Annotated in this window: 46 protein-coding genes and 1 pseudogene (2 of these 47 cut by a window edge); 17 read left to right on the top strand and 30 right to left on the bottom strand. The window is 68.5% G+C overall.

The window, feature by feature from the left end; translation table 11 throughout:
* The 3 genes from truB to ACIG5F_RS26740 all read right to left on the bottom strand — a co-directional run.
* Nucleotides 1–302, bottom strand: the start of a protein-coding gene (gene truB / locus ACIG5F_RS26750; protein WP_396522066.1) for a tRNA pseudouridine(55) synthase TruB. It extends 550 nt beyond the left edge of the window; the window shows 302 of its 852 coding nt (coding positions 1–302); it begins with the start codon at nt 300–302; its stop codon lies beyond the left edge, outside the window.
* Between the two features lie 112 nt (nt 303–414).
* Nucleotides 415–1,740 (bottom strand): nitrate/nitrite transporter, encoded by a 1,326-nt coding sequence (locus ACIG5F_RS26745; protein ID WP_396521954.1) that lies wholly within the window; start codon nt 1,738–1,740, stop codon nt 415–417.
* Between the two features lie 91 nt (nt 1,741–1,831).
* A complete protein-coding gene (locus tag ACIG5F_RS26740; protein ID WP_396521952.1) occupies nt 1,832–3,130 on the bottom strand; it encodes an MATE family efflux transporter in 1,299 nt (432 codons plus the stop codon).
* Between the two features lie 80 nt (nt 3,131–3,210).
* Here ACIG5F_RS26740 and ACIG5F_RS26735 point away from each other — a divergent pair, with 80 nt between their 5' ends.
* Together ACIG5F_RS26735 and ACIG5F_RS26730 are read left to right on the top strand one after the other, a co-directional pair.
* Nucleotides 3,211–4,074 carry an aminoglycoside phosphotransferase family protein gene (locus ACIG5F_RS26735; RefSeq protein WP_396521950.1) on the top strand — a complete coding sequence of 288 codons (864 nt, stop codon included), beginning with the start codon at nt 3,211–3,213 and terminating at the stop codon, nt 4,072–4,074.
* Nucleotides 4,071–4,511, top strand: coding sequence for a GNAT family N-acetyltransferase (locus ACIG5F_RS26730; protein ID WP_396521948.1), 441 nt, complete (start codon nt 4,071–4,073; stop codon nt 4,509–4,511). The genes ACIG5F_RS26735 and ACIG5F_RS26730 overlap by 4 nt, the downstream gene beginning before the upstream one ends.
* Here the strand turns inward: ACIG5F_RS26730 and ACIG5F_RS26725 are convergent.
* The 14 genes from ACIG5F_RS26725 to ACIG5F_RS26660 all read right to left on the bottom strand — a co-directional run bounded on the left by ACIG5F_RS26725 (nt 4,508) and on the right by ACIG5F_RS26660 (nt 16,278).
* A complete protein-coding gene (locus tag ACIG5F_RS26725) occupies nt 4,508–5,569 on the bottom strand; it encodes a chitinase (protein ID WP_396521946.1) in 1,062 nt (353 codons plus the stop codon). The genes ACIG5F_RS26730 and ACIG5F_RS26725 overlap by 4 nt on opposite strands.
* Before the next feature lie 153 nt (nt 5,570–5,722).
* Entirely contained in the window at nt 5,723–6,220 is a 498-nt protein-coding gene (locus ACIG5F_RS26720) for an SUKH-3 domain-containing protein (RefSeq protein WP_396521944.1), read from the bottom strand.
* 584 nt (nt 6,221–6,804) lie between these two features.
* Nucleotides 6,805–7,326: an SMI1/KNR4 family protein gene (locus ACIG5F_RS26715; RefSeq protein WP_396521942.1), complete on the bottom strand. Its 522-nt coding sequence runs from the start codon at nt 7,324–7,326 to the stop codon at nt 6,805–6,807.
* 2 nt (nt 7,327–7,328) lie between these two features.
* Nucleotides 7,329–9,083, bottom strand: coding sequence for a DNA/RNA non-specific endonuclease (locus tag ACIG5F_RS26710; RefSeq protein WP_396521940.1), 1,755 nt, complete (start codon nt 9,081–9,083; stop codon nt 7,329–7,331).
* 472 nt (nt 9,084–9,555) lie between these two features.
* A complete protein-coding gene (locus ACIG5F_RS26705) occupies nt 9,556–9,915 on the bottom strand; it encodes a hypothetical protein (protein ID WP_396521938.1) in 360 nt (119 codons plus the stop codon).
* 11 nt (nt 9,916–9,926) lie between these two features.
* The gene (locus ACIG5F_RS26700; RefSeq protein WP_396521936.1) at nt 9,927–10,649 is read right to left on the bottom strand and encodes a polymorphic toxin-type HINT domain-containing protein; all 723 of its coding nucleotides are present in this window, start codon (nt 10,647–10,649) and stop codon (nt 9,927–9,929) included.
* Between the two features lie 89 nt (nt 10,650–10,738).
* A complete protein-coding gene (locus ACIG5F_RS26695) occupies nt 10,739–11,104 on the bottom strand; it encodes a hypothetical protein (RefSeq protein ID WP_396521934.1) in 366 nt (121 codons plus the stop codon).
* A gap of 104 nt (nt 11,105–11,208) precedes the next feature.
* Nucleotides 11,209–11,922 (bottom strand): polymorphic toxin-type HINT domain-containing protein, encoded by a 714-nt coding sequence (locus tag ACIG5F_RS26690; RefSeq protein WP_396521932.1) that lies wholly within the window; start codon nt 11,920–11,922, stop codon nt 11,209–11,211.
* Nucleotides 11,923–12,126: 204 nt separating this feature from the next.
* Entirely contained in the window at nt 12,127–12,573 is a 447-nt protein-coding gene (locus ACIG5F_RS26685; RefSeq protein WP_396521930.1) for a DUF4265 domain-containing protein, read from the bottom strand.
* A gap of 251 nt (nt 12,574–12,824) precedes the next feature.
* Complete coding sequence (locus tag ACIG5F_RS26680) at nt 12,825–13,442, bottom strand: polymorphic toxin-type HINT domain-containing protein (protein ID WP_396521928.1); 618 nt, start codon at nt 13,440–13,442, stop codon at nt 12,825–12,827.
* 196 nt (nt 13,443–13,638) lie between these two features.
* Nucleotides 13,639–14,136, bottom strand: a complete 498-nt coding sequence (locus tag ACIG5F_RS26675; RefSeq protein WP_396521926.1) for a hypothetical protein — start codon at nt 14,134–14,136, stop codon at nt 13,639–13,641.
* A 2-nt stretch (nt 14,137–14,138) separates the two neighbouring features.
* Nucleotides 14,139–15,131, bottom strand: a complete 993-nt coding sequence (locus tag ACIG5F_RS26670) for a Hint domain-containing protein (protein ID WP_396521924.1) — start codon at nt 15,129–15,131, stop codon at nt 14,139–14,141.
* Nucleotides 15,132–15,347: 216 nt separating this feature from the next.
* Entirely contained in the window at nt 15,348–15,746 is a 399-nt protein-coding gene (locus tag ACIG5F_RS26665) for a DUF4265 domain-containing protein (RefSeq protein WP_396521922.1), read from the bottom strand.
* 85 nt (nt 15,747–15,831) lie between these two features.
* Nucleotides 15,832–16,278, bottom strand: a complete 447-nt coding sequence (locus ACIG5F_RS26660; protein ID WP_396521920.1) for a hypothetical protein — start codon at nt 16,276–16,278, stop codon at nt 15,832–15,834.
* 11 nt (nt 16,279–16,289) lie between these two features.
* Between ACIG5F_RS26660 and ACIG5F_RS26655 the strand changes: the two are divergent.
* Nucleotides 16,290–16,891: pseudogene (locus ACIG5F_RS26655) on the top strand (transposase family protein).
* A gap of 842 nt (nt 16,892–17,733) precedes the next feature.
* Here the strand turns inward: ACIG5F_RS26655 and ACIG5F_RS26650 are convergent.
* Nucleotides 17,734–28,419: a LamG-like jellyroll fold domain-containing protein gene (locus tag ACIG5F_RS26650; RefSeq protein ID WP_396521918.1), complete on the bottom strand. Its 10,686-nt coding sequence runs from the start codon at nt 28,417–28,419 to the stop codon at nt 17,734–17,736.
* A 244-nt stretch (nt 28,420–28,663) separates the two neighbouring features.
* Between ACIG5F_RS26650 and ACIG5F_RS26645 the strand changes: the two genes are divergently transcribed.
* Complete coding sequence (locus tag ACIG5F_RS26645) at nt 28,664–29,167, top strand: hypothetical protein (protein WP_396521916.1); 504 nt, start codon at nt 28,664–28,666, stop codon at nt 29,165–29,167.
* Nucleotide 29,168: 1 nt separating this feature from the next.
* Here the strand turns inward: ACIG5F_RS26645 and ACIG5F_RS26640 are convergent, their stop codons facing one another.
* From ACIG5F_RS26640 to rimP, 7 genes are all read right to left on the bottom strand, one after another.
* Complete coding sequence (locus tag ACIG5F_RS26640; protein WP_396521914.1) at nt 29,169–30,158, bottom strand: bifunctional oligoribonuclease/PAP phosphatase NrnA; 990 nt, start codon at nt 30,156–30,158, stop codon at nt 29,169–29,171.
* Nucleotides 30,159–30,359: 201 nt separating this feature from the next.
* Nucleotides 30,360–30,812: a 30S ribosome-binding factor RbfA gene (rbfA, locus tag ACIG5F_RS26635; RefSeq protein WP_396521912.1), complete on the bottom strand. Its 453-nt coding sequence runs from the start codon at nt 30,810–30,812 to the stop codon at nt 30,360–30,362.
* 35 nt (nt 30,813–30,847) lie between these two features.
* Nucleotides 30,848–31,144 carry a DUF503 domain-containing protein gene (locus tag ACIG5F_RS26630; protein ID WP_396521910.1) on the bottom strand — a complete coding sequence of 99 codons (297 nt, stop codon included), beginning with the start codon at nt 31,142–31,144 and terminating at the stop codon, nt 30,848–30,850.
* A 65-nt stretch (nt 31,145–31,209) separates the two neighbouring features.
* A complete protein-coding gene (gene infB, locus ACIG5F_RS26625) occupies nt 31,210–34,410 on the bottom strand; it encodes a translation initiation factor IF-2 (RefSeq protein ID WP_396521908.1) in 3,201 nt (1,066 codons plus the stop codon).
* Nucleotides 34,411–34,528: 118 nt separating this feature from the next.
* Nucleotides 34,529–34,750, bottom strand: a complete 222-nt coding sequence (locus ACIG5F_RS26620; RefSeq protein WP_396522064.1) for a YlxR family protein — start codon at nt 34,748–34,750, stop codon at nt 34,529–34,531.
* A 121-nt stretch (nt 34,751–34,871) separates the two neighbouring features.
* On the bottom strand, nt 34,872–35,885 hold the full coding sequence (gene nusA / locus ACIG5F_RS26615; RefSeq protein ID WP_396521906.1) for a transcription termination factor NusA: 1,014 nt from the start codon (nt 35,883–35,885) through the stop codon (nt 34,872–34,874).
* Nucleotides 35,882–36,403, bottom strand: coding sequence for a ribosome maturation factor RimP (rimP, locus tag ACIG5F_RS26610; RefSeq protein ID WP_396521904.1), 522 nt, complete (start codon nt 36,401–36,403; stop codon nt 35,882–35,884). The genes nusA and rimP overlap by 4 nt, the downstream gene beginning before the upstream one ends.
* A gap of 167 nt (nt 36,404–36,570) precedes the next feature.
* On the opposite strand from rimP, the gene ACIG5F_RS26605 reads away from it, so the two are divergent.
* Nucleotides 36,571–37,056, top strand: a complete 486-nt coding sequence (locus ACIG5F_RS26605) for a hypothetical protein (protein ID WP_396521902.1) — start codon at nt 36,571–36,573, stop codon at nt 37,054–37,056.
* Nucleotides 37,053–37,493: a ferritin-like domain-containing protein gene (locus ACIG5F_RS26600; protein WP_396521900.1), complete on the top strand. Its 441-nt coding sequence runs from the start codon at nt 37,053–37,055 to the stop codon at nt 37,491–37,493. The genes ACIG5F_RS26605 and ACIG5F_RS26600 overlap by 4 nt, the downstream gene beginning before the upstream one ends.
* A 106-nt stretch (nt 37,494–37,599) precedes the next feature.
* On the opposite strand, the gene ACIG5F_RS26595 is transcribed toward ACIG5F_RS26600, so the two are convergent.
* Together ACIG5F_RS26595 and ACIG5F_RS26590 are read right to left on the bottom strand one after the other, a co-directional pair.
* The gene (locus ACIG5F_RS26595; protein ID WP_396521898.1) at nt 37,600–38,319 is read right to left on the bottom strand and encodes a hypothetical protein; all 720 of its coding nucleotides are present in this window, start codon (nt 38,317–38,319) and stop codon (nt 37,600–37,602) included.
* Nucleotides 38,320–38,384: 65 nt separating this feature from the next.
* On the bottom strand, nt 38,385–39,407 hold the full coding sequence (locus ACIG5F_RS26590; protein ID WP_396521896.1) for an aminotransferase class V-fold PLP-dependent enzyme: 1,023 nt from the start codon (nt 39,405–39,407) through the stop codon (nt 38,385–38,387).
* Nucleotides 39,408–39,432: 25 nt separating this feature from the next.
* Between ACIG5F_RS26590 and ACIG5F_RS26585 the strand changes: the two genes are divergently transcribed.
* The 6 genes from ACIG5F_RS26585 to ACIG5F_RS26560 all read left to right on the top strand — a co-directional run bounded on the left by ACIG5F_RS26585 (nt 39,433) and on the right by ACIG5F_RS26560 (nt 48,685).
* The gene (locus tag ACIG5F_RS26585; RefSeq protein ID WP_396521894.1) at nt 39,433–39,843 is read left to right on the top strand and encodes a secondary thiamine-phosphate synthase enzyme YjbQ; all 411 of its coding nucleotides are present in this window, start codon (nt 39,433–39,435) and stop codon (nt 39,841–39,843) included.
* A gap of 177 nt (nt 39,844–40,020) precedes the next feature.
* A complete protein-coding gene (locus tag ACIG5F_RS26580) occupies nt 40,021–42,945 on the top strand; it encodes an ATP-binding protein (protein ID WP_396521892.1) in 2,925 nt (974 codons plus the stop codon).
* 175 nt (nt 42,946–43,120) lie between these two features.
* Nucleotides 43,121–44,191: a hypothetical protein gene (locus ACIG5F_RS26575; protein ID WP_396521890.1), complete on the top strand. Its 1,071-nt coding sequence runs from the start codon at nt 43,121–43,123 to the stop codon at nt 44,189–44,191.
* Nucleotides 44,191–46,518 carry a GMC oxidoreductase gene (locus ACIG5F_RS26570; protein WP_396521888.1) on the top strand — a complete coding sequence of 776 codons (2,328 nt, stop codon included), beginning with the start codon at nt 44,191–44,193 and terminating at the stop codon, nt 46,516–46,518. The genes ACIG5F_RS26575 and ACIG5F_RS26570 overlap by 1 nt, the downstream gene beginning before the upstream one ends.
* Nucleotides 46,515–47,441: a patatin-like phospholipase family protein gene (locus ACIG5F_RS26565; RefSeq protein ID WP_396521886.1), complete on the top strand. Its 927-nt coding sequence runs from the start codon at nt 46,515–46,517 to the stop codon at nt 47,439–47,441. The genes ACIG5F_RS26570 and ACIG5F_RS26565 overlap by 4 nt, the downstream gene beginning before the upstream one ends.
* Before the next feature lie 2 nt (nt 47,442–47,443).
* On the top strand, nt 47,444–48,685 hold the full coding sequence (locus ACIG5F_RS26560; protein ID WP_396521884.1) for a condensation domain-containing protein: 1,242 nt from the start codon (nt 47,444–47,446) through the stop codon (nt 48,683–48,685).
* Between the two features lie 81 nt (nt 48,686–48,766).
* Here the strand turns inward: ACIG5F_RS26560 and ACIG5F_RS26555 are convergent, their stop codons facing one another.
* Nucleotides 48,767–49,468 carry a fibronectin type III domain-containing protein gene (locus ACIG5F_RS26555; RefSeq protein WP_396521882.1) on the bottom strand — a complete coding sequence of 234 codons (702 nt, stop codon included), beginning with the start codon at nt 49,466–49,468 and terminating at the stop codon, nt 48,767–48,769.
* A gap of 62 nt (nt 49,469–49,530) precedes the next feature.
* Nucleotides 49,531–50,106 carry a hypothetical protein gene (locus tag ACIG5F_RS26550; protein WP_396522062.1) on the bottom strand — a complete coding sequence of 192 codons (576 nt, stop codon included), beginning with the start codon at nt 50,104–50,106 and terminating at the stop codon, nt 49,531–49,533.
* Between the two features lie 190 nt (nt 50,107–50,296).
* Here ACIG5F_RS26550 and yaaA point away from each other — a divergent pair, with 190 nt between their 5' ends.
* The 5 genes from yaaA to ACIG5F_RS26525 all read left to right on the top strand — a co-directional run bounded on the left by yaaA (nt 50,297) and on the right by ACIG5F_RS26525 (nt 57,017).
* Nucleotides 50,297–51,028, top strand: coding sequence for a peroxide stress protein YaaA (gene yaaA, locus ACIG5F_RS26545; RefSeq protein ID WP_396521880.1), 732 nt, complete (start codon nt 50,297–50,299; stop codon nt 51,026–51,028).
* 40 nt (nt 51,029–51,068) lie between these two features.
* Nucleotides 51,069–53,195, top strand: a complete 2,127-nt coding sequence (locus ACIG5F_RS26540; protein ID WP_396521878.1) for a putative bifunctional diguanylate cyclase/phosphodiesterase — start codon at nt 51,069–51,071, stop codon at nt 53,193–53,195.
* Between the two features lie 28 nt (nt 53,196–53,223).
* The gene (locus ACIG5F_RS26535) at nt 53,224–54,030 is read left to right on the top strand and encodes an SAM-dependent methyltransferase (protein WP_396521876.1); all 807 of its coding nucleotides are present in this window, start codon (nt 53,224–53,226) and stop codon (nt 54,028–54,030) included.
* 212 nt (nt 54,031–54,242) lie between these two features.
* Nucleotides 54,243–55,187: an RIO1 family regulatory kinase/ATPase gene (locus ACIG5F_RS26530; RefSeq protein ID WP_396521874.1), complete on the top strand. Its 945-nt coding sequence runs from the start codon at nt 54,243–54,245 to the stop codon at nt 55,185–55,187.
* Between the two features lie 387 nt (nt 55,188–55,574).
* A complete protein-coding gene (locus tag ACIG5F_RS26525; RefSeq protein ID WP_396522060.1) occupies nt 55,575–57,017 on the top strand; it encodes a DEAD/DEAH box helicase in 1,443 nt (480 codons plus the stop codon).
* A gap of 146 nt (nt 57,018–57,163) precedes the next feature.
* Here the strand turns inward: ACIG5F_RS26525 and cobA are convergent, their stop codons facing one another.
* Nucleotides 57,164–57,671, bottom strand: the final stretch of a protein-coding gene (gene cobA, locus ACIG5F_RS26520) for a uroporphyrinogen-III C-methyltransferase (RefSeq protein ID WP_396521873.1). Its footprint extends 707 nt past the window's final position; the window shows 508 of its 1,215 coding nt (coding positions 708–1,215); the start codon falls outside the window, past its right edge; the stop codon is at nt 57,164–57,166.

Below are 57,671 nucleotides of genomic sequence, written 5' to 3'. Positions count from 1 at the left end.
GTCAGCTCGGCGATGCCGTCGCGCACCTCGGCCTCGTCGACCTGGGACCCGTCGGCCTCGAAGGTGATCTCGCCCTGGGCGTCGTCGGTGGTGGTGGCCGCGCCCAGCCGGATCGTGGCCAGGTAGGCCTTGGTGTCCATGGCCAGGTGCCCGAGCAGCTTGGTGGCCCGCTCGACGCCGAGCACCAGCACGCCGGTGGCCATCGGGTCCAGCGTGCCGGCGTGGCCGACCTTGCGGGTGCCCAGGATGCGCCGGGCCCGGGCCACGACGTCGTGCGAGGTCAGCCCGGCGGGCTTGTCCACGACGACGAGGCCGGCGTTGGCGGTCGTGCCGAGCGTGCGCTGGCGGTTCTGCGGGCGGCGATGGCGAAGCGGTTGTGACACAGCGAAATATTGTGTCACGCCCAGACAGTCCTCACGCTGCCGCGGGCTCGATGACGTCGTCCCACCGCCGGCGGCGCAGCTGCACCGGGACCTCCTCGCCGCGGGCGGCGGCGTGCAGCACGATGGCGCGGGCCCGCCGCCACCAGATCGCCATCCGCCAGGTGCCCACCGCCTGCACCGCCAGGATCGCCACGAACGCGACCCGGAACGCGTTCTGCGCACCGAGGCCGTCGGCCAGGCCGAGCAGCACGCCCACCGCCAACGCGGCGATGGTGGTGGCGACGAAGCCGCCCACGTTGACCACGCCGGTCGCGGTGCTGACGATCCGGTTCGGGGTGTAGTCCTTGGCCAGCGCGAAACCGACCGAGGAGGCCGGGCCGCCGATGGCGAGCAGCACGAAGGTGATCACCAGCAGCCACAACGGGATCCGGCCCGGCAGGGCCAGCAGCACGGCCCACAGCGCACCGGAGGTGACCAGGTACGCGGCGGCCAGCGGGACCCGGAGCTCGGGGTTGCGGCTGATCAGCGTGCCGACGAGCGGGCTGAGGATCAGGCCGCCGATGACCAGCAGGCTCAGCAGCGAGCCGGCGGTCTCCGGGGACAGCCCCTGGGCCTGCACCAGGTACGGCACGCCCCACAGCAGACCGAGGGTGGTCGGCGCGACCATCGTGCTGAAGTGCACCCAGAACCCGAGGCGGGTGCCGGGAGTCCGCCACGAGCTGGCGATGCTGCGCACGACCTCACGCGGCGTGGTGCGTTCGACCACCGGCGCGGGCACGCCGCGGGGCAGGTCGCGCAGCCGGGTGCCGGCGATCATGGCGTAGGCCGCGGTGGCGGCGCCGGCGACCAGGAAGGTCAGCGTCCAGCCGGCGTTGTGCAGGGCGAGGGTCAGCGGCACGGTGGCGGCGAGGTTGCCGGCCGAGCCGATCATGGCCGACAGCGACATGACCACGGCGTACTGGCGGGCCGGGAAATGCCCGCCGATCAGCCGCAGGACGCTGATCCAGGTCATGGCGTCGCCGAGGCCGAGCACGCCCCGGGCCAGCAGGCCCAGCGGGTAGCTGTCGGCCAGCGCGAACAGGACCTGGCCCAGGCCCATGAACACGGCGGCGGCGGTGAGCAGCTTGCGCGGGCCGAAGCGGTCCACCAGCAGGCCGGTCGGCACCTGCATGGCGGCGTACACGAAGACCTGGAGCACGGTGAACGTGCTGAGCGCGGCGGGGCCGACGCCGAACCGGTCGGCGGCGGCCAGGCCGGCCACGCCGAGCGAGGACCGGTGGAAGACGGCGAAGAGGTAGACGACGACGGCGGTGATCCAGACCACCCAGGCTTGACGGGTGGCGCGCGAGGCCGGCACGGCTGTCCTTCCGGGGATGCAGAGGTAGGAGGTTCACACCTTTAATCCGCACGCGCGGGCCCGTTGTTAACCGCTTCAGACGTGCAGTCCGTCACACACCGGTGACGGCCCAGCGCCCCGATTTCGTGCGCAGCACGACAGCGATCAGCCGCAGCACCATGAAGGTCGACAAACCGGTCCAAATGCCCAGCAGTCCCCAGTGGAAGACCAGCGACAGCCACACCAGCGGCACGAAGCCGACCAGCGCGGTGACCAGCGTCGCCGTGCGCAGGAAGGCGGCGTCGCCGGCCCCGAGCAGCACACCGTCCAGGGCGAACACCACGCCGGCGATCGGTTGCAGCAGCACGAAAAGCCACCAGGCGTGCGGGATCTCCGCCAGCACCCCGGGAGCTGAGGTGAACAGTTGCGGAAGGACGTTGTACAGCGCCGCGAACACCACCGACAGCGCCGCGCCGAACACCAGGCCGTAGCGGGTCACCTGCCAGGCCAAGGACTTCGCCTCGTCGTCCCGGCCCGCGCCCAGCGCCGCCCCGACCAGCGACTGCGCGGCGATGGCCAGCGAATCCAGCACCAGGGCGAGGAAGTTCCACAGCTGCAACACGATCTGGTGCGCGCCGACCGCGTCGGCCGAGGTGCGCGAGGCCACCGACAGCGCGGAGATGAACGACAGCTGGAACGCCAGCGTGCGGATCACCAGGTCGCGGCCCAGGCCCAGCTGGGCCTTGATCAGTTTCGGCGCCGGCTTCAGCGGCGCCTTCTCCTTGACCAGCGCCGAGACGAACAGCGTGGCCGCCACCGTTTGCGCAAACACGTTGGCCACGGCCGAACCCTCAAGGCCCCAGCCGAGGCCGTAGACCAGGATCGGGTTCAGCACCACCGAAAGGCCGTTGCCCAGCAAGACGTACACCAGCGGGCGCCTGGTGTCCTGGACCCCGCGCATCCAGCCGTTGCCGGCCATCGTGATCAGCACCATCGGCGCGCCGAACAGGGCGATGCGCAGCCAGCTCACGCCGGCGTCGGCGATGGGTCCCTTGCCCGCCAACAGTTCCGCCACCGGCGTGGCCAGCAGCTGGCCCAGGATCAGCACCGCCAGGCCGACGCCGACCGCCAGCCACGTCGCTTGCACGCCTTCCTCGACCGCGTCCTTGCGACGGCCGGCGCCGTGCAGGCGGGCGGTGCGTGATGTGGTGCCGTAGGAGAGGAAGGTCAGCGCGCTGGAGACCTGGGAGAACAGGAGGCCGCCCAGGGCCAGGCCGGCCAGCGGCAGCGCGCCGAGGTGGCCCACCACCGCCGTGTCGACGAGCACGTACAGCGGTTCGGCGGCGAGGACACCCAAGGCAGGAACCGCCAGGGCGAACACCTGTCTCGCCGAACCCGCACGCACCGTCACGTGGCTAATGTGCACCGAGCGGTCCTCGGGACGCGAATTATGTGATGGCACTTACGGATGCGTTGTCCCAGTATGTGGCCATGCGGATGCACGCCGACGAGATCGACACCGACCCCGAGCTGGTGCGGCGGCTGCTGGCCGCCCAGTTTCCGCAGTGGGCCGATCTTGCGATCGAGCGCGTCGATTCCGCCGGCACCGACAACGCCATGTACCGACTCGGGCCGTCGTTGGCCGTTCGGCTGCCGCGGCTGCCCCGGGCCGAGGACAACGTGCACCGCGAGCAGCGCTGGCTCCCGTTCCTGGCCTCGCAGCTGCCGGTCGCGGTGCCCGAGCCGGTCGGGCGGGGCGTGCCGGGAGAGGGCTTTCCGCTGCCCTGGACGGTGTGCCGGTGGCTCCCTGGCGTCAATCCCGTGACCGGCTCCGAGGCGCTGGCTCTCGACCTCGCCGACTTCATCCGGGCCCTGCGCAAGATCGACCCTGCTGACGGCCCCCGGCAGGGGCGCGGCGTGCCGCTCGGCAGCCCGGGCCGCGATTCCGCGACCCGGGAGGCCATTTCCCAGCTGCACGACGACATCGACACCTCGCGGGCGTTGGCGCTGTGGGAGCGGGCCATCCGGCTGCCTTCGACGCGCGGTGTCTTCTGGTCGCACGGGGACCTCTCCCCCGGCAACGTCCTCGTCCGGGACGGCCGCCTGGCTGCCGTGATCGACTTCGGCGGCGTGGGCGTCGGCGATCCCACCGTCGACCTTGTCGTGGCGTGGAATCTCCTGCCGGCCGCTGCCCGCTCGGCGTTCCGCGCCGCCCTCGACGTCGACGACGACACCTGGGAGCGCGGGCAGGCGTGGGCCATGTCCATCGCCCTGATCCAGCTGCCGTACTACCGGGACACCAATCCCGCCTTGGTGGCCCTGTCCCGGCATGTTCTGGCGGAGGTGTTGGCGTGAGCCGGCTTTCGCTTGTTCCGGTGAGCATGGACGACCTGGACGAGTTCCTGTCCCTGCACGCCGCGACGGAGTCGCGGTCGGTCGAGGCGCTCACCCAGCTGCTGCGGGACTTCTGCGCCGTCTGGGAGCGTGGCGAGCACGGCTACTGGAAGATCATGCTCGGCTCCCGGGTCGCCGGATTCGGCGGCGTGAAGCCGAAAACCTGGCGTGGCCAACAGGTGTGGAACCTGTACTACCGGGTCTGGCCGGACCTCCAAGGCCAGGGCATCGCCACCGAGATGGCCCGCGAGGCCATCGCCGTCGCGGCCTTGCGGCATCCCGACTGGCCCGTGCTGGTCGAGACCCGGCCCGACAACATCGCCGCGATCAAGGTCGCCCTCGGCGTCGGGATGACCAGGCACCCCGACGCCGACGGCTGGGCCGTGCTCCTTCGCTAGCGGCCTTCCAGCGACTTCACGTTGGTGCCGAAGGTCCAGCCCTTCGAGCCGTCCCAGTTCGCCGACCACGTCATCAGGCCCTTGATGCCGCTGACGCTTCGATAGGCCTGGGAGACCAGGCTGGTCGACATGTAGCCGCCGCCCGCGCCGGACTGGGCCGGCAAGCCCGGGACCTGCTTGTCGTAGGGGACCTTGATCGTCGTGCCCTGGACGACCAGGCCGTTGTTCAGGCACTGGGTCTGCACCGTGAAGCCCTGGACCGTGCCGGCCTGGTAGGAGTCGCCCGAGCAGCCGTACATGCTGCCGTTGTAGTACTGCATGTTCAGCCACCACAGCCGGCCGTTGTCCGCGTACTTCTTGATGATGGGCAGGTAGGCGCCCCAGATCGAGCCGTAGGTGATGCTGCCGCCGGTGACGTAGGCCGTCTCCGGGGCCATGGTGAGGCCGAAGTTCGAGGGCATCTGGGCCAGCACGCCGTCGATGATCCGGATCAGGTTGGACTGCGAGGCCGACAGCGTCTTGATGTTGCCGCTGTTGGTCAGGCCCGTCTCGATGTCGATGTCGATGCCGTCGAAGTTGTAGGTCTTGAGGATCGGCACGATCGTGCTGACGAACTTGTCGGCGACCGTCGACGAGCTCAGGTCGATGCCCGCCGCCGCCCCGCCGATCGACAGCAGCAGCGTCGCCCCCGCCGCCTTCGCCGCGCAGTTGTCCGCCGGCGTCCCCACCTTCACGCCCGCGTCCATGCCGTCCTGCCACAACGCCGTGCCGTCCGACCGGATCACCGGGAACGCCTCGCTGATCACGTTGTAGCCGTGCTGCGCGATCCTGCTGTCCGTCACCGGGATCCAGCCCAGCCCCGGGTGCACCCCGTTGGCCGCGCCGTCCCAGTTCTCCCAGTAGCCCTGCAGCACCTTGCCCGCGGGCCTCGACTTCACCGCACACGTGTCCGCCTGCGGCGACGCAGGTGTCGCCTGGGCGTCCGCCAGACCCACCGCCGGCACGGCAAGCGCGGCGGCCAGCATCACCGTCAGGGTCCGCGACATCCGACCGAACATGGCCAGCTCCCATCGTCGAAGTGGCTGGCGGCCGGTCCCCCGACGATACCGTCCAGGAGCCAGGTGGTCTAGACCAGATCCGGACATTCACCCCTCGATCTCAGGAGCACACCCCATCGACCCAGTCAATTCATGCGCCAGGAATTGCCGGGTTCATTGCCGCGGCCAAGGCTTAACTCCAGGAGTTAGCGTTTCTAGACAAGTCAATGGGCGATGAGCCATGAGCGCAAACTCGATCGCCTCCTCTACAGAAGGACCCACATCCCAAATCCAGTCCATTCCGGTCGCCACAGTCCAACCACTATTTTCCACAAAAAGGCTCGAATAGCTTAGCCACTCACCAAAAGGGAACCAGTTTCCCCCCAATTCGGCAGTCAGTTGCCGCGCAAGCTCGAAATGACCAGATCCCGCGAGTATCGGATCGACATTCAAGGGTTCATCGTTGCTGAAATTTGGACCGGTAACATTCACAGGCTCAACCAAAATTCCACCGAAAGAGCGAAGAGCGCGGTCAACAACGACATCGATCTCGTACCCCTGAGCTGCAAGCTCGCTTACCCAACCATCAATGTCAATCTGCCGATCCGCCGACCAGCCGGCAGACTCCAGCGCAGTTCTCACACTTTCAGAAAACCCTCTCACTTCAACCATTATTACCACCCCAAGAAATCTTCAGCAAGTTGAGAATTCGCTGACATCTTCCACATGGAGACGCAGGCGTTCCCTGCTCAGCCGCGCGTGAAGACATCGGGTTTCGCACGTTCACCGTACGCATTGTACCGCCGCTGATCGCGGACGGTCCTTCGCTTTGCATAGCCTGAATCAAGCAACCTACCTCCGCACAGCCTCCATGATGGCCAGCCTCGGCGATAGCCTGCCCCAGCTCTGAACCATCGGAAACATCAGAAGCGGCTTTGACGGCGGACTGACCGCGGAGACAGCTTGATGGACCGCGGTGGCGACCTTGCGACAGGCGGTTTGCACAACACGGACGGCTTGGAAGACGAGCTGCGCAACGTGAACGGCGATGGAGTGGGCAACGGCATGGCGACAACGTCGAAACCTCTGGTGTTGGATGTCGAGTTGCCGTTGAGGTAGTACCCGTAACCGATGGAGACGACCGTAACCCCGTGCAAGGCCTTCAAAGTCCCAGAGGTCCGCACGTCACCGGTGCCGTACATAATCCGACTAACCCGGTCCATAACTTCGTATCGATAGGAAACGAAAAAATCGGACTAGTACGGTGAAAACCTAGGATCAACAGAAGGAAAGCTTGCCGGAAAGATACTTGTCCTTATTTCACCAGATAGAACATCGGTCAGAAATTGCGTCAAGCCACCCTCAAACTGCCCCCAATCATCCCCACGCGCCTCATTTACAACAACAGGCCAAAGATCAGGATTTTCCACAGGCCGTCGACGCAGGTAGATTATATCGCCATTGTCTGTACGTCCAACCGAGATTATCTCCGCTGGTGGCCGCAAGTCGTACGGCACCACCTCTCCTTCTTGCACGAGATAGTTCAAAGCCCACAGCGAGTCGGACACCTGCTTTTCAAGGTCAATCGATTCGGTCGGACACTCCGGCTGAAATATGTGGATAAATTCATCAAAAACGCCAGGGCCGTAGCGCTCGACGAGTTCCTTATAGTCGACCGGAAGCTCGAAACCCAATCGGCCTTCAACACCGCGCCAGTCTACGACAGTCTCCGACCCCCGCGGCGGCGCCGCAACAAGTTCAGTCAGATCCTCAAGCAATTTTATCGCCCCGCCAGGTTGAGTACGCAGACCAGTAAACAAAATCCCTGATTCCCATACGCCTCCATCTGGACACCAACCGGCACCTCCGCATCCCCACTATAGACCGGCGTCGAGGTAAGTTGCACCACCTCGCCAGCATCAACCGCTGATCTGATACGGCCTTCAAATCCTCGCATGACGGGTGTGTTCGCCGGGATGTGGGTCAGCGTCACCAGATTCTCGGGAACATCACCCGATCCACCAAGTTGGTTTCCAATCAGGTGACCCCGAGCTTGGTTTCCAATCGGCCTCCCTCCGGTAAACCCGGGCGGGCGAATCGAGTTGTTAGCCTTAGTTCCCGCCTTGATCATACTCGCATCAATAGAGGCAGCAGCACCGGTTGGTCGCCCCGCGTCGTCCAACCCGCGATAGCGAATACCGCCGCCAGCTCCATAAGAATCCGCGGTCGCAGAGGAACCATCAGTTCCACAATTATGGACGAGGATTGCTGTGTTGCCCGCGTCCACGTAATACGTGTGGAGGCCGTCGATAGTGAGGTCGTAGGTGGTTTCGGTCTGGTGGTAGGCCAGGATCGAGGTGACTTCGGCGGCGGTGCCGTCCGCGGCTTGGAGCTGGTCTCCGGGGTGGAGGTCGACAGCGTCGACGAACGCGGCCTGGGTGATGTCGTAGAACGGGTGGTGGAAGGTTGTCGTGAGCGAGGACGTATCCGCCGACGCGGTAGCGGCGGAGCCCAAGGCTGCTGCTGCGGCTACCGTCAGTCCAGCTGCGGCCTTACCGATCTTGATGGCCAGCTTCTTGACCGTCAGCTTGACGAAGTCGTGATCGGTCTGCGTGACGATCACCTTTTGAACAGTGTGCGTCTGAAGTGTGGCGTCGCCAGGAACGGCGTCAGCGACCTTGTCACCGACCTGCACTTGGCTGATGGGCTTGCTGGCACCATCGCCCATCAGCACCTTGGTGCTCGGGACGAAGCTGTGGCAGGTGTCGCTCTTGCCCAACGCTTCACCGCCCGCACCGGCAATGCCGCCGATGAGGCCGCCCCAGAGGGCACCGGAGCCGACGGCGGACGCGGCGCCGGAAAGCGAACAACCGTCCTGAGACGAACCACATGAGAGGCCGTAGCCGACGGCAGAGGTCACGGCGCCGGATCCGGCACCGGCCCCTAGGCCGACCAGTGCGCTGGCGGCGATCTTGGGCATCACGTCTTCAAGGGCGGTGGCGACAAGCTTGCCGCCCAAGGGACCGGCCAACGCACCACCAAGAACCCCACCCAAAGCGCCCAAGCCGACGGCCTCGACCGCGCCCCCAACCGAACACGTGTGTGACTGGGAGCAGTCCATCGCGTACGACACCGCATTGCCTGCAGCGCCTCCCAGCGCGGCGCACGCGATAACAGCGGTACCACCAGTCGCCGCGGTGCAGGCCAGGCCGACGCCGATGCCAACGGCGATGCCGGCAATAGCGGAAGCGTGGTTCTTGACGAAGGTCGCGGCGGTGGCAACCGCCTTCTTTCCGGCATCCACCACCGCGTTAGCAGCGGAAGCGACGGCGTTGCCGGCGGCATTGACGGCGGACTTGACGGTGGAGACAGCTTGATGGACCGCAGTGGCGACCTTGTGATACGCGGTCTGCACGACGTGCACGGCCGCGTGATAGACGACACGAGCGACACGGACGACGCGTTGCACCACACGAGCGGCGGCACGGGCGACCGCATGGTAGGCGTCCACGACAGCGTGCACGACGGTCTGCACGGCATGCACCACGGGCTGCACAACATGAACGGCGACGTAGTGAGTGACGGCATGCACGACATGACTGACAGCATGGAAAGCGCTGGACACGAAGTCGGAGAACCAGCCATGACCGGACGGATCGGTACGGGTCAGAGGGTCATCGTCGACATAGGCGAAGGGTTGATGGTCAGCCCTTCAGCGATACCCTCGTTCAGCCAGGTGGTCTTGATCAGATCCGGACAATGGGCACGACCATCTTAGGACGCCCGGGACGGCTGCGAGTCCGCCCACTCCCAAAGCAGGCTCCCGGCCGCCCGCTCACGGAGCAGGAACTCACCGATCGAGGCGGACACATGGCCAGGCGTGGTGTCGGATCGGAGTGGATTATACAGATCGGCTCCAAATTCACAGAAAACACCTGTCAAGATACACAGGCAAGGGCGCACACCATCGACACCCAGTTGAAATGCACCCAACAACGCTCGCCAACTCAGCTTGGATCCAGAGCATTCTCATCGAACCACACATCCTCATGGTCAGGAGCTATCAGAAAGCGCCAACCCGAAGGAAGCCCGAGATACTCCTCCACTTCCGGACGAGCATCAATCAGATGACCGACATGCAAAGGAATAAAGAAGGAGGGGTCCTCCGAGAGCACCTGACCAGACCAGATATACCAACCACTCGCACCCCCTTCCTCGCGAACGCGAACCCCGTTGAGCGGCCACCCTCCAGTCAATGTCGCCCGCGACACGCCAAGCTTGCCACCACGCGTAACGAAAGCGGGAACAACCCCCATCCGCGCGCACAGCGCAGCCTGACTGCCGTTCGGCGATTTTTTCTTAAACATACCCACCTCGGTTAATCGATAAACCCAAATGCTCTTGCGGCCCGCCTGGCATACTGAGCCATCCTACTCCCCTGATCACCCGAACAGGCTCTACATTGAGGCTGAACAGCGTCGAGAGACTTAGCCTTGGTCAGGTTGATCTTAAAGTTATTATACCATTCCACGACAAGCGGAACGATGTGATCCGCATGCATTGCATTCACCGGATCAACCGAATTGCAGTCGACACAGGGCTTTCCTTGAACCGAATCGCGTTGCGCCTTTGTAGGAGTTCCAGCTGGGCGTTCGTACAGTCCAGGGCTTCCATCACCGTAATAGGTGTCGCCGTCGCCGCCGGCCGAGCACGAGTACCGCGTGTTGACATTGTGAACGAGAATGGATGTATCGCCGGCCTCGACGTAATACGTGTGGAGGCCGTTGATGGTGAGGTCGTAAGTGGTCTCGGTCTGGTGGTAGGCGCGGACCGAGGTGACTTCGGCGGGGGTGCCGTCGGCGGTTTGGAGGCGGTCGCCGGGGTGGAGGTCGACGGCGTCGACGAAGGCGGACTGGGTGACGTCGTAGAACGGGTGGTGGTAGGTCGTGGTGAGGGTGGAGGTGTCGGCGGACGCGGGGGTGGCGGCGGTGACCAGCGCGGCGGCGGCCAGGGCGAGGCCGGCGGCGGCCTTGCCCAATGTGGTGGACAGCTTCTTGACGGTCAGGTCCACGAAGTCCCGGTCGGTCTGGGTGACGATCACCTTCTGCACGGTATGCGACTGACGGCGGAGCTGACGATCACGGCAGCAGCCAAGGAGGGGTCGCCTCCTCCAAAAAAAGTCGGCAAGCTTCACGAAGTCAGCGACACAAAGAAGCTGTTCTTTGTGATGCGCGGATATTCTTCAGCTAGCCACTCGGTCACTTTTATAACAAACCCGCCAGTGGCAGCCATCAGTTCAGAAAGCCCACAAGAAAGGCTCGCTTTAACATGCGGTTCACGTATCTCAACAAAGCCTTCTTTGTGCACAAAGGAGACTACTGTGGGATTTTCTGTGAATCCCACAGACACCTTCCCATTTTCGACAATCGAGTCGGCAAGGAACTTCATCGAGCTAGCAATGTCAAGCAAGGGAACACTACCCCAGAACTTTCCGACATCAACTTCATCGACAACAAATTCGATACGGCTCCAAAAGTACTCGTACCTGAGGTCCATGCCCGAAACCGTCGCCAAGTCCACTTGACGATCCAACTTCCACAAGGGTGACACAATCCTATCAAGCGGCAGGACCTCAAAGTCAATCGCTATCAATTCTACTCCTAGATCGGATGCGCCGTACGCAACGTCCCATCAGGGTTCACAATAACACGAATCGCCGTTGCATCCGCGCCGCCATCATTCACACTCAGCTTTCCGATTGTCCGACCAAAGTCCCACTCATAGATAGTCCCATCACGAGCTTCGCCGGTGACCGGGTCGGGCGTGTTCTGCTGGGGCCTGCCACGCTGGACGGTCTCACGAAGTAGGCTCTTGACATCTTTGGCCTTGCCATTGAAAACCCCTTTCGAATCATCCACACCAACACCACCGGGACGGTGGAAATCAGTAACGTGCTGCCAACTATCATCCGTGATCGTCAGACCACAGTTATGCACCAGCACCGGCGTAAGGCCAGCCGCCACATAGTAGGTGTGGAGGCCGTCGATGGTGAGGTCGTAGGTGGTTTGGGTCTGGTGATAGGCCCGGATGGAGGTGACTTCGGCGGTGGTGCCGTCGGCGGTTTGCAGTTGGTCACCGACACGCAGGTCGACGGCGTCGACGAAGGCGGACTGGGTGACGTCGTAGAACGGGTGGTGGTAGGTGGTGGTGAGGGTGGAGGTGTCGGCGGACGCGGGAGCGGCGGAGGCGGGAGCGGCGGCGGTGACCAACGCAGCGGCGGCCAGGGCGAGGCCGGCGGCGGCCTTGCCCAATGTGGTGGACAGCTTCTTGACGGTCGGGTCCACGAAGTCCCGGTCGGTCTGGGCGATGATCACCTTCTGCACAGTGTGCGTCTGCAGTGTGGCATCGCCGGGAACCGAACTGGCGACCGGCCGCCGATCTTCATTTACCCTATCGACCTAGCTAAACAATGCGGAGCACCAGTGAAGAACTGTACACGAAGACTCGATCGACAACCTCCCGCCAGATCCGCGCCTGACACCTCGATTCAAACCTCCAATCATCGCACTTGCGATTAACTACCACCAATTGAGCGGCGTAACCCCATCGTTTTCATCATACACATTTCCAAAGTACCATTGAATACGCGGATCCTTCGATGACAATGAGTTCAATAGAGCTTCCACAGCGGGAAAACCTGCCGCCACAGGAATAGTGTAAACTGTCAGATTCCTCTCCCCTCCGTCGTGCCTACCACCCAGCTCGTGCACGTCGTTTTTGATAGACAGGGCAACATCCCGTGGGCCATAGATCTGAATGGCAAGATTCCCTCCGCGAGAGTGGACGGAAAAGCTGGACTTCTCCTTGTCAATAGCGATGCAGTCGCCCGCAGCAACACCCAGAACCAGCCCGGGCGTGCAGTCAAGACGATAATTTCCATCAGGAAGTTCAGTGACCAGCACCTCCTCGTAAGCAATCTCGCCCGTCGTCTTCACACCGGCAGCCAATCTAACGCTCATGCTCATCAATAAGATCCTTTGTATCTTCCGTACGGCGCGCCACAACCGCCATGTTCAGCACACGATCTTCCCACTTTAGGGGCACCACCATTGTTTGCGCTCAGATTACATGCCGCCCCTTAAGGCAGATGTTGTCCGGATCGAGATTGCCGCCGCGCGACGTAGGAACATTCCGGTGACCAGGTGCATATCATCAGCATTAGGCGATGTCTCTCCACAACGCCAGCACTGACACGGTCCGTCACCGGCCTGATCAATCAACTCCTGACTGTAGCAGCCTGACCCACACGCGAGCCTCCTGTAGGTCCTCCTGAGCTGTTCGCGATCTGCTGCGGAGTCGAACCTTCGCCATCGCTCAACACAAAAAGCGGAAGCTGGCACGCAACGTCGGGATCGGCGTTCGCATTATGGACGAGTACAGCTGTGTCCCCGGCCTCGACGTAGTAGGTGTGGAGGCCGTTGATGGTGAGGTCGTAGGTGACCTCGGTCTGGTGATACGCCCGGATCGAGGTGACTTCGGCGGGGGCGCCGTCGGCGGTTTGGAGGCGGTCGCCGGGGTGGAGGTCGACGGCGTCGACGAAGGCGGCTTGGGTGAGGTCGTAGAAGGGGTGGCGGAAGGTCGCGGCCAGCGTGGAGGTGTCGGCGGACGCGGGGGCGGCGAAGCTGAGAATCGCAGAGGCGGCCAGGCCGGCGGCGGCCTTGCCTAGCGCGGTGGACAGCTTCTTGACGGTCAGGTCCACGAAGTCCCGGTCGGTCTGGGTGACGATGACCTTCTGCACGGTGTGCGTCTGCAGTGTGGCATCACCGGGAACGGAGTTGGCGACCTGGTCACCGACACGGACCTGACTGATGGGCTTGCTGGAGCCGTCAGCCATCAGAACGCCAGTGGAACCGACGAAGCTGTGCGTTGCACAGCCCGTGCTCCGATCTTCCTACCTGACCGCCGAAGGCTTATACGCCAATGCCGCTTCCGTGCCAGCACCGGACTCCGATTCCACTGCGGCAACGCCAGATTCACCCTACCCAAGGGCACCGCTCCCGACGCCAGCCAACCCAAAGAATTGCCAAACCTCAGTTTCCCCAGCTTGACCATCTTTCAAGAGGGTCAACAGAAGAAAGAGAGGGAACAGCGACAGAAACCGCAAATGAGAGTCTGTTGACAAACCTAGACAGCATACCCCGAAAATCTTCGACAACACACTCTTCCGTCAACCAAAGAGGCTTCCACTTTCCAAACGAACTACACTTCAAGACCACCCGATCACCGCTATAGTCGATCATCACCGTCCTCTGAATTCCTTGCTCGTAGAAGTCTAGTTCGGCCTCCAACCTAGACTGAAGGCTATCTATCACAGCGGGCAACTGTGGGATGATAGTTGCCAAGTCGTACCGCACATCAACAGGCCATCGCCTATCACCAAATCCGCCCACAAAGAATCTTACGCCGGCTTCATCAAGAAGTTCACACAAAGGCAATGCCAGATCGTCCAGGTCTTCCCAGGGTTCAAGCAGCCTAGGTTCGAACGAACTTTCGACTTTCGATGTATCGATCCCCATCTCGAACGACATCGCTACCCTTCATATTCTTCGCTTACTGGAAAACCTGTCTTATAGATCCCACCAGGCTTTCTTGGAACTATTAGCGCGCGCGTCGCTGGAGCAGTACTGCCGTCCGGTCGGATAACCTGACCAAGCCCTTCGGGAATATCGATCACTCTCGGCTCGAGATTGTCGGGGTCCCAATGCTGCTGCAACAGACTTGCCGCCGCCTCGTTATCCAACCACTGTCCCTGCTCCTGCCCGGTTCCAGCAGCCCGTCCCACCAGCCCCTTGAAATTTTTCGGCCCCGCGCCATGTACTTCAAACACATGTCCGTAAGTTTTCTTGCTCTTTGGGCTCCAATTGGTGCCATCGCAGTTATGGACGAGTACGGCTGTTGCGCTGGTTTCGACGTAGTAGGTGTGGCGGCCGTTGATAGTGAGGTCGTAAGTGGTCTCGGTCTGGTGATACGCCCGGACGGAGGTGACTTCGGCGGGGGCGCCGTCGGCGGTTTGGAGACGGTCACCGGGGTGGAGGTCGACGGCGTCGACGAAGGCGGACTGGGTGACGTCGAAGAACGGGTGGTGGTAGGTGGTGGTGAGGGTGGAGGTGTCGGCGGACGCGGGGGTGGCGGCGGTGACCAACGCGGCGACGGCCAGGGCCAGGCCGGCGGCGGCCTTGCCCAATGCGGTGGACAGCTTCTTGACGGTCAGGTCCACGAAGTCCCGGTCGGTCTGGGTGACGATCACCTTCTGCACGGCGTGCGTCTGCAGTGTGGCATCGCCAGGGACGGAGTTGGTGACCTGGTCGCCGACCTTGACCTGGCTGATGGGCTTGGTGGAGCCGTCGGCCATGAGGACGCCGGTGGAGCCGACGAAGCTGTGCTTGATGGGGCAGGCCGGGCTTTCCTCTTCCTTAGCGGCTGACGGTTCAGACTCGGCAGGTTTGGCACCGGCGCCTTCGCCCTCCGCCGAGCCGGCGCCGGATTCGCCGGGGGCGAGGGTGCCGGCGGCGGCGATAGGCACCGAGCAGGCCAGCAACTACTTCGCCCGCTTCGACCCCACAGGCGCGGCCGGTCACCGGTGCCGGCCAGTACCTGCTGATCGATTACAACCACCGCTACCTCATGGTCAAGGCCAACGACGTCCTCCTCGCACCGGCTGCCTGAACAGCCTTGGCACGGCTCCATAAGGGGGCTGCGCCACGGTCACACTTGGTGATACGGCCGTTGCTCGCCGGAACTAATCGAGTTCACCCGCATGATGTTCCGATATCGCCGCCTCTTCATATTCCCAAACTCCACGACCCTCACCTTCGTCGAGGAGGGCCCGCATTCGGCCGTAATCGGTGCTCTTCGGCACGTTGACCACAAACAGCCCGGCAAGCATCGACGGAGAGGTCGTTCCACCCAGAGCCTCAACCCCCTTGCTCAATTCCTCCTCGACAGCCCTACCTCCGGACGCGAAGGTGATAACTCGAATCGTCGAGTTGCCACTCCAGGCCAAGACCTCCTCGATCCAAGGATCCCGAGAGGGGCCGTAGTGCACGACGCGCACCACGTCACCCACCGCAAGACGTTTCGCAAAGACCGGGGCGGATGTCAGTCGAAATTCATGCTCAGCAATCTGTTCGGCCGACACCTCTTCCGTTCCAAAAGGAGGCCAATCACCCTCCCTGTTGAGTCGTATGTGAACTACGCTGAGATCATCTCGAGCGGACTGTGGATCAACAACCGGCTTCACCGAACTTCGGCCTCAGCGAGCAAGAAGGAGGTAAACGAGTCCCAGTGTCGACTCGCCGACTCATCACCCTCTTGAAACTAAAAACTTGCGGATCTTCGGAATTATCCGCGAACCAGTAGGCCCGATACCCCTGATGTAGAGCAAAAACAATGGCACCATCCGACAAAAGGTCCACCTTGCCCGCTTCCTCGAAGAGTTCTTGCGCATACTCCTTCACTTTTAGCAATCGAGGGTAGAACATATCCATTCCCGCAAGAACTTGCCCTGCACGCTTACCCATAAGTCCAAGGAACACAACATAGCTGGACGGCAGTTCATACACCCCCAAGGCTGTTGCCACTTCTACGATCTCCGCAGGCGAGAGACCTACGACAGCATCGTCGCCGCACTCGCGCACAAGCCTGACGGCAAGCTCGCGCACACGCTCCACACCTAGCCCCATTGAACATTCACCTCAATTCCAGGAAAGATTTCCTTGAACTGCCCGTCTCCAGGGTCTACCGTGGCATCCTGCCCCTTATTGGAGAAGCTCTCTGCCTTCACGTTCCCGACCTCAAGGACGCCATTCGCGGCCGCATCGCCCTGGTTGACGGCACCGACGTCCCGACTGGCAACCGCGCTGGTCATGACGACAACTACTCCGGCAAGCGGCACCGCGCTGGGCTGAACATTCAGGTCGCCGCGGACACCTCCGGCGGCCTGCGGGGAGTGTCGATTCCCTTGCCGGGCTCCATGTACGACCGCAAAGCGTTCACCGAGTGCGGATGGGAGGAGGTCCTGGTCGACACTCCGGTCATCGCCGACTCGGCTTATCAAGGAACTCATGCGATCACGCCCACGAAAAAGCCACGTGGCGGCGAACTCTCCGTCGGCAAAAGGCCAACAACAAGACAGTCTCCTCGATACGATCCGCCGTCGAGCGATGCATTGGACATCTCAAGAACTGGAAGATCCTCGCCACCGGGTATCGAGGACGTCTCGCCGAGCTTCCAGCTGCGCTCCAGATCGTTGTAGCGCTTGAGTTCTACCGACTTGGTTGGTAACCCTTCGCGAATAACGCTCGATGTATCGACAGATTTTTTTCTAAAGGTGTGGACATCATTGTTCTCAGGCGCTCGACTATTCAGCTCACAGTTGCCAATAAACGGAGCGGAGGGTGCAAACCTAGACATCGCACGCGCGAAAACTACAAAAAGAAAGGGCCAACCCTTCGACAAACGTCCACCCAGGCCACACATACCAACCACAGGTCCCCTCGCCCCACAAACAGGAAGGCAACCGGGACCGGAAAGCGTAACCAACAGGATAGAAATAGCATCACCCAATCACCCGCCACACCCGCCTATTGCCATTCTCGACGGCTAGAGCTTAACCCTCATCGACTCCGTAAATCGGTTTGGACGGCCCAAGTAATGGTCTTCGATTCTGCTTTCTATATGCCCGGCCGACCACACCGCACTTCGCTCAACACCAACGCATTCCTCAGGACTGACTGCACGAGTGTTTCCTTGGCTGTCAGCGAGTACACAATCCTGCGGATTAACTACATCCTGCCGAAAGAAGAACGGAACCGCCGGAAGAATCTCTCTCTCAATCCGGTACAGGATTGAGCCCCAACGCCCCGTTGAGTATGCCAGCTTATGGGTAGCCACAACAAACAGGGGCCCCCTCAAAGGCGATCCCTTGACATCAACCTCGATCGAGCTGTCGTCATAGAATGCCAAGTACGGTCGAGTGTCGAGCATCAGACCGTATGCACGCCTGCCCGCCTGCATCGGAAGAGCAAGCAACGCCCCTGGAGTGAACCGCATCGTCATTCGAAAGCTTCCATTCGGCCGGCTGTGTTGAAATTCTTCCTGACGGGTTATCCAACTCAGCCACCAGTCTACCCGAAAGCATCCTGTGCCGCCTGCATAAATTCACCCAACTGCGGGTTATCGCGACTGATTCCACGAATCGAATTTCCGGAGGTACCATTTTCACTCTGCGCCCCGCCGAATAAGTCGATAAGTCGTTGTTCACGACCACGGATTGCCTGATATGCAGGGTCACTGTGTCGATCGGCTATGCTCTTAGTGGCCGCCAACGCCTTGTCCAACACCGCAGGACCGAAGCCCTTATCGTTCATGTGATGGCCCGAATCGCGCTCCGCCACGATCTGCTCCGGCGTTCCAGTGCCGCGACTTCTGCCGGTGTAGACTTCACCAGTTTCAGGATTCGTTTTGGTGTAGGTAACGTAAGTTACATCACAGTTGTGGACGAGTACCGCAGTGGCACCAGCGTCAACATAGTAGGTGTGAAGACCGCCGACCGTGAGATCATAGGTGGTTTCATTCTGATGGTATTGCTGGATAGTAGTGACTTCAGCCGTGGCACCATCGACGGTTTGGAGGTGGTCGCCTGGGTGGAGATCAACGGCCTCGACGAAAGCCGCCCGAGTGACATCGTAGAACGGGTGGTGATAGGTCGTCGTCAGCGTGGAGTCCGTCTGAGCAACGGCGACCGGGCTGGCACCGCCGAGAACAGCGGTAGCGGTCAACGTGAGACCAGCGATGGCCTTGCCGACCTTCTTGAGGGTCAGTTTCACGAAGTCGTGGTCGGTTTGAGTGACGATAACCCTCTGCACCGTGTGCGACTGAACTGCCGCGTCGCCCGGCACAGCGTTGGCGACTTGATCACCCACCTTGACCTGACTGATCGGTCTGCTGCTGCCGTCAGCCATCAACACCCCAGTGCTGCCTGTGAAGCTGTGGCACTCCGTGGATGTCGCCTTCTCCGTACCGGCGACCGGTGCTTCTTCGGCAGCGGCGCCACTGCCTTCGCCGTCGGCGGCGGCGGCGGCGGAACTGCCGCCACCAGAGAAGGCAGTGCCGGCGGCGGCGCCGATGAGGCCGCCCCACAACGCACCGGAGCCGACGGCGGAGGCGGCACCGGACAAGGAGCAACCGCCGGGGGAAGAGCCACACGACATGCTGTAGCCGACGGCGGAGGTGACGGCACCGGAAGCAGCGCCGGAACCGAGGCCGACCAGGGCGGAGGCGGCGAGTTTGGGCATCACGTCTTCGAGAGCGGTGGCCACCAGCTTGCCACCCAGGGGACCGGCCAGACCCGCGCCGAGGGCACCGCCCAAGGCACCGAGACCGACAGCCTCGACAGCGCCGCCGACCGAGCAGGAATGGGACTCGGAGCACTCCAGGCCGTAGCTGACGGCATTGCCGGCAGCGCCGGCGAGGGCGGCGCAGCCGACGGCCCCGACGCCGAAGGAGCCGACGGTGCAGGCCAGACCGACGGCGAAGCCGACGGCAATGCCGGTGAGCACGGGGTGCTGCTTGACGAACTTGTCCACCGACGCGACGGCCTTCTTGCCCAGGTCGACGGCGGCCTTGGCTACGGAGGCGACGGCGTTGCCGGCGGCATTGACGGCGGACTTGACGGTGGAGACGGCTTGATGGACCGCGGTGGCGACCTTGTGATACGCGGTTTGCACGACGTGCACGGCCGCGTGATAGACGACACGAGCGACACGGACGACGCGTTGCACAACACGAGCGGCGGCACGGGCGACCGCATGGTAGGCGTCCACGACAGCGTGCACGACGGTCTGCACGGCATGCACCACGGGCTGCACAACATGAACAGCGACGTAGTGAGTGACGGCGTGCACGACATGACTGACAGCATGGAAAGCGCTGGACACGAAGTCTGAGAACCAGCCATGACCGGACGGATCGGTACGGGTCAGAGGGTCATCGTCGACATAGGCGAACGGGTTGGCGGCCGCCGAGTTGGGCATGGGATCCGGGGAAGCGGTGTCCCGGTTCATGAACTGCCCGGTCTGCGGCGAATACCACCGAGCCGACATGTCCACCTTGCCGGTGGACGAATCAGTCCAGCCGGACTGGTAGCCCAGACGGCCGGCCTGTGACGAGGTGGCGGTGACGTTGCCCAGAGGGTCGTAGGTGGTGGAACCCGAGAGCGCAGAGCCGTTGGCGAGGAAGTCGCCGACGACATCGGTGTGCTGGTCGACAAAAGCCAGCACGGAGACGCCGGAGCCGCCAATGCCCAGCAAGCCGCCGGAAGGGTCGTAGCTGTAGGTGCTGACACCGTCGGACGAGGGGTTGTTGCCCATGCCGGAATAGGCGAACGTGGAGCCGGTGTCGGTCAGGGCCCGGCCCAGAGCGTCGTAGGTGTACGACTGGGTGCCCTGAGAGGTCATCTGACCGAAAGCGTCCGAAGTGGACCGAGTGGTGCCGGCGGTCGACGTCTGCGACGACATGGTGCCGCGAGCGGTGTACTGGTACGAGTTCACGCCGTCGGAGGTCAGCTGGTCCCGGGCGTCATAGGTGTAGACGTTGGAGCCGACCTGGGTCCGGTTGCCCGAGGCGTCATAGGCGTAGTTGACGGTCGACGATCCGTTGTTCCACGACGTCAGGCGATTGGCCTGGTCGTAGGTGTAGGTGTTGGCCGCTGAAGCGCCGAAACCGGTGGTGTTCTTGGACTTCAGGTTGCCGTTGAGGTCGTAGCCGTAGCCGATGGAGGCGACGGTGGCCCCGCCGGAGGTCTTCAGGGTGTCGCCGGTCAGCCGGTGCAGGGCGTCGTACCCGAAGGTCCGCACGTCGCCAGTGCCGTACTTGATCTGGTTGACCTGGTCCAGGACGTTGTAGCCGTAGGTCGACTGGGTGCCGGTGATGCCGTCCTTGACGGTGGACAACCGGTCGGCGGAGTCGTAGCCGTAGGTGGTGGTGCCCGACGCGTCGGCCCGGGAGGTCATGAGCCCGTCGAGGTTGTACCCGAAGGAGGACGACCCGCCGGAGCCGGCGGCGGTGAGCAGCTCGTCCCGGTCGTTGTAGGTGAACGTCTCGTTGGACGCCGGCACGGACGAGCCGATGGCGCTGGTGGCCGCGGAAGTCATGCGGCCCACGGAGTCGTAGCCGAAGGTGCGGTTGGCGGTCTGCCCGTCGGCCCCGGCGCCGGTCTGACCGGTCATGTTGCCGACGCCGTCATAGGAAGCGGTGATCGTCACGCCGCCGGGCTGGGTCTGGGTGACCGGCTCCCCGTCGGCGTCGTACGCGGTGGTGAAGGTGGAGTCGGCCGCAGTGGAGTATGTGGCGGTGGTCGGCTCGATCACCGATTCCTTGAGGTTCCAAGGGTTGTAGGTGTAGATCGTGGCGTTGCCGCGGCCGTCGGTGAACCTGGTCCGGTTGCCGGCCGGGTCGTAGCCGAACGACGTGGTGATCGAGGAGGTCGCCGTCGCCGGCTGCACCTCCTGCAGCACGGCGCCGGTGGCGTCGTGCGTGAACCGGGTGGTGCCGCCCAGAGCGTCGGTGGCCGAGAGCTGGAAGCCGTTGTCGTCGTAGGTGGCGGACGTCGTGGACAGCACGTTCCCGCTGGAGTCCTTCTGCGCCAACGAGATCGGGTTGCCCGAAGTGTCGTAGGTGGTCGAGGTGGACGAGCCGTCGGCCAGCGTCACGGAAGTCTTGCGGCCCAGGAAGTCGAACGCGGTGCGGGTGGTGTTGCCGGCCGGGTCGGTGACGGAGGTCTGCTCGCCCAGGGCGTCGTAGCCGTAGTTGGTGATCGCGCCGTTCTGGGTGGTGGTCGAGGCCAGGAACGCGTTGCCCGGCGACCCGGCATAGGAGTTGGTGGTGGTCGAGGAGACCGTGGAGGGGTAGCGCTCCAGCGAGGTCGACGTGATCTGCCGGCCCAGGAAGTCGTACGTGGCCTGGGTTTGCGCGCCGACCTGGTCGGTGACCGACAGCTTGTCGCCGTTGGTGTCGTACACGGTGTCGACGTTGTTGCCGGCCGGGTCGGTGGTGCGGACCTGGTCGCCGAGCTGGTCGTAGACGTACTTGGTGACGCGGCTGAGCGGATCCGACTCCTGCGTCAGATTGCCGAGCTTGTCGTAGGTCTTCACCGTCACCGCGGTGATCGGCGAACTCGCCCCGGGCGGCGTGTAGTTGGGCCGCGTGATCGAAGCGGGCCGGCCGGCGGCGTCGTACACGGTGGTGGTGACGTTGCCGTTCGGGTCGTCCTGCTCGGTGGCCTCGCCGAAGGTGTTGTAGCCGGTCATCGACACCGGATGCACCTGCACCGCGGTGCCGCCGTTGCGTTCGGTGGACACCACCGGGGACGTGGTGACGGCCAGGTGGCCGGCCTCGTCGTAGGAGTACTGGGTGGTGTTGCCGTCGGGGTCGGTGGCCGAGGTCGGCAGGCCCCGCTGGTCCAGGGTGCGGGTCATGGTGATCGCGTGCGACGAGGCGGTGGTCCCGCTGGTCCGGCTGGCGGCCAGCGTCGAGATCTCCGCGGGCGACAGCTGGCGCTGGTACACCTGGACGTTGCCGATCTGGCCCGGGAAGAAGTCGGTCGCGGTGGCGTTGAACTGGCCCCGACCGATGGTCAGCGGCCCGGTGGCCTTGTACGGCGTCGTGTCGGTGGCGGTGCCGGCCAGGGTCCCGTTGACGTACAACGACATCAGGCCCGTGGTCTTGGTGAACACACCGACCAGGTGCGTCCAGCTCCCGGTCACGGCCGAGCCGGCGGCGCCGTGCGCGCGGATGCCGCCGGCGTTGGCGGTGTCGGCGCTCACCCGGGCGAACGCCCAGGCGTTGTCGTTCAGGCTGTACTGGAGGTAGAAACCCGAGTTCTGGCTGGCATCCTGGCCGACCACGGTGGCGAACTTGCCGGTGGAGCTCAGGTTCGCCCATGCCGACACGGTGAAGTCGCCGGTGGTGTCGAGCGTCGGGCCGTTGGTGGTGACGGCGGAGTTGGTGCCGCCGAACGTGCCGGCCCCGCCCGACCAGGTGACATTGCTGGCGGCGGCGGTGTTGCCGTTGCCGGAGGCGTCGGGCACCGTGGCGCCGCTGGTCTGGTTGAGCTGCCACCACCCCAGCGGACGCCCGGCGCTGTCGGTGAACAGGCTCTGCGAGGTCGGGTTGCCCATCGCGTCGTAGGTCGCGGTGGTGGTGCGCACGGCCCCGGTCGAGTCGGACATCGTGGTGACGGCCGGCTTGTCGTCGGGCGTGTAGGAGACCGTCGTGGTCCGGTTCAGGCCGCCGGGATCGGTGACGGTCTGCGTGGTGCGGTCGGCGGCGTCGATCGTCGAGGTCTCGGTCGTGGCGCCGTTGTTGGTGACCTTGCCGATCTGGTTGCCGGCGGCGTCGTAGGTGTCGCGCTCCTTGACGAAGGCGTTGGCGCCGTTGGCATCGGTCTTGGTCTCGGTCGCCTTCAGCCCGTTGTCGAAGTAGGTGTACGAGGTCTTGTTGCCCATCGAGTCGGTCTCGGAGGCGACTCGGCCGGTGGGGTCGTAGGCCGTGGACTTCTCGACCAGCGTGGTGGCGGCGTGCGGGTTGAGCGGGCTGCCGGTGTACTGGATCGACTGGGTCAGCTCGTGGCCGTCGGCGTCGTAGGTGTAGTCGGTCTCGGTGCCGTTGGGGTCGGTGTCGGAAAGCTTGTGCCCGTAGGAGTCATAGGTGAACGTCGAGGTGTTGCCGCTGGCGTCGGTGGAGGAAGCCAGTTCCCCGAACGAGTTGTACGTGGAGCCCGAGGTCCGGGAGGCGTCGCCGCCCCGGCCGTCGGCCACCGTCTGCGAGGTGATGTTGCCGTCGGCGTCGTACACGCTGGTGGTCGTGGCGTTGTGCGTGGCGCCGGTGATCCGGTCGGTGACAACGGGATCGGACTGCGAGGTGACCCGATCCTGACCGTCGTAGGTGTACGAGGTCACCAGACCGTTCGGGTACGAATCAGACACCTCGGTCTTGGTCGCCACCCGGCCGACGCCGTCGTAGGTGAACTTGGTGACCAGGCCCTCGGCGTTCTGCGTCTGCTGCACGTCTCCGTTGGCGGCATAGGAGATCGTGTTCTTCGCACCGCCCGGCGATGTCGTCACGGTGGGCAGGCCGTTGGCCGTGTAGGTCACGGATGTCGTTCGCCCGTTGGGGAAACCGGGCACCGGCGGGGTGGTGACCCCGGTGCGGTTGCCGGCCGAGTCGTAGCTGTAGGTCGTCAGATAGGTGTTGTCGGTGGCGCTGGCTGACCGTCCATCCCGGACGGTCAGCATCACGTCGTTGCGGGCGTCCGGCGATAGCGTTTTCGACGTGTCGTCGGGGTAATAGGTGAAGTACGCGGTCGAGCAGATGCCGGCCTGCTGGTTCTGGCAGGTGGTCTGCGACACCGTGTTGCCGCGCACGTCGTGGCCGGTGGTGCTGACGACGCCGTTCGGATCGGTGACGGTATTGAGGAAGCCGGCTGAGTCGTAGCCGTAGCTGGTCTTGTTGCCCAGGCCGTCGATCTCGGACAGCTTGCGGTTGCCGTTGGTCGGGTCGTAGGCGTAGGTCAGGGTCTTGCCGCCGGGGTCGGTGATCTTCACCGTGGACACCGGCAGCAGGCCCTGGGAGTTCTTGGCCGCGTTGAAGTGCTGGCTGACCTGGTCGGCCGACAGCGCGGAGTGGTAGACGGCGGCGTCGGCGACGGAGCCGGTGAACGGGGCCGGGGCCAGGTCGGGCAGCCCGGCCCAGCCGCCGCCGGGAGTGCCGGTGCCCAGGTAGAGGAACGTGCTGCCGTCCAGCTTGAGCGCGGTGGTGTTGCCGGCCGCGGCCTGCTGACCGTCCAGGTACAGCGTCTGGTTGGTGGCCGAGGCCGACAGCACGACGTGGTGCCACTTGCCGTCGGTCACCGTGGCGGAGCTGGTCAGCTGCGCGCCGCCGCCGGTGGTCCAGAAACCGCCGTGCAGCTTGTTGTCGGTGCCGACCCACAACATCGGCGCACAGGTGCCGCCGCTGGTGGGGCAGCTCTGGCCGGCCGGCACCGATGCGGCGCCGAGCAGGATGCCGCCGCCCTTGGTGGTGGAGAACCAGAGTTCGGCCGACGCGGCCGAAGGTGTTGGGCTGTAGACGCTTGTGGGCAGCTGGACCCAGGATGTGCTGCCGTTGAAGGAGGCCGCGGTGGCGTCCTCGAACGGCCCGGTCGCGCCCAGCGTCACGGCGTTGTAGGTGCCGGCCGGGTACTTGACCTCGCTGAACGCCTGCGCCGCGTTGACGTTGTCGCCCAACCGGTAGTAGCCGGTCGGCGACGAGCCCAGCACGGCCGACCGGTACACCTGGCTGGAACCGGTGACCGTGGGCGCGCCGACCTTCCACACGCCGCCGTTCTCGTCGGTCAGCTGGGACACGGCCGAGGTCACCGGGTCGTAGCTGATCTGGGCGTGCACGTTGCCGGACGGCCGGGTCACCGAGGTCAGCAGGGCCGAGGCCTGCTGGCCGGCCGCGTACAGGTGTTCGTTGGGGTAGCTGGGAAGCGGCTTGTCCCACAGGCCGACGTCGGCGATCTCGCCGTTGAAGTAGGTCGGCCACGCCGTGGTGTCGGTGCTGGACTGGTGCGGCTGGTCGGGCCAGGTGCCGCCGATGTAGCCGGCGCCGATGTAGCGGTAGGCGTTGGACATCAGCGGGATGTTGCCGATGCGGTAGTCGATGTACTGGCTGTCGATGTAGAGGCCCTGGCTGTTGCCGGCCTCCTGGAGCACGACGTGGTGCCACTGGCCGTCGTTGACCGGGGTCCTGGACTGCATCGGAACGCCGCCCGGGTAGGCGAACTCGGCGTTGAGCTTGCCGTCGGAGCCGACGTAGAGCGCCGGCACGTAGTCGCCGATGATGCTGGGATGGGTCAGGTCGCTGCCGCTGTAGGAGTACAGGATCCCGTTGGTGGCCGTGGTCTTGAACCACATCGAGATCGCCGACCCGGCCCAGCCGCTGGACAGGCCGGTCGGCAGCTGCACGTACGAGGACGTGCCGTTGAAACCGGCGCCGGTCGCCGAGGACCCGGTGAGCGGGCCGGGCTGACCCAGCGTGACGTTCTTGTAGGTGCCGTTGTCGTTGCCCTCGTTGGCGTGGATCGCGCTAACCGCGGTCCCGGCGCCGGCCGGCTCGGACAGCGGCCAGTACGAGTGCGGGCCGGCGTCCAACACCGTGTTCAGGTACGAAGACGTGGTGCCATAGGTGTACTTCGTGCACGCGGTGCCGGCGCCCGGCGCGCAGACGCTGGTCAGGTTGTCGCCGGTGTAGTTGTAGGTCCAGGTCTGCGCGGTCGAGGGCTGGCCGGGCGTGACCGGATCCGTTGACACGGTGGCGATGTGCGGGCCGCCCGCGCCGGTGGGCCGGGCCCAGGTCAGGTGCAGGGACCGGCCGGTGGTCGCCGAGGTGACCGTGGAGATCTGGCCCGAGGAGTCCCAGGTGTAGTTCTGCGCGCGGCCGTTCGCGTCGGTGATCGCGGTGAGCGCGAAGCCGGTGCCCAGGTTCAGCGGCATGGTGAACGTGTAAACGGTGTCGTTCTTGTCGGTCAGCGTGTAGCCGCCGTGGTTGGGCAGCGCCCGCAGCACGGCGAACCGGCCCTGCGGCGCGCTGAACGAGCCGTCCGGATTGAGGCCGAAGCCGACCTGCGAGCCGTCCGGGTAATTGACCACAGTGGACAGTAGGAGGCGATTGTTGTTGTTGTCCGTGGTGGCCATCTCGGTCACCTTGGCGTCGAACACGCTCTGCCAGCCGGCGCCGAAGGAGGCGTCCACCGTGCGCGGGTCCCGCGAGTTGTAGTCGCGGGTCACCGCCAGCGCCGGCCCCGCGCCCTGTACCTCGGCGTCGGTCGCGTTGGTGGTGTAGTTGCCGATGCCCGGGTCGAAGCCGTGGTCGCCGTTGTTCTGGGACAACGACGACGTCACCGCCGGCTGCGGCACCTGAACCGACACCGCCGACCATTCGGACCAGTCCGACCACGCCTGCCCGTCGGAGGCGGCGACCGTCCAGTAGTAGGTCTGCCCGTACTGGAGCTTGCCCGCCGGCACCTGCCAGGACGCGCCGCCGTGCACGGTGCCCGAGTCGACGATCGTGGTGTTGTTGGCGTCCGAGACCTGGAAGTCGAAGTCCTGGATCGGGTCCACCGTGCGGTCCGGGTCGTGCGCGGTGGCCTCCAGCCACGGCGTCGTGCTGTTCACGAACCCGTTGTTGGGCGGGTAGACCGAGTCGATCTGGGGCGGCACGTCGCCGGCCGTGGTCAGCGTCAGGTACGGGTCCTCCGGACCCATGTTCGAGGAGGCGAACTCCTTGTACCCGTTGGGATCGGTGTTCGACGCGGCGACGATGGCCAGCCCGTTGTCCGCGAGCGTGCCGTTGGACCAGGCGTTGAACGTGTCGGTGGACAGCGGGACGGTCACCCAGTCGCCCTTGGAGTGGTCGTCTCCACTGTTGTGGCAGGCATTGTTCGGGGTCGGCGTCAGCGCGCCGATCACGTTGCTGCCGTTGGGACCGGGGAAGGCGGTGGTGGTCGTCGGGTTCCAGGACTGGACCAGCGGCACCACGTCGAACTGCGCCGCCGTGCAGGTCGGCGTGAAGATGGTGAACAGCGACAGGGTGGCGCTGGTGATCTGCACGTGCTGGTTGTCGATGTCCTTGGGCGTGGCCAGGAATGCGTTGGCCGCGTCCGAGCCGGTGGACTGGGTGGAGCCGATCTTGATGATCTGTTCCATCGAGTGGTCGCCGACGTTGCCGTTCTGCACGTAGGTCGAGGTCGGGTTGAGCGTCACCGTCGGGTCGACCGTCACCGGGAACACCCGCTTGGCGTCGGTCAGCCAAGCCTGGTCCAGGCTGACCTTCAGCGCCGGAGAACCGTCCACAGTGGTCAGTTGGTAGCTGACGGCCGAGGTGGTGGCCGGGTCCCCGGTGCGGGCGTCGACCTTGGAGTCGTAGGCGTAGCCGTGTGGCACGCGCTCGCGGACGGCGCCGGCGGCGTCGACCAGGTTGACCGAGCCGTCCGAGGTCAACACCGGGGTCAGGCCGGTGAGCTTGAGCGGGAACGTCCACGTGGTGGCGGCGTTCGCGTCCCGCAGCACGATCGACTCCTTGAGACCGGTGTCGATCGGCGCGATCTGGAGGTCGGTGCCGGGCAGGATGGAGCCGTAGGTGACGTTCGCGCCGGACACCGACGGCGTCACCGCGGCGGCCCCCTGCACCGAGTACGCCACCGAGTGCGAGCCGTCCAGCGCGATGCTGGCCAGCGTCGGATCGGTTGCCGTGCCGGCGAAGTCGACCTTCACCGAGTTGGCCTTCTCGTGCCAGCGGCCGTCGGCGCCGCGTTCGACGGTGGTGTCGATCGGCTGCCAGCCGCCGGTGGAGTCCTGGTAGTTGACCGGGTCCGGGCTGTACTTGCGGGTGACGGAGCCGTCGGTGTTCTGGAAGTAGGTCATCGTCGCCGAGGACTTGGCGGCGACGCGGACGCTGGTGGCGGCGTTGAACCCGCCGGCCTGGCTCTGGCTGGGGCCGGGACCGGTGCGGGACCGCGGCGGCTGCGGCTTGTACGGGGCGAGCTCACCGGCCCCCTGACCACGGGGATTTCCCGCGCCACCACTGGCATGCGTGGCCGCCGCGGAGGTCGTGTGGCCGAGCCCGTCGGCGCTGCCGCCGGCCTGGGCGGGCAGGCTGCCCCAGTGCGGCGTGGTCAGCCACGCGCCGATGTCGGGGAAGGCCGGCAGGTGCAGCGGCGGCAGGGCCAACTCGTCGGCCGAGGCGTTCTGGGTGGAAAAACCCAGTGCCATCACCGTGATCGTCGCGATCGCCGTCAGTCTTCGGGCACGCGCGGACATACGCAACATCGGTCGAAGCCCCCCTCACACACACCACACAGGCGTGACCAGACGGTAGAAGCCCGCGCGGCCGAGGGGAATACGCCATATAGTCGCCATCACCACGTAACGATCATCCCAAGTGGACACACGTGGACGAATACCCCAAAACACCTTGGCGTGGTGTGCATACTAAGCCGGAGGACGAACGGGGGCGATGGTGGTTCTGGGCTGGTTGCGTAGATTCTGGGGATTGCTGGCCTGTGCGGCGCTGATCGTGGCCATCGCGCTGGCCGTGCTGCTGTGGCCCCACGGCCGCGCGCTGCCGCCGGCCCGGGCCACGGTCTACCTGGACTTCTCCGCCTGCCTGCTGGCCGGCCCGCAGGGGCTCGCCGACCCGGCCGCCGCCCCGGTGTGGGCCGGCATGCAGGACGCGTCGAGCGCGACCAAGGCCAAGGTCTCCTACCTCGCGGCCACCGGCCCGGAGACCGTCGGCAACAGCTCCCCGTACGCGACTTCGTTGCTACAGCGGCAATGCGGTGTGGTCGTGACGGTCGGGCAGACCCGCGCCGACACCGTGCTTCAGTATGTCGGGCAATACCCGAACGTCCGTTTCGTGCTAGTGGACGGCAAGGGCAGCGGCGACAACGTCACCGCCGTCGCCGCCGCCGACGCCCGAACCGGCGTCGCCCAGGCGATCGAACAGGCCGTCAAGAAGTAGCTCAGGTGGCGGTGGGGGCGTCGACCAACGCCTCCCGGATGCCGGCGATGACCTCATCGGCGGTGCCGTGGCCGGTGAAGCCGGCGGCCAAGCGGTGACCGCCGCCGCCGAAGCGCACGGCGACCGAACGCACGTCGAGGCGGCCGACGGCGCGGAGCGACACGGTCCAGTCGCCGGTCGGGGTTTCCTTGAGCACGGCGGCGACTTCGGCCTCGGCAGTGGATCGCACGACGTCGATGACGCTCTCGACCTCCTCGGGCCGCACACCGGCGGAGTCGGCCCGGCGCACGACGGTGTGCACGAAACCCAGGCCCTGCGCGGCATCGGGCTCCAGCCGGGCGGCGGCGAGCACGGAGGCCAGCATGCCGAGCCAGGCGAAGGGGTGGCTGTCCATGAGGTGCCGGATCAGACCGGAGCCGTCCACGCCGGTCTCCAGCAGCCGGGCGGCCAGCCGATGGGTCTCCGGCTTGGCGAAGCGGAACGACACCGTGTCGGTGGCGACACCGGCATACAGGCAGCGGGCGATGGGCTCATCGATCTCGACGGCGAGGGCGTCCAGCAGCCGGGCCACGATCACCGCGGTGGCCTCGGCCCGGTCGTCGACCAGATTGTGCGAGCCGTACCGGGTGTTGGAGACGTGGTGGTCGACGACCAGCGACGCGCCGGCCGCGGCCACCCGGTCACCGAGCGGGCCCAGCCGATCGACGCTGCCGGTGTCGAGGGCGACGAGCAGCTCCGACCGCGCCGGCACCTCGGCGGCCGGCACGAACAGGCCGGCCGAGTCGAGGGACCGCAGCGAGGCCGGCACCTCGGCCGGATAGCCGAACGAGACCCGGACGGTCGCCCCGCGCCGGCGTAGCGCCAGGCCCAGCGCCAGAGCGCTGCCCAGGGCGTCGGCGTCGGGATTGACGTGGGCCAGCAGCGTGACATCGGACGCCGCGGCCAGCAGGGCCGCGGCGTCCGCGACATCGACCTGATCGGATGCGCTCACACCGGCAAGCTACTAAACGCCGCCACCGCCCTGAAGCGTGAGGATCACCTGACCAGCCGGCCGCGGATCGTTCGGGGCTGACAGCTCCCGCCAACTACGCGGCGCGGGCGCATAAAGCACAACCACGCCCCGCCGCCCCAGGGGCCGGACATGCCGGAGCCCCCGGCCCGGAGGCCGAGGGCAGGCGGTGTGGATCACCCATCACTCCGAGTCGGACTCCACCTCGCGGGGAGGCTTGTAGGGGTCGGCGTCGCCGGCCGGCTGGGCGGTGGACGCCAGCTGGGCGACCTCGGCGTCGATCTCGCGGGCCTTGGCCAGCAGCTCGTCGATCCGCTTGGAGTCGGTCGGCACGGTGTCGGCGACAAAGGCCAGGGTCGGCGTGAAGCGCACGCCGGTCTGCTGCCCGACCATGGTCCGCAGCACACCGGTCGCGCTGGTCAGCGCGGCGGTGACGGCGGCGAGGTCGGGAGCGGACTCCAGGTTGTCGCCGAGCACGGTGTAGTACACGGTCGCGTCGTGCAGGTCCGGGGTGACCCGGGCGTCGGTGATGGTCACCCGGGCCAGCCGGGGGTCCTTCACCTCGTGTTCCAGCGCGGACGCCACGATCTGGGCGATCCGCTTGGCGAGCCTGCGGGCGCGGGCCTGGTCGGCCACGGCGCTCCTCCTCCAAAACAGTAGTGAACTCGGAATCAGTCGTCCTCGGGCCCGAGCAGCCGCTGTCGCGTGGACAGCACCTGGAGCTCGGGGCGGGAGGACACCAGCCGCTCGCACGCGTCGAGCACGTCGCGGACGTGCCCGGCGTCGGCGGCGACCACCGACACCCCGACCAGGGCGCGGCGGTGCAGGTCCAGATGACCGGCCTCGGCGACCGAGACCTCGTACTTGCGCCGGATCTCGGCCAGCACGGGCCGAACCACGGAACGCTTCTCCTTGAGCGAGTGGACGTCGCCGAGCAGCACGTCCATCTCGAGGGCACCGACGTACATGGGCATCACCGTGGGCGGACGCCGAACGGGGCCGGCCGAGAGCCGGCCCCGTCGGCGCCACTTGTTCAGTTGCGGGGCTTCTCCCGCATCTCGTACGTCTCGACGATGTCATCGACCCGCAGGTCGCCGTAGTTGCCGAGGGTGAGACCGCACTCGAAGCCCTCGCGGACCTCGGTCACGTCGTCCTTGAACCGACGCAGCGAGGTGAGGGTCAGGTTCTCCTGGACCACGACGCTGTCGCGGATCAGGCGAGCCTTCGAGTTGCGCTTGAGCTCGCCGGACATGACCAGGCAGCCCGCGATCGTGCCGACCTTCGAGGACTTGAAGACGTCGCGCACCTCGGCCCGGCCGAGCTGCACCTCCTCGAACTCCGGCTTGAGCATGCCCTTGAGGGCCTGCTCGATCTCGTCGATCGCCTGGTAGATGACCGTGTAGTACCGGACCTCGACGCCCTCGCGGTTGGCGAGCTCGGTGGCACGGCCCTCGGCCCGGACGTTGAAGCCCAGGACGATGGTGTTGTCCGTCGCGGTGGCGAGGTTGATGTCGTTCTCCGTGACACCACCGACGCCGCGGTGCACCACGTGCAGCTCGACGTCGTCGCCGACCTCGATGTTCATCAACGCGGCTTCCAGCGCCTCGACGGTGCCGGAGTTGTCGCCCTTGATGACCAGGTTGAGCTGGCTGGTCTCCTTCAGCGCGGCGTCCAGGTCCTCCAGGCTGACGCGCTTGCGGCGGGACGCGTTGAGGGCGTTGCGGGTGCGGGCCTGGCGGCGCTCGGCGATCTGCCGGGCCACCCGGTCCTCCTCCACGACCAGGAAGGTGTCGCCGGCCCCGGGCACCGAGGTCAGACCGATCACCTGCACCGGACGCGAGGGCAGCGCCTCGATGACGTCCTCGTTGTGCTCGTCGACCATGCGCCGGACCCGCCCGTAGGCGTCGCCGGCGACGATCGAGTCGCCCACCCGCAGCGTGCCGCGCTGCACCAGCACCGTGGCCACCGGGCCGCGACCGCGGTCCAGGTGCGCCTCGATCGCGACGCCCTGGGCCTCCATGTTCGGGTTGGCCCGCAGGTCGAGCGCGGCGTCCGCGGTCAGCAGGATCGCCTCCAGCAGCTGGTCGATGTGCAGACCCTGCTTGGCCGAGATGTCGACGAACATGGTGTCGCCGCCGTACTCCTCGGCCACCAGGTTGTACTCGGTCAGCTGCTGGCGGATCTTCTGCGGGTTCGCGCCTTCCTTGTCGATCTTGTTCACCGCGACCACGATCGGCGCGTTGGCCGCCTGGGCGTGGTTGATCGCCTCCACCGTCTGCGGCATCACGCCGTCGTCGGCGGCGACGACGATGACCGCGATGTCGGTGGAGTTGGCGCCGCGGGCACGCATGGCGGTGAACGCCTCGTGACCCGGGGTGTCGATGAAGGTGATCAGCCGCTCGTTGCCGTCCAGGTGCGTCATGACCTGGTAGGCGCCAATGTGCTGGGTGATGCCGCCGGCCTCGCCCTCGTGCACGTTGGCCTTGCGGATCGTGTCGAGCAGTCGGGTCTTGCCGTGGTCGACGTGACCCATGACGGTCACCACCGGCGGCCGGATGACGAGGTCGTCCTCGTCGCCGGCGTCCTCGCCGTAGGTGATGTCGAAGGTCTCCAGCAGCTCGCGGTCCTCCTCCTCCGGAGAGACCACGTTGACCACGTAGTTCATCTCCGACCCCAGCAGCTCCAGGATCTCGTCGGGGACGGACTGGGTCGCGGTGACCATCTCACCGAGGTGGAACAGCACCTGCACCAACGCCGCCGGGTTCGCGTTGATCTTCTCCGCGAAGTCGGTCAGCGACGCGCCGCGCGGCAGCCGGATGGCCTCGCCGTTGCCCTTGGGCAGACGGACGCCGCCGACGCTGGGCGCCTGCATGTTGTCGAACTCTTGACGCTTCTGGCGCTTGGACTTGCGACCACGGCGCGCGGGACCGCCGGGACGGCCGAACGCGCCCGCGGCACCGCCGCGACCGCCGGGACCACCCGGACGACCGCCACCGCCACCGCGGAAGCCGCCACCGCCACCGCCGGCCGGGGCGCCACCGCCGCCGCCACCGGGGCGGAAACCGCCACCGCCGCCACCGCCCCCACCGGGACGGAAGCCGCCACCGCCACCGCCGCCGCCCCCACCGGGGCCACCGCGGAAGCCACCGCCACCGCCGCCCCCACCAGGGCCGCCGCGGAAGCCGCCACCGCCGCCGCCCCCACCGGGACCGCCACGGAAGCCACCGCCGCCGCCACCAGGGCCACGGCCGCCGCCGCCCGGACCGCCGCCGGGACGACCGCCACCACCGGCCGGACGGGCCGGGCGGGGCGGCATCATGCCGGGGTTGGGCCGAGGCGGCATGTTGCCCGGGGTCGGGCGGGGACCGCGATCGCCGCCGCGGTCGCCGGCCGGACGGTCGCCGCGCGGGGCGCGGTCCGGACGGCCGTCACCCGGACGCGGACGGTCGCCGCCACCCTGGGCGGGCGGGCCGGGACGCGGGCCGGACGGCCTCGGCGCGGGCGCGTTGGAGCCCACACCGAAGGGGTTGTTGCCGGGCCGGGGCGCGCGGGGGCCGGGCTTGGGGCCCTGCTGGCGCGGCGGCACGGTGCCACTGTCCTGCTGCTGCCGGGGGCCGGGACGCGGGCCGGGCTTGACGCCGGGACCCTGCTGCTGCGGCCGGGACGGGGCCTGCTGGCCCGCCGAGGCCGCGGCCGGACCCTGCTGCTGCGGCCGCTGCTGGGGCGCCGGCGCGGGGGCCGGGCTGGACAGCTGGGGCTGCGTCGGAGGCTTCGGAGCCTGGGGGGCCTGCTGCTGGACCTGGGGCTGCGGAGCCGGGGTCGGCGTCACGGCCGGAGCCGGGGCAGCCGACGCGGCGGCCGGAGCCGGGGTCTCCTGCTGGGCCGGCTTCGGGCCGGGGCGGGGCCCCGGGCGCGGACCGGGCATCGCCGGCCGCTGACCGGGCATGCCCGGCTTGGGGGTGGGCGCGCCCTGCGGCGCGGAACCGGACCCGGCGGGGGCCGGGCTGGGCTGGGCGGGCGGCGGACCGGGGCGCGGGCCGGGCTTCGGCGCGCCTCCCCTGGGCTTGGCGCCGCCCTTCTCGTAGGCGTCCCGCAGACGGCGGGCCACCGGGGCCTCCACGGTGGAGGACGCGGACTTCACGTACTCGCCCTGTTCGGCGAGCTTGTTCAGCACTTCCTTGCTCGTGACGCCGAGCTCCTTCGCGAGCTCGTGCACTCGGGCCTTGCCTGCCACTGCTCTCCTCGTCTAGGGAGGCCGGGCGGCAAAGTCCCGCTCGACCTCGTCCTATCGTCGCGCGATCATGTCTTCAGCTTCACGGCTGACTCATGACGGGTCGACCTGCTTCCTCTACTCATTCGCCACGGGGGGTTCCCGCGGCATAGCTCCCCAGCTGCACCGACTCGATGTGAGCGGTGAGGACAGCGAGATCGAGCGGCCCCTGGACCCGGAGGGCCCGCGGGAACGCCCGACGACGCTCGGCGGCTCGCAGGCACGCCGGATCGGGGTGCAACCACGCGCCCCGGCCGGCCAGCCTGCGCCTCGGATCCGGGACCACCGTCTCGTCCCTGACCACCGCGCGCAGCAGCTCGGAGTCCGACGCCTTGGCGCGGCACCCCACGCACGTCCGGACGGGGCCGGTGGTCAGGGGTGCCGGTTCTCGACGACGAACCACCGAAGATTCTATCCCCTCAGGCTCACTCTGCCGAACCGGATACCGGACCGGTCGGCGCGACCACCTCGGCGTCGCTGCGGATGTCGATGCGCCAGCCGGTCAGCCGGGCCGCCAGCCGGGCGTTCTGGCCCTCCTTGCCGATGGCCAGGGAGAGCTGGAAGTCCGGCACCACGACCCGCGCGGTCTTGGCCCGCTCGTCGAGCACCCGGACGGAGACAACCTTGGCCGGGGACAGGGCATTCCCGACGAAGGTGGCCGAGTCCTCGGAGAAGTCGATGATGTCGATCTTCTCGCCGGCCAGCTCGCTCATCACGTTGCGCACGCGGGCGCCCATCGGCCCGATGCACGCGCCCTTGGCGTTCACGCCGGCCACCGTGGACCGCACCGCGATCTTGGAACGGTGACCCGCCTCACGTGCCACCGCCGGGATCTCCACGGTGCCGTCGGCGATCTCGGGCACCTCCAGCGCGAACAGCCGGCGCACCAGGTTGGGGTGGGTCCGGGACAGGGTGATCTGCGGGCCGCGGGCGCCGCGGGACACGCCGACCACGTAGCACTTGATGCGCTCGCCGTGCTCGTAGCGCTCACCGGGCACCTGCTCGGCCGGCGGCAGCACGCCCTCGGTGTCACCCACCTGGACCACGACCATGCCGCGCGAGTTGGCGCGGGCGTCGCGCTGCACCACGCCGGCGATGATCTCGCCCTCCTTGGCCGCGAACTCGCCGAAGGTGCGCTCGTGCTCGGCGTCACGCAGGCGCTGGAGGATGACCTGGCGGGCGGTGGTGGCGGCGATCCGGCCGAAGCCCTCCGGGGTGTCGTCCCACTCCTCGTTGACCACGCCGTCCGGGCCGATGTCCTGGGCCAGCACCCGGACCAGGCCGGTCTTGCGGTCGATGTCCACGCGGGCGTGCGCGATGTGGCCGTCGGTGTGCTTGTACGCGGTCAGCAGCGCGGTCTCGATGGCCTCGATGACGGTCTCGAAGGGGATGTCCTTGTCCCGCTCGATCGCCCGCAGGGCGGCGATGTCCACGTTCATTCGGACTCCTCCTGACAGCCGCGCTCCAACAGCGCCAACTCCTCGACCGGCGGCTGCCGGAACTCCACTTCCACCACGGCCCGGTCGACCGAGCCGTGCGCGACCTCCCGCAGCTGGCCGTCGACCAGCAGCTGGACCGTCTCGTCGGTGACCCGGCCGACCCGGCCGAGGAACTCGACCCCGTCGGCCTGGCGCACCTTGACCAGCCGGAACTTGGCCCGCCGCCAGTGCCGGGGCTGGGTCAGCGGCCGGTCGGTGCCGGGCGAGGTCACCTCGAGCGTGTACGGGCCGGCGAGCACGTGGTCGTGCTCGTCGAGCGCCGCGGCCACCACCCGGCTGGCCTCGGCGATCTCGTCCAGGCCGACGCCCTGCTCGCCGTCGACGACCACCTTGACCAGACGGCGTCGCCCAGCCTGCTGCACGTCGAGCAGCTCTAGATCGAAGCCGATCGCCGAGACGGCCTCCCGGACGACCGGTTCGAGCTGCGCGGTTATCTCCCCGCGCGGCGCGCTGGACACGTTCTCACTCCCCTGGTCGCTCTGCTCCTGCTGTCACCACGCGGACGTGACGACATCGACCGGCGACTTGCTCACCGGTCGTGGTCGCCAAGCGTATCTCGTCGCTGAGCCGTCCAGACGCACGCGGACCGGAGTGGGTCGGGTGATTGCTGGCAAGATGACTCACCGTGACCCCTCTGCTCGGCCGCCGGGCCCTGTTGCGCCTCGGCGCGCTCGCGGTCCTCGCCGCGCCCGCCGTCGCCGCGTGCACGTCGGAGCCGGCCGCGCCACCGCCCCCGGACCCGCTGTCCGCGCTGGCCGACGCCGCCGCCGCGGACGCCGTCACAGCCCGCGCGCTGGCCGCCCAGCACCCCCAGCTGGCCGCCAAGTTCCAGCTCGTGGCCACCAACCGCGACGCCCAGGCCGTCGCGCTCCGCAAGGAGATCGACCGGGCCACGCCGCCGCCCAGCACCTCGTCCTCCGCCGCCCCGAGTACCCCCAAGGCGGCCACCTATCCCACCCAGGCGGCCGCCGTCGCCGGCCTGGCCGCGTCGCTGACCGCCGCCCAGTCCAAGGCCACCGAGGTGGCCTTGGCCGCGCCGGCCTACCGCGCCGGGCTGGTCGGCTCCGTCGTCGCCGGCTGCGCGTGCCTGAAGGAGCTGCTCTCGCCATGAGCCTGCCGCCCGAGACCGTCGAGGCCCTCCAGCGGGCGCTGGCCGCCGAGCACGCCGCGATCTGGGCCTACGGGCTGGCCGGCGCGTTCCTGCCGGCCGCCTCCCGCGCGGCGCTGACCAAGGGCGCCGAGGCGCACACCGTCCGCCGGGACGCCACCATCACCACGCTCAAGGGCGCCGGGGCCACGCCCAACGCCGCCGAGCCCGGCTACAGCGTCCCGATGCCGCTGACCAACCAGTCCTCGGCGTTCACCCTGTTGGTGTCGGCCGAGACCGACTCGGTGGGCACCTGGCGGTCGGTGCTGGAGAACACCTCGGACCAGGGGCTGCGCAAGACCGCCCTGGACGCCCTCACCGACGCCGCCGTGCGGGCGATGTCCTGGCGCCAGTCCAGCGGCCAAACCCCCGCCACCCCCCCACTCCCCGGCCAGCCCTGACCTCTTTTCACGCTTGGAAGGGGGCCTTCCTCCACTCGGAGTGGAGGAAGGCCCCCTTCCAAGCGTGAGGGGTGGTCGACGCGTGAGGGGGTGGTCGACGCGGGGGTTATTTGCCGGAGAGGCGGAGGGCGTCGGTGCTGATGTCCTTGAGGGTGGCCTTGTCCGGGTGGCCGCCGACGAAGGCGGTGAGGGCGATGGTGGTGACGCTGCCGGTGGTGGCCGAGGCGTAGCCGCCCTCCTGGAGCTGGGCGGTGGTCGGCAGGTTGGGCGCGGTCACGCCGCCGTCCTTGACCAGGTCGTTGAGGTTGCCGGTGTTCTCGCCGTTGGTCAGCTGCCGCAGCTGCTCGGCGTCGGCGTCGCTGGCCATCTTGACGTCGACGATCGACACCACCGCCGTCCCGCCGGACACCGAGGTCGAGTACAGCGACCGGACGAGCTGCTGGCACGGGTGCTGCTGGAGGAAGGTCTGGGTCTTGCCGAAGGCGTGCGTGGCGCAGTTGGCGTCGGTGGCCGGCCCGGCGACCCGGGTGAAGGTGTACTTGCCGGCGACGGTGTTGTTCTGGGCCGACGCGGCCTCGGCCACCCCGGCCACGTGCGTGGGCTGCACGGCCCAGAAGATCAACCCGGACAGCACGGCCACGCCGACCAGGCCCAGCCCCTGCAACAGCAGCTTGTTGCGCTTGTCGGGCGGCATCGACCCCCCGCCGCTGGGCTGCGGCGGGTCGTAGAACTCCGGCGGCAGCTGGAACGGCGAGGTGTCAGACGGCCCGGCCGTCGTGGGGGCGGTCCGCCAGGTCGCCTGATCTTGGGGGTACGACTCCGACACACCAGCACCGTAACGGGTGACCGATTCCGACACGATTCGGATGGCTACATCACGATGTGTGACCGTCACCGAATCAGAGCGCGCTCCAGCAGGTCCACGTCCTGCTCGGTGTTGGCCAGGCAGAACGACAGGCGGACCCGGCCGGCCCGCATCGAGTGCCGGATGCCGGCGGCGGCCAGCCGGTCGGCGTCCGCGTCGACCGACACGATCGCCGAATCGCCGGGCGGGCGGCCGATGCGGGCCAGGAACTGGTTGGCCAGGCCGATGGTGTGGTCGCGGACGGCGGCCAGGTCCAGCGAGGCCAGCCAGGGCAGCGAGACGGCCGCGCCGACGTGGGAGAACCACACCGGCGAGAGGTCGAACCGGCGGGCGTCGGGGGCCAGCCGCAGCGGCAGGCCGTAGACGCTCTGCCAGGGCTGCTCGCCGGCGTACCAGTTGGCGTCGATGGGCACGACCCGCTCCACCACGTCCGGGTGAACGGCCATCCAGGCGGCGCCACGGGGAGTCATCAGCCACTTGTAGCCGGCGCCGACCACGTAGTCGGCCCAGCTCAGGTCGCCCATCGGTAGCCAGCCCAGGGCCTGGGTCACGTCCAGCAGCACGGTCACGCCGGCGCTGTTGCGGCGCACGGCGTCGAGGTCCAGCCGCCGGCCGTCCACGGACTGCACGGCGCTGGCCGCGAGCACGTCGTGGTCCCGCATGGCGTCCGGGATCTCCTCCAGCGGCACCTCGGTGACCTTGACCCCGCGGTGCCCGTGCGCGGCGAACGGGAAGGGGACGCTGGTGAACTCGCCGGCCGGCACGAGCACCCGGGCCCCGTCGGGCACGGCCGCGGCGGCGATGCCCACCAGCTGCGCGACGCTGGCCCCGATGGCCACCAGGGAAGGATCGACACCAACCAGCGCAGCGAAGGCGGCCCTGGCGGCGGTCACGTCCGCGTCGAACGCCGTGGACACGTCGACGCCGCCGCGCCAGCGCCGCACAGCCGCCTCGACGGCGTCGGCCACCGCGGTCGGCGGCACGCCGATGCTGGCGGTGTTGTGATAGCCGGCCGGGATGTCGAAGGTCTGGCCGAAGGCTTCGCGCATGGATCACACGCTACGTTCACCGGTCATGCGAAGTGTGGAAATTACGATCAGGACGGGATCGTCCGAGGTCGTCTACGACCTGACCGCCGACTGCGAGCGATTTCTCGCCGACGAGGGGGCCGTGGACGGGCTGCTGCACGTCTGGGTGCCGCACGCGACGGCCGGCCTGGCGGTGCTGGAGACGGGGGCCGGCAGCGACGACGACCTGTTGACCGCGCTGGCCCGGCTGCTGCCCCGTGACGAGGCGTGGCGGCATCGTCACGGCACGCCAGGCCACGGCCGGGACCACGTTCTACCTGCGTTTCTGCCGCCGTACGCGACGGTCCCGGTGCTGGCCGGCCGGCTGGCGCTTGGCACCTGGCAGTCGATCTGCCTGGTCGACACCAACGTGGACAACCCGGTCCGGAAGGTCCGGTTTTCCCTGCTTCGCGGCTGATCCCCTTCGGCCATCTCCCCCATACGAGGGTGATACGAATCACGCATACGCTCAGAATTGTCCTGTCGAATTCGAAAAGCCGCTTAACCCGTCCTTTCCGTCTCTTGCCCGAAACGGCCCAGGACTGGCACCCTTGACGCCGATGTTCAATCCCGTACCCCACCCTTGCGAGGTGCCGTGACAGGCCGGCGCGAACGCACGCGGGGGACGGCGGAGGACCCCGGACGAGCCACGCTGGTCGGCCGGGCCGACGCCCTGCGCCTGGTGGACAAGACGCTCGACCGCGCCGGCAAGGGCACGTTCCAGCTGTTGGAGCTGGTCGGGGAGCCCGGGGTGGGCAAGTCCCGCCTGCTGGCCGAGGCCGTCGCGGCCGCCCGCGGCCGGGCCATGCTGACCCTGCTTGGCCGGGCATCGGAGTTCGAGCGGGACGCCCCGCTGGCCGCCATCGCCGACGCGCTGGACGACCACCTGGAAACGTTGCCGGAACGGCAGCTGGCCCGCCTGTCGGAGAACGAGCGGCGACTGCTGGGGTCGGTGTTCGCGGGCATCGCCGCCGACGTGCCGGCCCAGGCGCCGGACCGCTACCGCCTGTTCCGCGCGGTGCGGGGCCTGCTGGAACTGCTGGCCGAGACCGGCGGCCTGGTCCTCGTGCTGGATGACGTGCACTGGGCCGACGAGAGCTCGGTGGAGCTGCTGGACCACCTGCTGCGGCATGCCCCGCGCGGCCGGATCGTGGTGGCCGTGGCCTACCGCCCGGGCCAGGCCTCGCCGCAGCTCACGGCGGCGCTGGGGCTGGCCCAGCCGACCCGGCGGGTGCGGGTCGACGTGACGCCGCTGACCGCGCAGGAGACCGACGAGCTGCTGGGGCCGGAGGTCAACCTGACCCGCCGGCAGTGGCTGTACGAGGCCAGCGGCGGCAACCCGTTCTATCTGGAAGCCTTGTCCCGCATGAACAACGGCCGCGTGCCGGCCCCGAGGGACAATGCCGGCGAGGCGCTGGCGTCGATGACGGCCGAGGTGCCCGACGCGGTCCGCGCCGCGCTGCTGCTGGAGTTGAACAGCCTGAGCATCGACGGGCAGCTGGTGGCCAAGGCCGCCGCTGTGGTCGGTGACGAGTTCGAGCCGGCGGCGGTGGCGGCGGCCGGCGAGATCCCCGAGGCCGATGCGCTGACCGCGCTGGACGAGCTGGTGGCGCGGGACGTGGTGCGCCCGGACGCCGCCCGCTTCCGGTTCCGGCATCCCCTGGTGCGGCACGCCGCGTACGCCTCGGCCAAGGCCGGCTGGCGCATGGGCGCGCACGGCCGGGCGGCGCACTTCCTGCGCGGCAAGGGCGCGCAGCCGCAGATGCTGGCCCACCACGTCGTCAACTCGGCCCCGTTCGGCGATCTGGTGTCGGTGAGCGAGCTGGCTTCGGCCGCGCAGGCCGTGGTCTCCCGTGCGCCGGCTACCGCCGCGCACTGGCTGGGCAACGCGCTGCGGCTGCTGCCGGACAACGAGGCGACCCGGCCGACCCGCTGCGACCTGCTGCTGGCGCTGGCCAACGCCCAGCTCAGCAGCGGCCAGCTCGGCGGCGGCCGGGAGACCGCCCGCGCGGCGCTGGCGCTGCTGCCGGCCGAGGACCTGGCCCGCCGGGCGATCGCGGCCCGGCTGTGCGCCACGATGGAGCGGATGCTGGGCTCGCGGGAGGCCGCGAAGGCGGTCCTGCTGGCGGAGCTGCGCAAGCGCCCGAATCCGCTGGTGGTCGAGGCCGCGCCGCTGTACCTGCGGCTGGCCGTGGAGTACGTGGGCACGGGCGAGGCCGCGGAGTGCGCGCGGATGCTGGCCGAGATGGCCAAGCTGGACCACCTGGACCCGGCGACCGCGTTCGCCACCGCGGCGCTGGGCGTGATGCCGGCCTACATCGCCGGCGACATCCCGGGTGCGCTGGACCGGCTGGACGAGGTCGACCGGCTGATGTCCCAGCTGACGGTGGCCGAGATCGCGCCGTGGATGGACACCACCGCGTGGCTGTGCTGGGCCGAGCTGATGGTCGGCCGGCACGCCCAGGCCCTGACCCGGCTGGAGCGGGTGACCGAGATCGCCCGGGCCACCGGGCAGCAGTTCGTGCTGGCGTACCTGTTGGCGGCCAAGGCCTTCGCCCTGGGCCGGCTGGGACGGCTGGTCGAGGCGCAGCCGATCGCCGAGCAGGCCTGCGACATCGCCCGGCTGGTCGGCTCCGGGGAGGCGCAGACGATGGCGCTGACCGCGCAGTCGCTGGTGCTGGCCTGGTCGGGCGAGTACCCGGCGGCGCTGAAGTCGGCCAGCGAGAGCGCCCGCAACAACCAGCAGCCGAGCAAGGTGTACTGGTCGGTGCTGTCCGGCTGCGCCCGCAGCCTGGTGCTGATCTACTCGCGTGACCTGGAGGCCGGGCGGCCGGCGGTGCTGGCCGCGTGCGAGGAGTTCGAGTCCGAGGGCGTGCGGGACGAGACGCTGCTGCTGATCTGCCTGGAGGCCATGGCCCACGCCGAGGCCATCGCCGGCAATCCGAGCGCCGGCCTGCCGCTGGCCGACCGGGCCGACGCCATCCGGCACCCCGACAACGAGGTGAACGTGGCCGTGGCCGACCTGATCCGGGCCCACGCGCTGAGCGCGGCCGATCCGGCGACCTCGGCCAAGCTGGCCCTCCAGTCGGCCGACACGCTGGCCAGCCTGGACTACCGGCTGGAGGAGGGCCGGGCGCGGCTGCGGGCCGGGCAGAGCCTGGCCACCTCGGGCGACCGCGCCGGCGGCCTCAAGCAGCTGGCCACGGCGGCCGAGCTGTTCGCCACGGCCGGGGCGCGCGGCCTGCACGCCCAGGCGGCCGAGGCGCAGCGCCGGCTCGGCCAGCGGGTGCCGGTGCCGCGGGCCGGCCGCCGGCAGGAGCTGCCGTTCGGGTTGTCGGCCCGCGAGTTCGAGGTGGCGCGGCTGGTGGTGGACGGGCGGACCAACGCCCAGATCGCCGAGCGGCTGTCGCTGAGCCTGCGGACCGTGGAGACCCACCTGACCCGCATCTTCAGCAAGACCGGGGTGCCGGCGCGGGGCGGGCTGGGCCGGGTCCTCGGGCCGCACCTCGACCAGAGCTGACCATCACCCGTCAATATCGGTCACGCTGCGCAGACGGGCCGACACCTGGCCGTACCTCGTTCAGCCCCAGGTCACGACGGTCGAACACCGAATGTCGTGGTTTACCACGATGGAAATTCGGATGCTGGTCCGTCAGGGTGACGGTCGACCATCCACCTAGTCGCTGGGGGGCGCGATGAACCGAGAGATCCCGCTGTACACCCTTGCGGGAGTGCGCGACGCGGACATCGACGTTCATCCGGTGACCACGGCGGACGGCCTCGGCCTGAACCTGACCCGCTTCCGCCGGGAGGCCACCGAGGACGTGGTCCTGCTGGTGCACGGCCTGACCTCGTCCATGGACATGTACGTCATGCCGGAGCACCGCAACCTGGTCACCCACCTGCTGGACAGCGGATTCGGCGAGGTCTGGGCGCTGGACTCCCGGATGAGCAACCGGCTGCCGTACAACAAGTCGGCGCACCGCTTCACCCTGGACGACCTGGCCCGGCACGACTACCCCGCGGCCCTCACCGAACTCCGCCGCCACGTCGGGGGGCGGCGGATCCACGTGGTCGCGCACTGCCTCGGCTCGGTGTCCTTCCTGATGAGCCTGTTCGGCGGCGAGATCGGGGACATCGCGAGTGTGGTGTGCAACAGCGTCGGCCTCACGCCGCGGGTGCCGCTGTGGTCGACCGTGCGCCTGGTCGCCGGGCCGGACGTGGTCGAGCACGGGCTCAGCCAGCCCTACCTGGACCCGCAGTGGAGCGAGGGGCCGGCGTTCACCACCGGCTGGGCGGTCGCCAAGCTGATGTCGGTGCTGCACCCGGAGTGCGCGGTGCCGGCCTGCCACATGCTCAGCGCGATGTGGGGCAGCGGCTGGCCGGCCATGTACGAGCACCGCAACCTGCTGCCGGCCACCCATCGCCGGATCGGCGACATCTGCCAGGCCAGCGGCGTCAACTACGACCGGCACGTGCGCAAGATGATCTTCGCCGGGAAGGCCGTCGCCTACGACACCGGCGAGGACTACACCGCCGACCTGGGCGGCGTGTCGACCCCGCTGCTGCTGCTCACCGGCTCGCACAACCGCGTGTTCGTCAACTCCCAGCAGGTGTTCCACCGCCGGCTGGAGGAGGCCGCGCCCGGCCGGCACGAGCTGCGGGTGCTGCCCGGCTACGGGCACCTCGACCCGTTCATCGGCCGGCACGCCGACCTCGACGTGTTCCCGCACATCGTGGACTTCCTGAAGCGGGCGACCGCCTGATGGGCGCGGCCGAGACGGCCGACGTGGTGATCGTCGGCTCCGGCTTCGGCGGCTCCGTCGCCGCGCACCGGCTGGCCGAGGCCGGCCTGTCGGTGGTGGTGCTGGAGCGCGGCCGGGCCTGGCCCCCGGGCAGCTTCGCCCGCACGCCCGACGAGATGCGGCACAACTTCTGGGACCCGGCGGGGGCCGACTACGGCCTGTTCGACGTGCTGGAGTTCCGCGGCTTCGACTCGGTGGTCTCGGCCGGCCTCGGCGGCGGCTCGCTGATCTACGCCAACGTGTTGCTGCGCAAGGACGAGCGCTGGTTCGTGCAGGACTCGGCGCTGCCCGGCGGCGGCTACGAGAGCTGGCCGGTCACCCGTGAGGACCTGGACCCGCACTACGACGCGGTCGAGGCGATGCTCACGCCCAGCCGCTACCCGTTCGACGACCCGCAGTTCGCCGGCGTGCCCAAGACCGAGGCGTTCCGCGAGGCCGCCGCCGAGCTGGGCCTCGACTACCAGCTGCCGCCGCTGGCGGTGGCCTTCGCGCCCAAGCCGGGCGCCCAGCCGGGCATCGGGCTGCCGGTGATCGAGCCGTCCTACGGCAACCTGCACGGCCTGCCCCGGCGGACCTGCCGGCTGTGCGGCGAATGCGACTTCGGCTGCAACGACGGCGCCAAGAACACCCTCGACCACACCTACCTGTCCGCGGCCAAGGCGACCGGCGCCGACCTGCGCACCATGTGCGAGGTGCAGGCCATCCGCCCCGGCGGCCCCGGCTACCAGGTCCGGTACCTGCTGCACGCCATGGACGGCAGCTCGGTGTCCAAGCGCATCGACTGCGAACGCCTGGTGCTGGCCGCCGGATCGTTCGGCACGACCCGGCTGCTGCTGGGCAACCGGGCGCACCTGCCCGGCCTGAGCGAGGCGCTGGGCACCCGGTTCAGCGGCAACGGCGACATGCTGTCGTTCGCGCTGCACGCCCGCCGCGACGGCCGGCCGCGCCCGATGCACGCCAGCCGGGGGCCGGTGATCACCAGCACCATCCGCGTGCCCGACGAGCTGGACGAGGCCGACGAGGGCGGCGCGGCATCGATTTCTGGGGCCCGGGGCTTCTACATCCAGGACTCGGGCTACCCGGTGATCCTGGACTGGCTGGTGCAGAACATGGACGTGCGCGGGGACCTGTCCCGGCTGGCCGGATTTAGCATGAACCGGCTGCGGGCGGCGCTTCGCTGGGCCGGCCCGGACCACCTGGAGCACGGCATCGGCCAGCTCATCGGCAGCGGTTCGCTGTCCAACAGCTCGCTGCCGCTGCTGGGCATGGGCCGGGACGTGCCCGACGGCGTGATGCGGCTGCGCGGCGGCGAGCTGGACGTGTCCTGGACGACCGAGACCAGCCGTGACTACATCGACCGGGTCCGGGGCACCATGCGGGCCATCACCACCACACTGGGCGGGGAGTACCTGGACAACCCGCTCTGGTTCCGCAAACGGTTGGCGGTTGCCCATCCGCTCGGTGGCGCGCCGATCGGCCGCCATCCGGGCGAGGGCGTCTGCGACTCTTACGGGGAGGTGTACGGGCACCCGGGGCTGTACGTGGCCGACGGTGCCGCGATGCCGGGACCGGTCGGCGCGAATCCGTCACTCACGATCGCCGCGATGTCCGACCGTCTCTGCGATCATCTATTGCTCACGCGTGGCATGTCGGGGAGGTCTGCCACGCGTGGTGGTCGGCGCCGTTCAGGGGGAACGACGCAGGCCACACCGGAGGCACCGGCCCGTCTCAGCGGGGGTCGGACCGGTGCAGCCGCCCTCTCGTTCACCGAGGAGATGACCGGCCAGGTCACCCTCGGTGAACGAGAGGGGCAGACTTCGCTGCGGATCCGCGTGACCGTGTCGATCGAGGACATGGACGCCTTCCTGGCCGATCCGCGGCACCGGGCCGGCGCCAAGGGCTTCGTCGACTGCCCGGCGCTGGGCGGACGGCTGCTGGTGTCGACCGGGCGGGTCGACCTGATGGTGGTCGAGTCGGCCGGGGGCCGGCGGCGGATGCGCTACCGACTGCCGTTCACCGACGGTGACGGTCGGGAGCTGGTGCTGAGCGGGCACAAGGAGCTGCGGGCCGGGCCGCCGACGGCGATCTGGCCGGACACCACCACCCTGCACACGAAGCTGTTGTCGGGTGCGGCCGTGATCGGGGCCGGCGAACTGCGGCTGGGCCGGCTGGCCTTCCTGCGGGAGCTGACCACCGTGCGGGCCAGCGGGCCGGCCGCGCTGGAGCGGTTCGGCTCGTTCTTCCTGGGCTCGCTGTGGAACGTCTATCGGCCGAGGCTGACGTCGTGAGCCTCGCCCTGGTGCTGTCCGGCGGCGGGGCGTCGGCGGCGTACTTCGGCGCGGGAGTGGCCCAGGGGCTGGCCGACGAGGGGCTACGCCCGACCGTGCTGTCCGGCACCTCGGCCGGTGGGCTCAACGCCGGGCTGCTGGCCGCGGGCGTGTCGCCCGAGCGTCTGGTGGAGCTGTGGATCTCCGTGCAGGGGCACGACGTCTACAAGCCGCGGCTGGACCTGTGGCGGCTGCTTCGGCCGGCCGGGCTGGTGCGGCTGCCCACCAGCGACCTCATGGGGTACGCGCTGGACTCGGTGGGCTGGACCTGGCTGCTGGACACTGCCCCCGCCCGCCGGACGCTGACCGCCGCGCTCGGCGGGGAGCGGCTGCGGATCACTCCCGGCGTTCGGGTCGTGGTCGCCGCCGTCGAGGAGTGCAGCGGGCATGTCGTGCACTTCACCAACTCCGCGCCGGCCGGCTCGGGGTTCGTCGAGGTGCCGCTGACCGTCGACCACCTGATGGCCGGGGCCGCCGCCCCGGTGCTGTTCCCGCCGGTGGAGATCGACGGCCGCCGCTACGTGGACGCCGGCATGGTCGCCAACACGCCGTTGCAGCCGGCCATGGCCTACGAGCCGGACACCGTCGTGGTCGTGGCGTCCTCGTGCGGCCGGCAGTCCGGCACGCCCGCCTCGCTCGGCGACGCGCTGGGGCTGGCCTTCGAGAACGTGGCCCGGTTCGCCGTGCTGCGGGATTACGAGCACACCAAGGAGGTCGGCGAGCTCCGGCCGGGCGGCGGGCCCCGGCTGGTGCTGGTCGAGCCGGCAGACGAGTTCGAGGTGTCCGGCTTCGCCCGGTTCGACCCGGACGTAGCCAGGACCGTCGTCGCGCACGGCCGGGAGCGGGCCCGCGCGGCGTTGGCCACCGTCACCTCAGGGGGATGAGCATGACCGCGTTCTCGACGACCAGGTGGCCGCTGTCCGCCGCCCAGAACGGGATTCTCTCGGCGCACCACGCCGATCCCGGCGGGGCGGCGCACAACGTCGCCGAGTACGTCGACATCGCCGGGCCCGTGGACCTCGACCGGTTCGAGTCCGCCAGCCGGCGGGCCGTCGCCGAGGCCGACGCGCTGCACCTGCGGTTCCCCGTGGTCGGCTGCCAGGACCTGGTTTCCGCGCGGCCGTGGCGTTTCGAGGTCGTGGACGTCTCCGCCGACGCCGACCCGGCCGCCGCCGCGCTGGCCTGGATGCGAGCCGACCTCGACGCCCCGGCGAACCTGGTGGACGGTCCCCTGTTCCGCCAGGCGCTGATCGCCCTGTCGTCCACACGCTTGTTCTGGTACCACCGCAGCCATCGCGTTGCGCTGGACCGCTATGGGCTTTTCCTGTTGGACCGCAGGGTTTCCGAGCTCTACAACGGCGGCAGCGGCGAACCGTTCGACCCCTTACGACCCGTGGTCGACGAGGACGCCGCGTACGCGCTGTCGGCCGGCTGGCGGCGAGACCGCCGCTTCTGGCTCGACCGCTTCGCCGACGCGCCCGTGCCCGTCAGCCTCACCGAGGCCGCCGCCCCGCCGTCGGCCGGCGCCCTTCGTCGCACGGTTTCCCTGCCCCGCACCGCTCTGGAGGACTGGGCCGAGGTCGCCAGCCGCTGCCGGACCAACTGGTCCGCCGTCGTCATCGCCGCCGTCGCCGCGTACCTGCGGCACGTCACCGGCGCCGCCGAGGTCGTCCTCGGCCTGCCCCGGATGTGCCGTCGCCGCACCGCCGCCCTCAACGTGCCGTGCTCGACGTCCAACACCATGCCGCTGCGGGTGCTCACCCCGCCCGGCGCCACCCTGACCGAACTCGCCGGCGACGTCGCCGAGGAGGTCAAGGTCTGCCAGCCCCACGAGCGCTACCGCAGCGACCTGCTGCGCCAGGAACTCCACGTGCCACGGCTTTTCGGGCCCGTCGTCGACATCAACCCGATCAGCTACGAGCTCTCCTTCGACGGCCACCCCGCCGTCGCCACCACCCTGTCGTCGGGTCCCGTCGAGGACCTCACCATCACCGTCCACGGTGGACAGGCCGGGGCCGGGCCGCGCATCGACTTCGACGCCAATCCCGCCCTCTACTCCGCCGACGACCTCACCGTGCACCAGCAGGCGTTCCTGGACCTCCTGGAGACCGCCCCAGCCTTCGCCTGAAGCCCCCATCGCCACGACACCTGACGCTAGGAAGGGGGCTTTCCTCCACTCGGAGTGGAGGAAAGCCCCCTTCCTAGCGCCTCAGTCGCCGCCGGTCTTGCGGGTCACCACGTTGGAGGAGGGGCCGTAGTAGTAGGCCCGGACGCGGTAGGAGGCGGTGTCCTCGTCGGGCAGGGTGATGAGGGCGAAGGAGTTGATGTCCTTGTCGAGCACGGCGACGACGGAGTAGTCGGCGGCGCCGGCGGGTTTGTCCTCGAGCAGGTAGCCCTCCTCGTCGCTGGCGTTGTCGGTCCAGGTGAACAGGATGCCGTTGGACTGAAGGACTTTCGCCTTCAGCTCGGTGGGCGTGGCCGCCGGATCGGCGGAGTGGATGGAGTGGGTGACGGCGGGACCGCCGGGCAGGGTGGCGGGGGCGGGCCAGTCCTTGCCGTCGTTGCCCTCGGAGCCGCCGGGCACGGTGACGGTGACCGGGCCGGACGCGGGGCCGTAGTAGGGGCGAAGGCGGTAGTAGAAGGAGGTCTGGGGCATCAGCGACGGATGGACATAACTGTCCTGCCCCATGGGCATGAACTGCAGCGTCGTCCACGGCCCGTCCGGCGCGGTGGCGAACTCCACGATCCGCCCGGCCGCGGCCGGATCGGCGCCGGTCCAGGTCAACCGGATGTCCACGGGCGAGGTCATGGTGGCGGCCAGCACGGTGCCGGTGGACGGGGAGGCCGCGGCGGAGCAGGCGGTCAGCGCCGCCCCGACGACGGCGCAGCAAAGCACGAGTGCACGGTTCACGGATTGCCTCGGCGAGGGTGAAGGGGCCGCCCGCCCCGGCGGGGGAACGGGCGGCCGAGGGGTCACTTCGTCCAGAAGTGGATGCTGCTCCAGGTCACGGAGATCGGACCCTGGCCGCTGGCGGTGCGGTAGGCGCCGAGCTTGTCGTAGTAGCTGCCGCTGGGGCTGGAGACGGTGTTCTTGAGCGACCCGTTGATGTAGGTCCGGTGCGAGGTGCCGACCTGGTTGACGGTATTCACCCGAACCGTCGTGCCGACGGTGGCGCCGCTGGAAATGGTGGCCCCACCCTCCACGCTGTAGAGCCGGCCGCCCGACTCGACGGCGAGCAGGAAGTACGGCCCGCTGCCGCCGAAGGTCTGCTTCAGGCTGATCCGGCTCCCGCCCATGCTGTTAATTTTGAAATAGCCCTCGAACTGGTGGGTGCCGCCGGTGTAGGTGACGTAGCGGCGCTCGGCGCGCTGCTCGCCGCTGGCGGTCGAGCAGGTCAGCTGGAACGTCGACCCGCTGACCGAGCCGCAGCCGACCTGTTGGACGGTGTAGCTGGGGCTCCATGTCGTCCAGGTGCCGCTTTCCACCTGGGCGAACGCATTAGGGGCAAGGACAGGCAGGGATGCGGCGGCCAGAATTGCGCCGAGCATGCGAATCCTTCGAGACACGCACGACCTCCTCAACCCGGATCCGCTCGGAATTCGTCAGGGTCGAGCGGAACCACGGGAAAGTGGTTTTCGGCGGAGGCGAAACGAGTGTAAGCGCCATCACGTCGGCCCGACAAGACCCGCCGGGAAACACCGCCCGGACCGCCGGCCGCGCTCACGGTAATCTCGACGGGTGCTGGTCCTGCTGCCCCCGTCCGAGACCAAGTCCGACGGCGGCGCCGGCGGTCCGCTCGACCTGGACGCGCTGTCGTTCCCCGAGCTGACGCCGTTGCGCCGCAAGCTGGCGGACGCCCTGGTCACACTGGCCGCGGACGTGCCGGCGAGCCTGCGGGCGCTGGAGCTGTCGCCGCGCCAGCACCACGAGGTGCAGCGCAACGCGGTCCTGCTGACCTCCCCGACGGCCCCGGCCCTGTCGCGGTACACGGGCGTGCTCTACGACGCGCTGGACGCCACCAGCCTGACCAAGGCGGAGAAGTCGCGCGCGGACGGCCGCCTGGCGGTGGCCTCGGCGCTGTTCGGGGTGGTGCGCGCGGGCGACCCGATCCCGGCCTACCGCCTGTCCGGCGGCAGCACGCTGCCCGGGACGGGCACGCTGGCGGCGCTGTGGCGGCCGGAGCTGGAGCCGGTGCTCAACGCGGCCGACGAGCTGGTGGTGGACATGCGTTCCGGCGCATACGCGGCGCTGGCCCGGGTGCCGGCGGCGGTCGCGGTGAAGGTGATCATGCCCAACGGGAAGACCGTCAGCCACCACAACAAGGCCTACAAGGGGCGGCTGGCCCGGGTGCTGGCGACCGCCCGGCGCGAACCCTCGACAATCGCCGAACTGGTCCACACGGCCACCGCGGCGGGCCTTACTATGCGGCAGACCGGCGAGCGTACGGTTGACCTCGTGGTGGTGGACTAGTCGGGACTACAGTCGTCTGACTCATGGGTGGAGAGGCGGCATGACGGGCGATGACGGGCAGGGCGGGGCGCTGTACCCCGGCCTGGCGGATCTCGCGCGGCAGTGGACCAGCGCGGTCCTGCCGACCAGCAACGTGCCCTTGTCCCGCGGCGAACTCCAGGTCATCCTCACCGGCTTCGCCGAGCTGCTGACCAGCGCCCTGCGCGCGGAGGAGTTCGACCCGACCCCGGCGTGCGAGGTCGGCCGCGGCCTGGTGGCCAGCCAGCTGGTCGGCCCGAAGGCGCTGGACGCCACCATCCGGGTGCTCGGCCACCAGCTGCGGCCCGCCGCCGCGGACGACCGGCTGGTCGACCTGCTGGGCGCGGTGGCCGGCGGCTACGTGGACGCCCTGCGGGAACACATCTTCCAGCAGCAGGAGACCTTGAAGAAGGCGGTGTTCCGGGCCCGGGACGCGGCCGAGAAGGCGCTGCGGGCCAGCGAGCGCCGGTTCCGCACCGTGTTCACCGAGTCGGTGGTGGGCATCGCCATCGGCGACATCCAGGGCCACATCGTCAGCTCCAACCTGGCCATGCAGGAGATGCTCGGCTACAGCGCCGACGAGCTGCGCCAGCGCACGCCGTACGACCTGATGCCGCGCAAGGACGCCGAGGAGGTCTCGGCGGCCTACCGCAAGCTGATTGGCGGCGCGTTCACCTCGCTGCGCTCCGAGCAGCAGATGCTGCGCAGCGACGGCGAACCGATCTGGGTGCACATCGCGGTCACGCTGATCAAGGACGAGAACGGCCAGCCGGACTACCCGGTGGTCATGATCGAGGACATCTCCGACCTGCACCTGCTGCAGGACCGGTGGTCCCACCAGGTGGCCCACGACCCGCTGACCAACCTGCACAACCGGGCGCTGTTCGTGTCCAAGGTGGAGACGGCGGTCGGCGGACTGGCCCCGGGCGAGCGGATCGGGCTGGCCTGCTTCGGCCTCGACGGCATGTCGGTGATCAACGCGGGCGTGTCCGACCAGGTCGGCGACAAGATCCTCAAGACCACCGCGGACCGGCTGCGGGCCGTGGTCGACGAGGACACGGGCCTGCTCGGCCGGGTCGACGGCGACCGGTTCGCGCTGCTGGCGGTGCGGTCCACCACCCAGACGATGATCGACACGGTGGAGAAGGCGATGGCCCGGATCACCGAGCCGATCGTCGCCGGCGGCCGCGAGTACTCGGTCACGGCCAGCGTCGGCGTCGTGGAGCGGGCGGCCGCCGGCTCGGACCCGGCCCAGCTGCTGGCCGACGCCGAGCTGGCCATGCACTGGGCCAAGCAGGACGGCCGGGCCCAGTGGCAGCTGTTCGAGGCCGACCGGGGCAGCCGCCAGCGGCGGGACTTCGTGCTGGCCGCGCAGCTGCCGGCCGGCCTGCGCGGCGACCAGTTCCTGGTGGAGTTCGAGCCGGTGGCCCGCATCGGCGACCGCAGCCTGGCCGGACTGTCGGTGGTCGTGTCCTGGGACCACCCGGACGAGGGCATGTTGGCGGCCAAGGACTTCCTGCACCTGGCCGAGCGGACCGGGCAGATGCTGCCGCTGGGCAGCTGGATGCTGCGGCAGGCCTGCGACCAGGCCCGGGAGTGGCAGGACGAGCACGGCGACCGCACGCCCCTGGTGTCGGTGGCGCTGGCCAACCGGATGGTCGGCGACCAGGACCTGACGGCCCTGCTGCTGGCCGTGGTGCAGGCCAGCGGCGCGCGGCCGGAGCAGCTGGCGCTGGAGGTCGACCACAGCATGCTGCGCGACGCCGACGGCGATCCGGCCGAGGTGCTGTCGGTGTTGCGGGACATGGGATTCCGGGTGCTGGTCGGCGGCATGACGGCCAGCTGCTGCCCGCACGGCTTCGGTGACCTGCCGGTGCACGGCATCAAGCTGGCGGCGGAGTTCGTGGCCACGCTGGGCGAGGACGACAAGCCGGAGCCTGCGGCCGAACGGGCCATCGGCGGCGTGGTGTCGGCGGCCCAGCTGGCCGAGCTGCCGGTGTACGCGGTCGGCGTGCACAACGAGCGGCACGCCGCCACGCTGCGGGAACTGGGCGTGGAGTACGGGCAGGGCGACCACTTCGGCCCGCCGTCGCTGCCCTACGAGGTGGAACCGATGATCATCGCCGGCACGGTCGACCCGGACTGGTGACGGCCCGGCCTCAGCAGAAGGGTGCGCCGTGAGCGAGGCGGACTGGGCTCCCAAGAACATCGACGTCGAGACCGCGAGCGCGGCCCGGCTGTACGACTTCTTCCTGGGTGGCAGTTACAACTTCGAGGTCGACCGGGAACTGGGCCGGCAGGTCGCCGCGGTCGCGCCGGCCGCCTTCGACCTGGCCCGGCTCAACCGGGCCTTCCTGCGCCGGGCCGTGCGCTACCTGGTCGAGCAGGGCATCGACCAGTTCCTGGACATCGGCTCGGGCATCCCGACCGCCGGCAACGTGCACGAGATCGCCCAGCGGGCCAACCCGGACGCCCGCGTGGTCTACGTGGACAACGAGCCGGTCGCCGTCGCGCACAGCGAACTGCTGCTGGAGGGCAACCCGAACGCCGGGGTCATCGAGGCCGACCTGCGTGACCCGGACAGCATCCTGCGGCACGAGAAGACCCGTCGGCTGCTGGACTTCCGCCGCCCGATCGGGCTGCTGACGGTCGCCGTCTACCACTTCATCCCCGACGCCGACGATCCGCGGACGCTGGCCGCCACCTATCGCGACGCCCTGCCGTCGGGCAGCTATCTCGCGCTCTCGCACGGCACCGAGGACTCGATGGGCGAGACGATCCGCCAGATCATGGCCCTCTACAAGAACAGCCAGAACCCGATCACCACGCGGACCCGGTCCGAGATGACCGCGCTGTTCGAGGGTTTCGACCTGGTGGAGCCGGGTGTGGTGTTCGCGCCGCAGTGGCGCCCGGACTCGCCGGAGGACGTCGGCGAGCGCCCGGAGGAGTCCTCGGTGTACGCGGCGGTCGGCCGCAAGCCGTAAATCGGTTGCCCGGCGTTCCCGGTCGGCGGCATGATGCCGCCGACCGTTTTTGTGCCACGAGCGTGGACCGACCCGGAGGAGGTGCCTCATGGCAACGACTGTCGTCAGGGGCGTGGCCTGCACCCGTCCCGGCGTCCCGCTGAGGTCCGCACAGTAGCGAGAACTCTCTCGGTGGGGCGTCTTCCCAGCACTTTCTTGAGGAGACCTCACCAGTGCGCGAGCACGACTTCGAATTCGCCATGCCCGAGCGCCGTCGCGGCAAGCAGCGCTTCGACGACGACGAACCCCGCCCCACCCGCCGTGGCCGGCTGACCGAGGAGGCCAAGGGCCTGCTGGCCCAGCAGCGCTCGGACGCCGAGGAGGGCGAACCGCTGCCCGAAGGGGCAGACCGCTGGTCCACCTGGGGCAACGGCGACCTGGGGCCCGAGCCCCGGCCGGACTGGGTGATCACCGACGCGGCCGCGGTCGACCACGAGCTGGGCCCGGTGAAAACCGGCAAGGAGGCCGACGTGCACCTGGTGCGCCGGTCGCTGCCCGGCGCCGGCCGGGCCACGCTGCTGGCGGCCAAGCGGTACCGCAGCAACGACCACCGGATGTTCCACCGGGACGCCGGCTACCTGGAGGGCCGCCGGATGCGGCGCTCCCGCGAGACGCGGGCGATCGAGACGCGGACCACGTTCGGCCGCAACCTGATCGCCGAGCAGTGGGCCGTCGCCGAGTTCGCGGCGCTCAGTCGACTGTGGACAGTCGGGGTCCCGGTGCCGTACCCGGTGCAGCGCACCGGCACGGAGCTGTTGCTGGAGTTCCTCGGCGACCCCGACGGGGCGGCCGCGCCCCGGCTGGCCCAGCTGCGGCCGGTCGGCCCGCACCTGCGGGAGCTGTGGTTCCAGCTGGTGGACGCGCTGCGGGCGATGGCCTGCCTGGGCCTGGCCCACGGCGACCTGTCCGCGTACAACCTGCTGGTCCACGACGGCCGGCTGATGCTGATCGACCTGCCTCAGGTGGTGGACGTGGTGGCCAATCCGAACGGCCGCGACTTCCTGGTCCGGGACGTGCGCAACATCACGTCCTGGTTCGCGGCCAGGGGCCTGCCGCCCGAACTGGCCGACGTCGATGAGCTGACCGCCGAACTTCTGGCCGAGGCGGGAATGAACTGAGTGGCCGGATGGTTGCCGGGTGTGGCCGTGCGAACGACGACCACACCCTGGTAACCGGTATCACTGGGCGGCCGGAGCTGGCCGACCCGATGATCAGATATAGTTGACGAGCACCGCTGTGGCGCGCAGCCACGCGCCCACCCGATCGCGGTGCGCCCCACCCACCATCGGCGCAGACACTGTTGCGCCGGGCCCGTCCTTGTGAATCACCGCGGCTTTGCGCGGCGCCTCCCCGTGACGTGCCAACGTTCCGGAAGGTTATTTGTGCCCGCACCATCGTCCGACCGCCGTTACGGCAACTCTTCTTCCTCCTCGCGCGGCAACGGCGGCTACCGCGGCCGGCCCAACCGCCGTCGCAGCAAGCCCGTCGAGGTCTACCAGCCCAGCATCGCCGAGGACATCCCCTCGACGCTGCCCGAGGGCCCGCTGCCCACGTTCGAGGAGCTCGGGCTGGCCAAGCCCCTGCTGGACGCGCTGACCGCCAACGGCATCACCGAGCCGTTCCCGATCCAGGCCGCCACCCTGCCCGACACCATGGCCGGCCGGGACGTGCTCGGCCGTGGCCAGACCGGCTCCGGCAAGACGCTGGCCTTCGGGCTGGCCCTGCTCAGCCGGCTCAACGGCGGCCACGCCAAGCCGCTGCACCCGCGCGCCATCGTGCTCGTCCCCACCCGTGAGCTGGCCATGCAGGTCAGCGACGCTCTGACCCCGTACGCGCGGTCGCTGGGTCTGTGGTGCCGGACCGTCGTCGGCGGCACCTCGTTCACCCGTCAGGCCGACCAGCTTCGCCGCGGCGTCGACCTGCTGATCGCCACCCCCGGCCGGCTGTCCGACCACGTCCGGCAGGGCACCTGCGTGCTGTCCGACGTGGAGTTCACCGCCCTGGACGAGGCCGACCAGATGGCCGACATGGGCTTCATGCCGCAGGTCCGGGCCATCCTCGACCTGGTCGCCCCGGGCGGGCAGAAGCTGCTGTTCTCGGCCACCCTGGACCGGGACGTGGACAAGCTGGTCCGCGAGTACCTGAACAACCCGGTCGTGCACTCGGTGTCGCCGCCCACCGGCAGCGTCACCACCATGGAGCACCACCTGCTGATGGTCTCCAACGACGACAAGCCCGACGTGATCAACGAGGTCGCCGCCCGTGAGGGCCGCACGATCATGTTCGTGCGCACCAAGCACCACGTGGACCGGCTGGCCAAGAAGCTGCGCTCCATCGGCGTGCACGCCGGCGCGCTGCACGGCGGCAAGGCCCAGAACGCCCGCACCCGGGTGCTGGCCGAGTTCCGGGACGGCACCACCCCGGTGCTGGTCGCCACCGACGTCGCCGCCCGCGGCATCCACGTCGACGACGTCAGCCTGGTCGTGCACGTCGACCCACCGGCCGACCCCAAGGACTACCTGCACCGGGCCGGCCGCACCGCCCGCGCCGGGCAGTCCGGCACCGTCGTCACCCTGGTCACCCACGACCAGCGGCGGGCGGTGCACGGCCTGACCTCGCGGGCCGGCGTCAAGCCGACCAGCACCAACGTGCGTCCCGGCGACGACGAGCTGATCCGCATCACCGGCGCCCGCGTGCCCAGCGGCGAGCCGGTGCCGGAGTTCGTGCCCAAGGCCCGCACCTCGCGTCCGGGCGGCGGCGGTGGCCAGCGGCGCAGCTGGGGCGACCGCGGCGAGCGCTCCTCCGCCGAGCGCGGCGGCCGCAGCTGGGGCGAGCGTCGCCACGGCGGCGAGCGCGGCGGCCGCACCGACGGTCACGGCGGCCACGGCGGCCCCCGCGGCGAGGGCCGCAGCTACGGCGGCGACCGCCGTCGCAGCTACAACCACTGATCAAGGCTGAACCACGGAAGGACGCCGGGCCACCCGCCCGGCGTCCTTCTCGTTTCTAACGCCCCCACCCCCACCACCCCCACTTTTTCGTCACATGCGCTTCCTATGTGGCGTCTGATGCCACATAGGAAGCGCATGTGGCGAAATTAGGGCAGGTGGTTGGCGAGGCCTGCTACCGTGCCGACAACGACGATGGCGGGTGGGCGGATCGCCTCGGCGGCTACGCGATCGGCCACCTCGGACAGGACTGTGCGGACGATGCGCTGGGAGCGGGTCGTGCCTTCCTGGATCACCGCGACGGGGGTGTCGGCGGGGCGGCCTTCGAGCAGCGCGTCGGCGAAGGCGCGGATGCGTTCGACGCCCATGAGCAGCACCAACGTCCCACGCAGCCGGGCCAGGGCGGGCCAGTCGACCAGCGAGCGAGGGTCATCGGGGGCGACGTGGCCCGACACGACCACGACCTCGTGGGCGACGCCGCGGTGGGTGACCGGGACGTTGGCGACCGCCGGCACGCCGAAGGCGCTGGTGACGCCGGGCACGATGGTCACGGGCACGCCGGCCTCGGCGCAGGCCAGCAGCTCCTCGAAGCCCCGGCCGAACAGGTAGGGGTCGCCGCCCTTGAGCCGCACGACGAACCGGCCGGCCTTGGCCTCC

Origin of the sequence: Kutzneria sp. NPDC052558, from assembly GCF_044547355.1 — a bacterium.
In the GTDB taxonomy this organism is placed as follows: domain Bacteria; phylum Actinomycetota; class Actinomycetes; order Mycobacteriales; family Pseudonocardiaceae; genus Kutzneria.
Note: the sequence above shows the minus strand (reverse complement) of the source record. Positions and strands in the feature narration are given on the sequence as shown.

Excerpts from the sequence above, each read along its gene's own strand:
- ACIG5F_RS26735 (WP_396521950.1), top strand. The coding sequence starts at position 3,211 with ATGCGGATGCACGCCGACGAGATCGACACCGACCCCGAGCTGGTGCGG.
- ACIG5F_RS26725 (WP_396521946.1), bottom strand. The coding sequence starts at position 5,569 with ATGTTCGGTCGGATGTCGCGGACCCTGACGGTGATGCTGGCCGCCGCG.
- ACIG5F_RS26720 (WP_396521944.1), bottom strand. The coding sequence starts at position 6,220 with ATGGTTGAAGTGAGAGGGTTTTCTGAAAGTGTGAGAACTGCGCTGGAG.
- ACIG5F_RS26705 (WP_396521938.1), bottom strand. The coding sequence starts at position 9,915 with ATGTTTAAGAAAAAATCGCCGAACGGCAGTCAGGCTGCGCTGTGCGCG.
- ACIG5F_RS26695 (WP_396521934.1), bottom strand. The coding sequence starts at position 11,104 with ATGGACCTCAGGTACGAGTACTTTTGGAGCCGTATCGAATTTGTTGTC.
- ACIG5F_RS26685 (WP_396521930.1), bottom strand. The coding sequence starts at position 12,573 with ATGAGCATGAGCGTTAGATTGGCTGCCGGTGTGAAGACGACGGGCGAG.
- ACIG5F_RS26680 (WP_396521928.1), bottom strand. The coding sequence starts at position 13,442 with ATGGCTGACGGCTCCAGCAAGCCCATCAGTCAGGTCCGTGTCGGTGAC.
- ACIG5F_RS26675 (WP_396521926.1), bottom strand. The coding sequence starts at position 14,136 with ATGTCGTTCGAGATGGGGATCGATACATCGAAAGTCGAAAGTTCGTTC.
- ACIG5F_RS26650 (WP_396521918.1), bottom strand. The coding sequence starts at position 28,419 with ATGGCACTGGGTTTTTCCACCCAGAACGCCTCGGCCGACGAGTTGGCC.
- ACIG5F_RS26645 (WP_396521916.1), top strand. The coding sequence starts at position 28,664 with ATGGTGGTTCTGGGCTGGTTGCGTAGATTCTGGGGATTGCTGGCCTGT.
- ACIG5F_RS26630 (WP_396521910.1), bottom strand. The coding sequence starts at position 31,144 with ATGTACGTCGGTGCCCTCGAGATGGACGTGCTGCTCGGCGACGTCCAC.
- nusA (WP_396521906.1), bottom strand. The coding sequence starts at position 35,885 with ATGAACGTGGACATCGCCGCCCTGCGGGCGATCGAGCGGGACAAGGAC.
- ACIG5F_RS26600 (WP_396521900.1), top strand. The coding sequence starts at position 37,053 with ATGAGCCTGCCGCCCGAGACCGTCGAGGCCCTCCAGCGGGCGCTGGCC.
- ACIG5F_RS26590 (WP_396521896.1), bottom strand. The coding sequence starts at position 39,407 with ATGCGCGAAGCCTTCGGCCAGACCTTCGACATCCCGGCCGGCTATCAC.
- ACIG5F_RS26585 (WP_396521894.1), top strand. The coding sequence starts at position 39,433 with ATGCGAAGTGTGGAAATTACGATCAGGACGGGATCGTCCGAGGTCGTC.
- ACIG5F_RS26575 (WP_396521890.1), top strand. The coding sequence starts at position 43,121 with ATGAACCGAGAGATCCCGCTGTACACCCTTGCGGGAGTGCGCGACGCG.
- ACIG5F_RS26570 (WP_396521888.1), top strand. The coding sequence starts at position 44,191 with ATGGGCGCGGCCGAGACGGCCGACGTGGTGATCGTCGGCTCCGGCTTC.
- ACIG5F_RS26560 (WP_396521884.1), top strand. The coding sequence starts at position 47,444 with ATGACCGCGTTCTCGACGACCAGGTGGCCGCTGTCCGCCGCCCAGAAC.
- ACIG5F_RS26550 (WP_396522062.1), bottom strand. The coding sequence starts at position 50,106 with ATGCTCGGCGCAATTCTGGCCGCCGCATCCCTGCCTGTCCTTGCCCCT.
- ACIG5F_RS26540 (WP_396521878.1), top strand. The coding sequence starts at position 51,069 with ATGACGGGCGATGACGGGCAGGGCGGGGCGCTGTACCCCGGCCTGGCG.